Annotated in this window: 49 protein-coding genes, 2 tRNA genes and 1 pseudogene; 18 read left to right on the top strand and 34 right to left on the bottom strand. The window is 66.1% G+C overall.

The genetic code is table 11. The features are described from left to right. The first annotated feature begins 32 nt into the window (after positions 1–32). From IEW85_RS09675 to IEW85_RS09665, 3 genes are read left to right on the top strand one after another with little or no spacing between them, the layout of a single operon-like run. The gene (locus IEW85_RS09675; RefSeq protein WP_188685130.1) at positions 33–2,993 is read left to right on the top strand and encodes a DEAD/DEAH box helicase; all 2,961 of its coding nucleotides are present in this window, start codon (positions 33–35) and stop codon (positions 2,991–2,993) included. Continuing rightward, positions 2,983–4,293, top strand: coding sequence for a hypothetical protein (locus IEW85_RS09670; protein WP_188685127.1), 1,311 nt, complete (start codon positions 2,983–2,985; stop codon positions 4,291–4,293). Before IEW85_RS09675 ends, IEW85_RS09670 begins: the two co-directional genes overlap by 11 nt. A 51-nt stretch (positions 4,294–4,344) precedes the next feature. Next, positions 4,345–5,100, top strand: a complete 756-nt coding sequence (locus tag IEW85_RS09665) for a polyprenol monophosphomannose synthase (protein ID WP_188685125.1) — start codon at positions 4,345–4,347, stop codon at positions 5,098–5,100. Positions 5,101–5,170: 70 nt separating this feature from the next. Here the strand turns inward: IEW85_RS09665 and IEW85_RS09660 are convergent, their stop codons facing one another. From IEW85_RS09660 to IEW85_RS09645, 4 genes are read right to left on the bottom strand one after another with little or no spacing between them, the layout of a single operon-like run. After that, positions 5,171–5,518, bottom strand: coding sequence for an RNA polymerase-binding protein RbpA (locus IEW85_RS09660; protein WP_188685123.1), 348 nt, complete (start codon positions 5,516–5,518; stop codon positions 5,171–5,173). A gap of 56 nt (positions 5,519–5,574) precedes the next feature. Next, complete coding sequence (locus IEW85_RS09655) at positions 5,575–6,861, bottom strand: SPFH domain-containing protein (RefSeq protein ID WP_188685121.1); 1,287 nt, start codon at positions 6,859–6,861, stop codon at positions 5,575–5,577. Further along, entirely contained in the window at positions 6,858–7,343 is a 486-nt protein-coding gene (locus IEW85_RS09650; RefSeq protein WP_188685119.1) for an NfeD family protein, read from the bottom strand. The genes IEW85_RS09655 and IEW85_RS09650 overlap by 4 nt, the downstream gene beginning before the upstream one ends. A gap of 40 nt (positions 7,344–7,383) precedes the next feature. Continuing rightward, positions 7,384–8,223, bottom strand: a complete 840-nt coding sequence (locus IEW85_RS09645) for a methyltransferase domain-containing protein (protein ID WP_188685117.1) — start codon at positions 8,221–8,223, stop codon at positions 7,384–7,386. A gap of 357 nt (positions 8,224–8,580) precedes the next feature. On the opposite strand from IEW85_RS09645, the gene IEW85_RS09640 reads away from it, so the two are divergent. The 5 genes from IEW85_RS09640 (at position 8,581) to IEW85_RS09620 (ending at position 12,538) form a co-directional block, all read left to right on the top strand. Then, entirely contained in the window at positions 8,581–9,003 is a 423-nt protein-coding gene (locus IEW85_RS09640; protein WP_188685114.1) for a DUF3054 domain-containing protein, read from the top strand. 234 nt (positions 9,004–9,237) lie between these two features. After that, entirely contained in the window at positions 9,238–10,428 is a 1,191-nt protein-coding gene (locus IEW85_RS09635) for an alcohol dehydrogenase catalytic domain-containing protein (protein ID WP_188685111.1), read from the top strand. A gap of 18 nt (positions 10,429–10,446) precedes the next feature. Further along, positions 10,447–11,337: an SDR family oxidoreductase gene (locus IEW85_RS09630; RefSeq protein WP_188685109.1), complete on the top strand. Its 891-nt coding sequence runs from the start codon at positions 10,447–10,449 to the stop codon at positions 11,335–11,337. A 45-nt stretch (positions 11,338–11,382) separates the two neighbouring features. Then, positions 11,383–11,637, top strand: a complete 255-nt coding sequence (locus IEW85_RS09625) for a DUF7218 family protein (RefSeq protein WP_188685107.1) — start codon at positions 11,383–11,385, stop codon at positions 11,635–11,637. A 46-nt stretch (positions 11,638–11,683) separates the two neighbouring features. Next, on the top strand, positions 11,684–12,538 hold the full coding sequence (locus tag IEW85_RS09620; RefSeq protein WP_188685105.1) for an NAD-dependent epimerase/dehydratase family protein: 855 nt from the start codon (positions 11,684–11,686) through the stop codon (positions 12,536–12,538). Here IEW85_RS09620 and IEW85_RS09615 read toward each other — a convergent pair. The 17 genes and pseudogenes from IEW85_RS09615 to IEW85_RS09540 all read right to left on the bottom strand — a co-directional run bounded on the left by IEW85_RS09615 (position 12,529) and on the right by IEW85_RS09540 (position 29,169). Then, positions 12,529–12,909 carry a sensory rhodopsin transducer gene (locus IEW85_RS09615; protein WP_188685103.1) on the bottom strand — a complete coding sequence of 127 codons (381 nt, stop codon included), beginning with the start codon at positions 12,907–12,909 and terminating at the stop codon, positions 12,529–12,531. The two genes, IEW85_RS09620 and IEW85_RS09615, sit on opposite strands and share 10 nt — an antisense overlap. Then, the gene (locus tag IEW85_RS09610; RefSeq protein ID WP_188685100.1) at positions 12,906–14,117 is read right to left on the bottom strand and encodes a D-arabinono-1,4-lactone oxidase; all 1,212 of its coding nucleotides are present in this window, start codon (positions 14,115–14,117) and stop codon (positions 12,906–12,908) included. The genes IEW85_RS09615 and IEW85_RS09610 overlap by 4 nt, the downstream gene beginning before the upstream one ends. A 103-nt stretch (positions 14,118–14,220) precedes the next feature. Beyond that, on the bottom strand, positions 14,221–14,526 hold the full coding sequence (locus tag IEW85_RS14810; RefSeq protein ID WP_505759481.1) for a hypothetical protein: 306 nt from the start codon (positions 14,524–14,526) through the stop codon (positions 14,221–14,223). A gap of 229 nt (positions 14,527–14,755) precedes the next feature. Continuing rightward, a pseudogene (locus IEW85_RS09605) lies at positions 14,756–15,832 on the bottom strand (catalase); the annotation flags it as partial. Positions 15,833–15,993: 161 nt separating this feature from the next. Further along, positions 15,994–17,586 carry an NAD-dependent epimerase/dehydratase family protein gene (locus IEW85_RS09600; RefSeq protein WP_188685098.1) on the bottom strand — a complete coding sequence of 531 codons (1,593 nt, stop codon included), beginning with the start codon at positions 17,584–17,586 and terminating at the stop codon, positions 15,994–15,996. A 134-nt stretch (positions 17,587–17,720) separates the two neighbouring features. Beyond that, positions 17,721–18,683, bottom strand: a complete 963-nt coding sequence (locus tag IEW85_RS09595; RefSeq protein WP_188685096.1) for a ketopantoate reductase family protein — start codon at positions 18,681–18,683, stop codon at positions 17,721–17,723. Positions 18,684–18,777: 94 nt separating this feature from the next. After that, positions 18,778–18,850 (bottom strand) — tRNA-Ala (locus tag IEW85_RS09590). A 51-nt stretch (positions 18,851–18,901) separates the two neighbouring features. Continuing rightward, positions 18,902–19,282 (bottom strand): ribosome silencing factor, encoded by a 381-nt coding sequence (rsfS, locus tag IEW85_RS09585; protein WP_188685094.1) that lies wholly within the window; start codon positions 19,280–19,282, stop codon positions 18,902–18,904. A gap of 12 nt (positions 19,283–19,294) precedes the next feature. Further along, positions 19,295–20,521 (bottom strand): hypothetical protein, encoded by a 1,227-nt coding sequence (locus IEW85_RS09580; protein ID WP_188685092.1) that lies wholly within the window; start codon positions 20,519–20,521, stop codon positions 19,295–19,297. Further along, positions 20,518–21,219 carry a nicotinate-nucleotide adenylyltransferase gene (gene nadD / locus IEW85_RS09575; RefSeq protein ID WP_268234669.1) on the bottom strand — a complete coding sequence of 234 codons (702 nt, stop codon included), beginning with the start codon at positions 21,217–21,219 and terminating at the stop codon, positions 20,518–20,520. Before nadD ends, IEW85_RS09580 begins: the two co-directional genes overlap by 4 nt. Before the next feature lie 5 nt (positions 21,220–21,224). Next, positions 21,225–21,410 (bottom strand): hypothetical protein, encoded by a 186-nt coding sequence (locus IEW85_RS09570; RefSeq protein WP_188685091.1) that lies wholly within the window; start codon positions 21,408–21,410, stop codon positions 21,225–21,227. Positions 21,411–21,485: 75 nt separating this feature from the next. Then, positions 21,486–22,784 (bottom strand): glutamate-5-semialdehyde dehydrogenase, encoded by a 1,299-nt coding sequence (locus IEW85_RS09565; protein ID WP_188685088.1) that lies wholly within the window; start codon positions 22,782–22,784, stop codon positions 21,486–21,488. Positions 22,785–22,793: 9 nt separating this feature from the next. Further along, positions 22,794–23,945: a glutamate 5-kinase gene (proB, locus tag IEW85_RS09560; protein WP_188685086.1), complete on the bottom strand. Its 1,152-nt coding sequence runs from the start codon at positions 23,943–23,945 to the stop codon at positions 22,794–22,796. Then, positions 23,942–25,531: a GTPase ObgE gene (obgE, locus tag IEW85_RS09555; RefSeq protein ID WP_188685084.1), complete on the bottom strand. Its 1,590-nt coding sequence runs from the start codon at positions 25,529–25,531 to the stop codon at positions 23,942–23,944. The genes proB and obgE overlap by 4 nt, the downstream gene beginning before the upstream one ends. 113 nt (positions 25,532–25,644) lie before the next feature. Beyond that, positions 25,645–25,899, bottom strand: a complete 255-nt coding sequence (rpmA, locus tag IEW85_RS09550; protein ID WP_188685082.1) for a 50S ribosomal protein L27 — start codon at positions 25,897–25,899, stop codon at positions 25,645–25,647. A 65-nt stretch (positions 25,900–25,964) separates the two neighbouring features. Then, a complete protein-coding gene (gene rplU / locus IEW85_RS09545) occupies positions 25,965–26,273 on the bottom strand; it encodes a 50S ribosomal protein L21 (RefSeq protein ID WP_188685081.1) in 309 nt (102 codons plus the stop codon). 181 nt (positions 26,274–26,454) lie between these two features. Then, positions 26,455–29,169 carry an Rne/Rng family ribonuclease gene (locus IEW85_RS09540; RefSeq protein ID WP_188685079.1) on the bottom strand — a complete coding sequence of 905 codons (2,715 nt, stop codon included), beginning with the start codon at positions 29,167–29,169 and terminating at the stop codon, positions 26,455–26,457. 409 nt (positions 29,170–29,578) lie between these two features. On the opposite strand from IEW85_RS09540, the gene IEW85_RS09535 reads away from it, so the two are divergent. From IEW85_RS09535 to IEW85_RS09525, 3 genes are all read left to right on the top strand, one after another. After that, positions 29,579–30,247 carry a vitamin K epoxide reductase family protein gene (locus tag IEW85_RS09535; RefSeq protein ID WP_188685077.1) on the top strand — a complete coding sequence of 223 codons (669 nt, stop codon included), beginning with the start codon at positions 29,579–29,581 and terminating at the stop codon, positions 30,245–30,247. 152 nt (positions 30,248–30,399) lie between these two features. Further along, a complete protein-coding gene (locus IEW85_RS09530; RefSeq protein ID WP_188685075.1) occupies positions 30,400–31,497 on the top strand; it encodes an S-(hydroxymethyl)mycothiol dehydrogenase in 1,098 nt (365 codons plus the stop codon). A gap of 48 nt (positions 31,498–31,545) precedes the next feature. Further along, positions 31,546–32,181 (top strand): MBL fold metallo-hydrolase, encoded by a 636-nt coding sequence (locus tag IEW85_RS09525; protein ID WP_188685073.1) that lies wholly within the window; start codon positions 31,546–31,548, stop codon positions 32,179–32,181. A gap of 96 nt (positions 32,182–32,277) precedes the next feature. Here the strand turns inward: IEW85_RS09525 and IEW85_RS09520 are convergent, their stop codons facing one another. Beyond that, the gene (locus IEW85_RS09520; RefSeq protein ID WP_188685071.1) at positions 32,278–33,036 is read right to left on the bottom strand and encodes a lipoate--protein ligase family protein; all 759 of its coding nucleotides are present in this window, start codon (positions 33,034–33,036) and stop codon (positions 32,278–32,280) included. Positions 33,037–33,183: 147 nt separating this feature from the next. Between IEW85_RS09520 and fdh the strand changes: the two genes are divergently transcribed. The 3 genes from fdh to nrfD are packed head-to-tail and all read left to right on the top strand — an operon-like array spanning position 33,184 to position 38,554. Then, positions 33,184–36,483: a formate dehydrogenase gene (fdh, locus tag IEW85_RS09515; protein WP_188685068.1), complete on the top strand. Its 3,300-nt coding sequence runs from the start codon at positions 33,184–33,186 to the stop codon at positions 36,481–36,483. Beyond that, positions 36,483–37,490, top strand: a complete 1,008-nt coding sequence (locus IEW85_RS09510) for a 4Fe-4S dicluster domain-containing protein (protein ID WP_188685066.1) — start codon at positions 36,483–36,485, stop codon at positions 37,488–37,490. The genes fdh and IEW85_RS09510 overlap by 1 nt, the downstream gene beginning before the upstream one ends. Beyond that, positions 37,487–38,554: an NrfD/PsrC family molybdoenzyme membrane anchor subunit gene (gene nrfD / locus IEW85_RS09505; RefSeq protein WP_188685064.1), complete on the top strand. Its 1,068-nt coding sequence runs from the start codon at positions 37,487–37,489 to the stop codon at positions 38,552–38,554. The genes IEW85_RS09510 and nrfD overlap by 4 nt, the downstream gene beginning before the upstream one ends. Before the next feature lie 17 nt (positions 38,555–38,571). Here the strand turns inward: nrfD and selD are convergent, their stop codons facing one another. After that, positions 38,572–39,594, bottom strand: coding sequence for a selenide, water dikinase SelD (gene selD, locus IEW85_RS09500; RefSeq protein ID WP_188685062.1), 1,023 nt, complete (start codon positions 39,592–39,594; stop codon positions 38,572–38,574). 87 nt (positions 39,595–39,681) lie between these two features. Between selD and IEW85_RS09495 the strand changes: the two genes are divergently transcribed. The 3 genes from IEW85_RS09495 (at position 39,682) to selB (ending at position 42,941) form a co-directional block, all read left to right on the top strand. After that, positions 39,682–39,776, top strand: a tRNA-Sec gene (locus IEW85_RS09495). A gap of 32 nt (positions 39,777–39,808) precedes the next feature. Further along, complete coding sequence (gene selA / locus IEW85_RS09490) at positions 39,809–41,152, top strand: L-seryl-tRNA(Sec) selenium transferase (protein WP_188685060.1); 1,344 nt, start codon at positions 39,809–39,811, stop codon at positions 41,150–41,152. A gap of 1 nt (position 41,153) precedes the next feature. Continuing rightward, positions 41,154–42,941, top strand: a complete 1,788-nt coding sequence (gene selB, locus IEW85_RS09485; protein ID WP_188685058.1) for a selenocysteine-specific translation elongation factor — start codon at positions 41,154–41,156, stop codon at positions 42,939–42,941. A gap of 5 nt (positions 42,942–42,946) precedes the next feature. Here the strand turns inward: selB and IEW85_RS09480 are convergent, their stop codons facing one another. The 7 genes from IEW85_RS09480 to IEW85_RS09455 form a co-directional block, all read right to left on the bottom strand. Next, entirely contained in the window at positions 42,947–43,783 is an 837-nt protein-coding gene (locus IEW85_RS09480; RefSeq protein ID WP_188685056.1) for a formate/nitrite transporter family protein, read from the bottom strand. 666 nt (positions 43,784–44,449) lie between these two features. Then, positions 44,450–45,442 carry a class 1b ribonucleoside-diphosphate reductase subunit beta gene (gene nrdF, locus IEW85_RS09475; protein ID WP_188685054.1) on the bottom strand — a complete coding sequence of 331 codons (993 nt, stop codon included), beginning with the start codon at positions 45,440–45,442 and terminating at the stop codon, positions 44,450–44,452. A 65-nt stretch (positions 45,443–45,507) separates the two neighbouring features. Then, positions 45,508–47,640 (bottom strand): class 1b ribonucleoside-diphosphate reductase subunit alpha, encoded by a 2,133-nt coding sequence (nrdE, locus tag IEW85_RS09470; RefSeq protein ID WP_268234671.1) that lies wholly within the window; start codon positions 47,638–47,640, stop codon positions 45,508–45,510. 11 nt (positions 47,641–47,651) lie between these two features. Next, positions 47,652–48,089 carry a class Ib ribonucleoside-diphosphate reductase assembly flavoprotein NrdI gene (gene nrdI, locus IEW85_RS09465; protein ID WP_188685050.1) on the bottom strand — a complete coding sequence of 146 codons (438 nt, stop codon included), beginning with the start codon at positions 48,087–48,089 and terminating at the stop codon, positions 47,652–47,654. Between the two features lie 41 nt (positions 48,090–48,130). Beyond that, a complete protein-coding gene (gene nrdH / locus IEW85_RS09460) occupies positions 48,131–48,379 on the bottom strand; it encodes a glutaredoxin-like protein NrdH (RefSeq protein WP_188685048.1) in 249 nt (82 codons plus the stop codon). 527 nt (positions 48,380–48,906) lie between these two features. After that, on the bottom strand, positions 48,907–49,035 hold the full coding sequence (locus IEW85_RS14585) for a hypothetical protein (RefSeq protein ID WP_268234668.1): 129 nt from the start codon (positions 49,033–49,035) through the stop codon (positions 48,907–48,909). Continuing rightward, positions 49,032–50,864: a glycerol-3-phosphate dehydrogenase/oxidase gene (locus tag IEW85_RS09455; protein ID WP_188685046.1), complete on the bottom strand. Its 1,833-nt coding sequence runs from the start codon at positions 50,862–50,864 to the stop codon at positions 49,032–49,034. Before IEW85_RS09455 ends, IEW85_RS14585 begins: the two co-directional genes overlap by 4 nt. A gap of 169 nt (positions 50,865–51,033) precedes the next feature. Between IEW85_RS09455 and IEW85_RS09450 the strand changes: the two genes are divergently transcribed. Then, complete coding sequence (locus IEW85_RS09450; protein ID WP_229658935.1) at positions 51,034–51,957, top strand: GTP pyrophosphokinase; 924 nt, start codon at positions 51,034–51,036, stop codon at positions 51,955–51,957. A 43-nt stretch (positions 51,958–52,000) separates the two neighbouring features. Here IEW85_RS09450 and thiD read toward each other — a convergent pair whose 3' ends face one another. The 4 genes from thiD to chrA all read right to left on the bottom strand — a co-directional run bounded on the left by thiD (position 52,001) and on the right by chrA (position 57,168). Further along, positions 52,001–52,885 (bottom strand): bifunctional hydroxymethylpyrimidine kinase/phosphomethylpyrimidine kinase, encoded by an 885-nt coding sequence (gene thiD / locus IEW85_RS09445; protein WP_229658934.1) that lies wholly within the window; start codon positions 52,883–52,885, stop codon positions 52,001–52,003. A 108-nt stretch (positions 52,886–52,993) separates the two neighbouring features. Then, entirely contained in the window at positions 52,994–54,658 is a 1,665-nt protein-coding gene (locus tag IEW85_RS09440; RefSeq protein WP_188685041.1) for a gamma-glutamyltransferase, read from the bottom strand. 6 nt (positions 54,659–54,664) lie between these two features. Further along, positions 54,665–55,795 (bottom strand): DUF418 domain-containing protein, encoded by a 1,131-nt coding sequence (locus IEW85_RS09435; protein WP_188685039.1) that lies wholly within the window; start codon positions 55,793–55,795, stop codon positions 54,665–54,667. Between the two features lie 152 nt (positions 55,796–55,947). Then, entirely contained in the window at positions 55,948–57,168 is a 1,221-nt protein-coding gene (gene chrA, locus IEW85_RS09430; protein ID WP_188685037.1) for a chromate efflux transporter, read from the bottom strand. Positions 57,169–57,671 lie beyond the last annotated feature (503 nt).

Here is a 57,671-nt window from a genome sequence, read left to right as displayed (position 1 = left end):
CGAGCCATCCTATAGGCATTAGGCTGGAGCCTATGAGTTCTCCGGACGAGGAGCAGCGTTCTCCTGCCGAACGGTACGCGGCCGCACGTCAGCGGGCGGCCGAGGCTGCCACTGAGCTCGGCGCCTTCCGTGCCCAGCAGGCCTTCGATCTCGATGAGTTCCAGCTGCAGGCCTGCCGACATCTCGAATCTGGGCAGGCCGTGCTGGTGGCCGCACCCACCGGGGCCGGCAAGACCATCGTGGGTGAGTTCGCCGTACACCTGGGCATCGCCCAGGGGCGCAAGACCTTCTACACCACGCCGATCAAGGCGCTCTCCAACCAGAAGTACCAGGAGCTGGTGGAGGAGTACGGCTCCGACCGTGTGGGCCTGCTGACCGGAGACACCTCCATCAACTCGGAGGCGCAGGTGGTGGTCATGACCACTGAGGTCCTGCGCAATATGCTCTACCAGGACGCCGCCACGCTGGCGGATCTGGGTTATGTGGTCATGGATGAGGTCCACTACCTGGCCGACCGCTTCCGCGGCGCCGTCTGGGAAGAGGTCATCATTCACCTACCCGAACACGTGCAGCTGGTCGCCCTGTCAGCCACCGTCTCCAACGCTGAGGAGTTCGGCGCCTGGCTGGACACTGTGCGCGGGGAGACCGCGGTGGTGGTCTCCGAGCACCGCCCGGTTCCGCTCTGGCAGCACATGCTCTTCGACCACGAGCTCTACGACCTCTTCATCGCCGAGGAGGATGGTGAGGCCAGCCGCCGCTCAGGCGGTCCGCACACCGAGCAGAAATCCATGGTCAACCCCGAGCTGCAGCGGATGACCCTGCAGAACTCCGGGCCGCCCTCGCGGCGCTCCGGTGGGCACCGTTCCCGCGGTCGCGGTCGCAGGGACCACCGCAGCAGCCCCCATCGCGGACGCGGGGGCCAGGGAGAGGTCTCCAAGATCTCCGGCTCACCGGCGGGACGCCCCCGGCTGAACCGTCCCAAGATGATCCGGGCGCTGGACCGCGACGGCCTGCTGCCCTGCATCACCTTCATCTTTTCCCGCGCCGGCTGCGAGGCCGCCGTGGAGCAGTGTCTGCACGCCGATCTGCGCCTGACCACCCGTGAGCAGGCCCAGGAGATCGCCTCCCGCGTGGAGGCCATGGGCTGGGAGCTGCCGGCCGAGGACCTGGCGGTGTTGGGCTTCGACAGCTTCCGCGAAGCCCTGATCAACGGTGTGGCCTCTCACCATGCCGGCATGCTGCCGCCCTTCAAGGAGCTCGTGGAGGAGCTCTTCGCCGAGGGGCTGCTGAAGGTCGTCTTCGCCACGGAGACCCTCGCACTGGGCATCAACATGCCGGCCCGCACCGTGGTGCTGGAGAAGCTGGACAAGTTCAACGGGGAGTCCCATGAGGACATCACCCCGGGAGAGTACACCCAGCTCACCGGGCGCGCAGGACGGCGCGGCATCGATGTGGAGGGCCACGCCGTCGTGGTCTGGCAGCCGGGTATGGACCCGCGTCAGGTGGCAGGGCTGGCGTCGAAGCGCACCTATCCGCTGAACTCCAGCTTCCGGCCCAGCTACAACATGGCGGTCAACCTGACCGCGCAGTTCGGACGACGCCGAGCACGCACCATCCTCGAGTCCTCCTTCGCCCAGTTTCAGGCCGACCGGGCCGTGGTCGGGCTGGCCCGCGATGTGGCCAAGCGCGAGTCCTCGCTGAAAGGCTACGAGGAGGCGATGGCCTGCCATCTGGGCGACTTCGGCGAATACGCTGCCATGCGGCGTCGGCTCAACGACCTGCAGAAGGACCAGGCCAAGGCGCGGAACCGTCAGCGCCGTCGAGAGCTGGTGCGCGTGCTGGCCGCACTCCAGCCCGGTGACGTGATCGAGGTCGACGGCGGCAAGCGCCGGCTGGGCACCTGCCTGGTGGTCCATACGGCACCGGAGCACGATCCGCGGCCTGGAGTCATCACCGAACAGGGCAAGCTGCGCAACGTCACCGTGGAGGACTTCCCGCAGCCGCCGGAGGTCATCTCCAGCATCCGGCTGCCGCGCAAGCCCCAGGTCAAAGTGCCCAAGGTCCGCCGCGACCTGGCCTCCTCCATGCGCGCGGCGGTCCATGACCGTGTACCGCCGCGCAAGAATGCCCCCACCACCGGGTTCGGCTTTGTGGAGGACTCCGGGGGAGAGGAGCAGGTGGAGCAGCTGCAGTCGGAGCTGCGGCGTCATCCGTGCCACAGCTGCAGCGACCGTGAGGACCACGCCCGATGGGCCGAGCGCTGGTGGAAGCTGAAGAAGGAGACCGATCAGCTCAAGCAGAAGATCGATCGTCGCACCGGCTCCATCGCCAAGACCTTCGACCGGGTCTCCGGCGTGCTCTACGACCTCGGTCATCTGCAGCCGGCCGAGCCCGAGCAGATGCCCACCGCTGAGCCGGTGGGCGAAGAGTGGTCGCAGGCGGAGTTCGTGGTCACTGAACGTGGGCAGCGCCTGCGCCGGATCTACGGGGAGCGGGACCTGTTCACCGAGCTGCTGCAGGAGCGCGGGGCGCTCTCCCAGCTGAAGGCCGAAGAGCTCGCCGCCTTCTCCACGCTGCTGGTCTATCAGGCCAAGCGCGAGGACGAGGGTGCCATGCCGGTGATGCCGACCAAGGCACTGAGCAATGCCACCCGCACGGCCCTGGAGATCCATTCCGAGCTGGAGGCTCTGGAGAAGCAGCATCACCTGGAGCCCACGGCGGCCCCGGAGCTGGGGCTGACCCTGCCCATGTATGTCTGGGCCTCGGGGCAGAGCCTGCGCAGCGCGCTGGAGGACACTCCGCTGGCCGCAGGAGACTTCGTGCGCTGGGCCAAGCAGTGCATCGATGTGCTGGACCAGCTCGGCAAGGTCCCGCACACACCGGCCAAACTGTCCGCCGCCTGCCATGAGGCCGTGGACCTGATCGCCAGGGGAGTGGTGGCCTACTCCTCTGTGAGCTACCGACCGACGGAGGAAGACCTCATTGACGACTGAGAGCGCATCGGCGAGCCCGGCATCTCGTCTGCTGATCAACGGGACCGTGCACAGCACCACGGAGCCCTACGCCGAATCCATGCTGGTCAAGGACGGCCTGGTGGCCTGGGTCGGCGATGAGGACACCGCCCGGCGCAGCTCGGAGGACAGCCCGGAGACCCAGGACCTGGACCGTGCGCTGGTGGCCCCGGCCTTCATCGGCTGGGTGGACTCTCCGGTGCTCGACGGCGCCGAGCCGGTGGACAGCCGGCCGGCCCTGGATGAGGCCCTGTCCCAGGGCTGCGGGGCCGTGCGTCTGGGTCTGCGGATCTCCCGGGAGACCTTCCTGGGACTCAGCGTGAACACCGAGCAGGGCGAGCAGAGCTTCGACCGCTATGACGCCCCCGGGATCGTGGAGCAGCTGCTGAGGCAGGTCCTCTCTGAGGCCCAGGAGCACCCGCTGCCGGTCTTCCCACATCTGCGGGTCACCGATATGGGCGGGATCGACCTGGAGGATCCGCGGTCCTCCAGCTTCCTCACCGAACTGGTCCAGATGATGAGGATCCTGGATGATGCCTCCGGTGCGCCCCTGGCGCTTGCGGTGAGCACTGAGGACCTCTTCGCCGGGCGCAGCGCCGAGCAGGCCGAGGAGATCCTGCTGGAGATCCGTCGCACCGCCAGCGGCGCTGAGCGCCAGCTGATCCTCGATGCCACCGATGTCTCCGGCACTGCCGCGTCGGGGGAGCGGGCCGCCGCTCTGGCAGAGGCAGTGGTCTCCTCCCACCAGCGGCTGCGCGAGGAGAAGATGACTCCCTCGCCAGCCACTCCCACTGTGCTCGCCGGCTTCGACGCCGAAAACCGTGAGACCTGGGAGCAGCTGCTGAACACCGGGGTGCACGTGATCTTCCGCACCGCCGGTCATCTGGCCACTGCGCTGAGCGTGGGGCTGCCCTCCAGTGCGGCACCGGCTCAGGGTCGGAACCCCTGGGAGCTGATCTCAGAGCATGTCCATCATGACCAGGACCCGGTCTCAGCCCGAGCCGGCTTCAACGCCCAGGTCCGCGGCGCCTACCGCTCTCTGGTCGCCGGCGCCGACGGCGGATCCATGGGCGGTCAGTTGAACCCCGGATCTGCAGCCACCTACGGCGTCTGGGAGGTGGACTCCCTTGCGGTGCAGACCCCTGACTCCCGCACGGCCGCCTGGTCCACCGACGTCCGGGCACGGACACCGCTGCTGCCGTATCTGGACGGCGAGAGCTTCCCCACACTGGTGCAGACCGTCGTGGACGGCACGGTCCTCTACCGCCGGGATGCCGAGTAAACTGTCACCGCCTCACCGAAGTACCAGCTGCAGAAGGGCACGAAGTCACCCGTGAAGACTCTGACGATCATCCCCACCTATGACGAGATCGAGGCGTTGCCGATCACCGTGGAGCGGCTCCGCGCAGCCGTCCCGGAGTCCGACGTCCTGATCGTCGACGACAACAGCCCTGACGGCACCGGTGGTCTCGCTGAGGAGATGCGCTCCTCGGATCCACAGATCCATGTCCTGCACCGCACGCAGAAGGACGGTCTGGGCGGCGCCTACATCGCCGGATTCGGCTGGGGCCTGGAGCGTGACTACGACGTGTTCGTGGAGCTCGACGCCGACGGCTCGCACCAGCCCGAGCAGCTTCCGTCTCTGCTGGCGGCAGTGGACGAGGCCGATCTGGTTATCGGCTCCCGTTGGGTGCCCGGCGGCTCTGTCGTGAACTGGCCACTCCACCGCAAGCTGATCTCGCGGGCCGGCAGCCTGTATTCCCGCACTCTGCTGGGACTGAAGGTCCGTGACATCACCGCCGGCTACCGCGCCTTCCGCCGCAGCACGCTCGAAGACATCGACCTGAGCAGCATCGAGTCGGTGGGCTACGGCTTCCAGGTGGATATGACCTTCCGCGTGGCCCGTCAGCGCAAGACCATCGCCGAAGTGCCGATCACCTTCGTGGAGCGGACTCTGGGTGCCTCCAAGATGAGCTCGGACATCGTGGTGGAGGCCATGGCCAACGTGACAAGATGGGGCTTGAGCGCCCGGGGCAGGACCCTGGCGAGGCGGTTCGGCTCCCGGTTGAACTCCGCGTCGAAAGCATAGAGGCAGCGCGCATAGAAGAGGCCCCCGTCGATGATCGACAGGGGCCTCTTCTATGCGTCGAGGGAGCCGTTCAGGCATTCACCTTCTCGCCGCGGCGCTCACGCAGGATCTTCAGGCGATCCTCGAGGATCTGCTCGAGCTCCTCCTCGGAGCGGCGTTCCAGCAGCATGTCCCAGTGGGTGCGGACCGGCTTATCCGGAGTCGCATCGGGCTTGGAGCCGTCCACCAGGACACCTTCCTTGCCCGTGGGAGAGGTCCACGTGGCAGGGATCTCGGCGTCGGCGGAGAAGGTGACGACGATCTTCTCGCCGTCCTCGCAGACATACTCCACGTCCTGACGCGGAGCCGGCTCCACACCCTGCTCGGTCTCCATCGACTGCGCACCCAGGCGCATACCGCGCAGACTGCGATCGCTCATAGCTCTTCCTCCAGCTCTCGGGACAGTATTCTTCTCGATCTACAACAGAAGAACGCTCAGGAATTATTCCCCTGCTGCGGGGGATTCTGCCACTGGCCCTGCTGAGGCTGCTGACCGAAGCCCTGTTGGCCCTGCTGTTCGGGGGAGTAGGGCTGCTGGAGCTCTTCCGGCTCCTGCCAGGCGGGAGACTCTGCGGCGGACTGCTCAGCCTGGGTTCCCTTCTGGCCGGCCTCGGCCTTGCGGGCGGCCTCCTCGAGCTCCTCCGAGCTGACGTAGCTGGGGTTGTCGTCGGTGACTGAGGTGGTCCGGGCGGACTCGGCCAGATCGGCGATGGCATTGGAGATCGCCGGCTTGCCCTTGCGCTCCCGTGCCTCCTCGGCCTTCTCCTCACGGCGCTGCTTCAGGCGCTCGGCGCGGGCGGCGCGCTCCTTCTCGCGCTCCTCGAAGCTCAGGCCGTCCTGGTTGGGGGCGGCGTCGCCGCCGAAGGCCCCGGAGAGGCTCTTGAGCGCCTCGCCGAACTCGCCGGGGATGACCCACATAGTGTTGGAATCGGACTTGGCGATCTCCGGCAAGGTCTGCAGGTACTGGTAGGAGAGAAGCTCCGGGCCGGGCTCGGAGTCGTGGACCGCGGTGAACACGGTCTCGATGGCCTGGGCCTCCGCGTTCGCGGCGAGGATGCGTGCCTGGGCCTCACCCTCTGCGGCGAGGATCGCGGCCTGACGTTCACCCTCTGCGGTGAGGATGGCCGACTGCTTGGTTCCCTCTGCGGTGAGGATGGCGGCGCGGCGGTCGCGCTCAGCACGCATCTGCTGCTCCATGGAGTCCTGGATGCTGTGCGGCGGGTCGATGGCCTTGAGCTCCACTCGGGCCACGCGGATGCCCCAGCGTCCGGTGACCTTGTCCAGCTCACCGCGAAGCATAGAGTTGATCTGATCGCGGGAGGTCAGCGCCTGCTCAAGATTCATTCCGCCGACCACATTGCGCAGGGTGGTGGTGGTCAGCTGCTCCACGGCCACGATGTAGTTCTGGATCTCATAGGAAGCCGCTTTGGGATCAGTGATCTGAAAATAGACCACCGTATCGATGGAGACCACCAGGTTGTCCTCGGTGATCACCGGCTGGGGCGGGAAGGAGACGACCTGCTCACGCATATCCAGCACGGGCAGGAGCCGGTCGATGAAGGGCACCAGCAGGGTCAGCCCAGGCCCCTGAGTGCGCTGGTACTTGCCGAGGCGCTCGATGATGCCTGCACGGGCCTGCGGGACGATTTTGACGCTGTTGACCAGGATCGCCACCACAAAGGCGATCAGGGCCAGCAGAACGACGACGATTGCTACGTTCATGGATTCACCGTTCCTTCTTCATTCCATTCGATGCCGAGGGCCGGCTTGAGATAGACCGTGGCACCTTCGACGGAGTCCACGAGGGCTGTTGCCCCGGGTTCGATCCGGAAGTCGCCGGCCGCACGGGCGGTCCAGGTGTCACCGTCCACCTCGGCCAGGCCGGAGGCCTCCGTGATGGGTTCCAGGGCGACCGCCTCGAGACCTTCCATGCGGTCCACATTGGTCAGCTGATCCTCCGGAGCCTTCTTCAGATGCTTCAGAGCCACCGGGCGCACGGCACCGAGCATGAGCAGAGCGGTGGCAGATCCGGATACGACCTGCAGCCATGGGGGGCCACCGGCCAGGGCGACTGTGGTGGCTGCGCCTGCGCCCGCTGCCAGCATGAGGAACAGCAGGTCGAGCATGAAGATCTCGACGAGCAGCAGCGCGAAGGTCAGCGTCAGCCAGGCGGCCCACAGATTGTCGCCGAACCATTCGATCATGCATTCACCCTATCGGCGTGGCGGCGCGGCGTCGAGGTTCTCATGGGGCTGACCAGACCGTCATATCCACGTCCACGGTGACCGACCAGATCTCCTGTTCCTCTACGGCCGTCAGCACGTCCCTACGGCCGCGGTGATGTCCGGCTGGTCCCATCATCACCAGGTCGGCTGCCTCCTCGTCCTCCACGGGCAGTGTGCAGGTCACCTCGGTCCGGACTGTCGGCTCCCCGAAGACTGGGCGCATCTGCGCCAGCAGGCTCTCGTGCTTATCCTCCTGCTGGTTGAGCAGTCCGACTTCCGCCAGCTCGGCCAGGTGCCCGCTGCGCGGAGTCACGACGACGACGGCGCCGCAGGTGCGCAGCACGCGGGCATATTCCTCCGGGTTCCGTGGGGCGAAGACGTTGAGCACCACGTCCACGCTGTGGTCCTTCAGGGGGAGTGGTGTCCACAGATCCCACGCCAGGGCGAGAGTGCGCTCATGCTTGGCGGCGCGCTTGAGGCCCGCACTGGAGAGGTCCAGGCCGATGCCGCGCAGCTCAGGGTGCTCACTGAGCATCTCGTGCAGATAGTGGCCGGTTCCAGTGCCAGCGTCGAGGAGCGTGGAAGCCTCAGGGGCGTGCTCATCCCGCAGTGCGGTGAGCTTCCGCGTCACCAGATCGAAGAGGCCGGCCTGCTGGACGCGTTCCCGCGCCATGATCATCTCTGGGGTGTCCGGAGTGGAGGAAGACCCTCTGCCCACCAATAGGTTGACATAACCCTGCTTGGCGGCCGTGAAGTGATGACCGGAGGAGCAGTCCAGGCCGTGCAGGCGATCATCCTCGGTGATCAGAGACAGTGAGGCGGAGCAGTGTGGGCAGCTGAGAGGCCAGAGATCGTTCATCACGTCCAGACTATCCCGGCGGCGCGCGAGCAGATCTGCAGGAGGAGCGTTCTCGGCGCATCGCGGAGAGACATTCATCAGTCGCGGACAGAAACGCAGTCACATGCCGAGTCGCGCACAGAACAGCGCACAGTCAGCGGAGTGCGGCGAGCAGAAAGAACCTCTGTGCAGCGCACTGTGCAGAATCCGCTGTGCGCCATCCTCTGAACGATGACGCATGAAGCGATTCCTGATGGGCGCTCAGAACGGCACTGAAGGCTCTCCGTGGCGCGGATCCGCAGATCATCACGTATTCACCGATAATCTATATTATGTCAACTTACAGCTCTGGGGGTCAGTCTCTCCTAGACTGAAGGCATGAGCTCCCACTCCCCGCAGCACCGCCAAGAGATCTCCAACCGCTCCGACGCTCCGCTGCATTCTGCAGTGTGTCTGCTCTTCGATGCAGTCCTGGTGATCATCTTCGCGATGCTGGGCAATCGCTCGCACGACTCGGGCCTGAGCCTGGCTGAGGTCGCCAGCACTGCGGGTCCTTTCCTGGGCGGCCTGGTCCTCAGCTGGTTCCTCGCCTTCTCCTGGGGCAACCCCAGCAGGATCTGGCCCAACGGAGTCTTCGTGGTGATCGGGACTGTGGTTCTCGGCATGGCCCTGCGTGTCATCTTCACCGACGGCGGCGTCGAGCTGTCCTTCGTGCTCGTGGCCACCGGCGTACTGGCGGTGTTCCTACTGGGCCGTCGAGTGCTGACCGGGCTCTTCCGCCGAGGCTCCCCCGCCGCCTGACATCATTGAATGTTCTTTTGGTCATGAATATTCAATCATGTATTGACGTGAGATTGAAGGCTCTCTGAATTCAAGGCGATGAACGGGCCGATGACCAGTGTATTTCCAGGAAGATCCCATTAGTGTGGCCCCACCAAGGGTGATGAAGGGATGGCAAGGTACATGAACCCGTGACGGGTGTCCCCTCGTCGCCTCCGCCCAGATCAGCACTACGATCAGTCAAGGAGGCAGCACATGCGAGCAGTCACATGGCAGGGTCCGCACACGATGTCTGTAGAGACGGTCCCGGATCCGACCGTCCAGAAGCCCGACGACGCCATCATCGAGGTCACGTCCAGCGCGATCTGCGGCTCGGACCTGCACCTCTATGAGGTCATGGGCCCGTTCATGGAGCCCGGAGACATCGTCGGACATGAACCCATGGGCCGCGTGGTCGAGGCAGGCCCGGAGACGAACCTGACGAAGGGTGATCGTGTGGTGATCCCCTTCCAGATCGCCTGCGGCCGCTGCTTCTTCTGCGACAAGGGCCTCCAGACCCAATGTGAGACCACTCAGGTCACCGAGACCGGGATGGGCGCACCGCTCTTCGGCTACTCCACGCTCTACGGTCAGATCCCCGGTGGCCAGGCCGAATACCTGCGGGTGCCCCACGCCGACTACGGGCCCATCAAAGTGTCCGAGGAGCTGGAGGACCACCGCTATCTCTTCCTCTCCGACGTGTTGCCCACCGCCTGGCAGGGCGTAGCTTATGCCGGAGTCTCCGATGGTGACTCGCTGGCGGTCATGGGCCTGGGTCCCATCGGCCAGTTCGTGGCCCGCATCGCCGCCCACCAGGGCATGAAGGTCTATGCCATCGAGCCGGAGAAGGAACGGCGTGACATGGCCGCCCGCCACGGCGTGGAGACCTATGACCTCTCTGATGACTCTGTGGAGACCATCCGCGAGGTGACCCAGGGTCGCGGCCCCGACGCCGTGGTGGACGCGGTGGGCATGGAGGCCCACGGCGGAGCCCAGGGCCTGATGGCAAAGTTCGCGCAGCTCTCTGCCCAGTACGTACCGGAGAAGCTGGGCCAGTCGATGATGCAGACCGTGGGCATGGACCGCCTGGCCGCGCTGTACTCCTCCATCGAGCTGGTCCGCCGCGGGGGCACCATCAGCCTCTCGGGAGTCTATGGTGGACAGGCCTCTCCCCTGCCGCTGCTGACGCTCTTCGACAAGCAGATCACCGTGCGCCAGGGCCAGGCCAATGTGAAGCGCTGGGTGGACCAGATCCTGCCGCTGGTGGAGGACGACGCCGACCCGCTCGGTCTGGAGGACTTCGTCACCCACACGCTGCCGCTGGATGATGCGCCTGGTGCCTATGAGACGTTCCAGAAGAAGGAGGACGGCTGCATCAAGGTCGTCCTGAAGCCCCAGCAGTCCTGAACCCGAAGGAGTTTGAGCATGACTGAGCAGACCCAGCAGGACCCCCGCAGCAAGCACCGCTCCGAGGAGATGCCCGCCCATGAGGACATCGGCCAGCCCGGTCTGACCTCGGAGACCGAGCCCTCGCCCGATCACGGTGAGAAGACCTGGGTGGGCCACGGCCGGCTGGAAGGCCGGAAGACGCTGATCACCGGTGGCGACTCCGGCATCGGGCGAGCAGTGGCCATAGCCTTCGCCCGCGAAGGTGCCGATGTGGCCATCAACTATCTGCCCGAGGAGCAGGAGGACGCCGAATCCACGGCGGCTCTGATCCGCGAGGCAGGACGGCAGGCCTTCCTCTACCCGCAGGACATCCTGGAGCCCGGCGCCGCAGAGCATCTGGTCTCCGACGCCCTGGCCGACCTGGGAGGGCTGGACGTCCTGATCCTGAACGCGGCCTACCAGAAGGCGCGCACCGGGATCGATGAGACGGACATCGACGAAGTCAAAAAGGTCTTCGACACCAACCTGGTGGCGCATATCGCCTTCGCCAAGGCGGCAGTGCCTCATCTGCAGCCCGGTGCATCCATCATCGTCACCACCTCGATCCAGGCCGTGGGGCCCAAGCCTCCGCTCTTCGACTACGCCATGACCAAGGCTGCGCAGGTGGCCTTCATCGAATCCATCGCCGCTGAGCTCGCAGAGATGGGGATCCGCGTCAACGGGGTGGCCCCGGGACCGATCTGGACCCCGCTGATACCGGCTACCGGCTTCGGCGAGGAGGCCGTGGAGCAGTTCGGGCAGGACACTCCTCTGGGTCGGCCCGGTCAGCCGGCCGAGCTGGCCGGCGCCTATGTATACCTGGCCAGCGAGGAGGCCTCCTATGTCTCCGGCTCGGTCATCCCGGTCACCGGGGGCAAGGGCTTCTGAGCCCAGGTGCACGCCCCCCAGAGACACACGTGGAAGGAGGAGACCATGGCCGACTCGGTGAAGGATAAGGAGCTCTACGAGAAGCTGCGCGAGGAGGGAAGCTCCAAGGAGAAAGCCGCGCGTATCGCCAACTCGGCCGCCGATGAGGGTCTCAGCGCCCAGGGTGAGAAGGGCGGGCAGGCGGAGAACTTCGAGCACCGCACAGTCGAGCAGCTCAAGGACCGGGCCAAGGAGCTGGGCATCACGGGCTACTCCGATATGAACAAGGACGAACTCATCGCCGCGCTGCGTCGTCACTGACCTTGTCGCCCCGTCAGGAGACACCAGGCGATGAGATGATGGGCAGATGACCTCATATGCGCTCATGGCCGGCTGCGGAGACCTTGGAACCGCAGCCGGCCTTCGTCTGCACGACCGCGGCTGGCAGGTCACCGGACTGCGGCGCAGCCCCGCTTCCTCCTCTGCCTTCCGCATGATCCCCATGGACCTGACCCGACCGGAGGTGCAGCAGCAGCTGAGCGCCGAACAGCTCACCCCGGATGCCGTGGTGGTGGCGCTGACTGCCGACGGTCGCAGTGCCGCCGACTATGAGAGGACCTATCGCAGAGGCCTGCAGGGACTCGGCCGGCTTCTGGGCGATCATCAGCCCCGGCTGATCTTCGTCTCCTCCACCAGCGTGATCGGGCCCTATGACGGGCAATCCGTCACGGAACAGACTCCGCCGGCACCGGCCACGCCGACGGCAGAGATGCTTCTGGCCGCCGAGCAGGATGCCCGCGAGATCTTCGAGGACCTCATCGTCCTCCGCCCGGCCGGGATCTATGGGCCGGGACGCCGTCGCACCATCGAACGGATCAGGCGCGGTGACCCGCTGGATCACTCTCAGATGACCAATCGGATCCACCGGGATGACCTCGCCGACCTCGTGGCGGACCTGGTGGCTGCTGCACAGCCGCCGCAATTGTTGCATGCTGCCGACGGCTCCCCCACTCCTCAGGGAGAGGTGGCGGGCTTCATCGCCGAGCGTCTCTCAGTGCCTGTTCCGCCGGACAGCGGCGACGGCAGGCCCCGCGGCAAGCGCATCGAGACCGCAGAGCTGGATCGGTTCCGAAACGGCCTCTCAGAGAGCCGACCGCTGCGATGGCCCAGCTTCCGCGAGGGCTACGCCAGCCTTCTGGACGAGCAACACTCTCAGCGGTGAGGCAGCGGGTTCAGATGGCTCACCGCCAGCTCTCCCCCGCGTGTGTCCAGGTAGTACAGCTGCGCGACCACAGGTTCATCTGAGGTGATCACCAGGCCGTAGGCGGTGTCCAGCAGGACAGCCTGCGGATCGATCAGATCGTTGATCCGCTGGTGCTTGACCCGCTGGGCCTCCACCAGGACCTCATAGGGGCCCACGGGGTCGGCGTCGTCGTAGTAGAAGGTGAGGTTCACACAGGCCTGCGTCTCTGCGGTGTTGAGCAGGCACAGAGTGTTCCTCGAGGTGAACTCGGGCTCATGGCCTGTGCTGTCGCTGGGTGCGAATCCCGCGGAGAACACCCAAGTGGTGCGTCCCAGAGCAGTGCCTCTCATCTCTCCTCCTCGCCGAAGAGTTCGCGCAGATAGTCGTTCATGAAGATGTCATCGGGGTCCACCGAGCGGCGGATGTCTTGGAACTGCGTCCACTCCGGATAGAGCATGCGCAGCTGCGGCGCCTTCAGCGAATGCTTCTTGCCCCAGTGCGGACGCCCGCGGAAGCGGCGGAACAGCGGCTCCAGATCGTCGAAGTACTCGGCGAAGGACAGCGTATTGTTCTGCAGCAGCGCGACAGTCAGCGTCTCCCGGCGCTGCGCAGTGGAGATCATCGCCTCATCGGGTGCGATGGTCCGGACCAGCACACGCCAGCCCACCCGCGCCCGGTGCACGCTGCGGATCCGCTCCCTGACCTCCCGGAAGGCCTCCAGCGAGGTGTCCATGGGCAGCATGTACTCCATCTCTTCGAACTTCAGATGCCGGTCGTTCGGGATGACCTCATAGTTGGGCCCGATGAGATCCTCCTTCAGCTCACCCGGCGGCACCAGGTCCGGCTCATCCCCCGGCTTGTTGAGCATCCTGACCTGAGCCATATCGCTGCGCGGATACCAGTAGAAGTCCACGCTGCGATTGCTGCGGACCAGCTCCTCGAAGTTCTCCAGCACCCAGTCGATATGGGTCATCCAGTTCTGCCGGTGCAGCGCATGGGCCTCCTCCAGACGCAGCGTCACCGAGGTCAGGATGCCCAGAGCGCCCAGGGAGACCTGAGCGGCGCGCAGCAGCGGGTCCGACTCATCCCGGCCGGCGTCCACGCCGAAGCTGACCACCTTGCCCTCGCCGGTGACCAGCCGACCGCCGATCATCGTGGAGGACAGGTTCCCCAGACTGATTCCGCTGCCGTGGGTGGCCGTGCACAGGGCTCCGGCGATGGCCTGATAGTCCACATCGCCCAGGTTCTCCATGGCCAGACCGTGCCGCTCCAGCTCCGCGCCGAGATCGCGCAGCCCCGTGCCGGGAAGAACCCTGGCCCAGCCCTGCTGGGGCTCGGCCTCCACGACGCCGACCATCCGGTCCAGCGAGACCAGCACGTCCTCTGTGCTCATCAGCGGTGTGGAGGAGTGTCCTGAACCGATCGGCCGCACTCCCCTGCCTCGACGTCGGGCCTGCCGGACCAGGCGGACCACCTCACGTTCGGAGGCCGGCCGCTTCAGCTTCTGTGGGGTGAAGCTGATGCTCCCGGACCAGTTCTCCACGCTGCTCTGCGCCATCGGCACCTCGTCTCCAACAGGTCGGTTCTCTTCGGGAGGACAGCGGCGGCAGAGAAGACCGATCCTCTCTGCCGCCGCTGGGTGTTCAGGTGGCTGAGTCTGTTCAGCGCGTGTATTCCAGCGATCCGAGACCCTCCAGGACCTGCTCGGCGGTGACCTGGTGGTTCACCACCGAGGAGGTCCAGTCGCCCCACTGGGACTTGTCCAGCACATCGCCGTTGCTGCCCAGGTTCTCCAGGCGTTTCTTCTCCTCATCGGTGAAGCTCTGCGTGGGAAGCGGCTGAAGATGCCTCACATCCTCCGCCGTCTTGCCGATGTACTCGCCCACACGACTGCCGTAGTCGTCGTGGATCATGAACAGGTGCCACAGGAAGCGCTCCTGGACCTGCGGGGCGGCCTCCTGGATCATGCCGCCCAGCTCCGCCACCAGATGGTCGCGCTCCCAGTCGTTCATCGTGCAGTACCCGCCCACGGCCGTGCAGATAGTCGTTGGTGCGCTCCAGGTCGGCCGGGCCGAGCTGTCCGTTGATCTCTGGCGGAGTGTTGGGCTTCTTCTCCGCCTCCTCGAGTCCCCCGGTGATGGAGGGCTCATAGTTCACGTGCGGGTTCTGCCCCGGCGCCAGGTCCGTGCCGAAGGACATCAGGCCGCCGCGCTGGTGGGTGTTGGGACCACCCTTCAGCCCCTTGGGCGAGTTCACCGGCAGCTGCAGGTAGTTCGGTCCCACGCGGTAGCGCTGGGTGTCCGAGTAGCTGAACGTACGGCCCACCAGCATCTTGTCATCGGAGAAGTCCAGGCCGTCCACCAGCACGCCGGTGCCCATGGCGATCTGCTCGTTCTCATTATGGTGGTCATCCACATTCCGGTTCAGCGTCATCGTGCCCACATGGTGCAGCGGGAACTGATCCTCCGGCCAGATCTTGGTGTCGTCCAGCGGGTCCCAGTCCAGCTCGGCATGGTCGTGGTCCTCCATGATCTGCACGTAGAAGTCCCACTGCGGGTACTCCCCGCGCTCGATGGCGTCGAACAGGTCACGCGTGGCGTGGCCGGTGTCCTGGCCCTGCACCTTGGCAGCCTCATCAGCGGACAGCGAGGCCACACCGGCGCGCGGATGCCAGTGGTACTTCACCAGCACCGTGTCACCCTCAGCGTTGACCATCTTGTAGGTGTTGACCCCGAACCCCTCCATATGGCGGTAGGTGGCGGGGATGCCGCGCGGGCTGAACAGGTGGGTCAGCATATGCATGGACTCCGGCGTCTGCGACATGAAGTCAAGGATCCGCGCCGGCTCCTGGCGGAAGGAGATCGGGTCCGGCTTCAGCGAATGGATGACGTCGGGGAACTTGATGGCGTCGCGGATGAAGAACACAGCGAGGTTGTTGCCGACCAGGTCCCAGTTGCCGTCCTCGGTGTAGAACTTCACGGCGAAGCCGCGCGGGTCGCGGGCCCCCTCGGAGGAGTCGCGGCCGCCGATCACCGTGGAGAATCGGATGGCCAGCGGCGTCCTTTTGCCGGCCTCGGAGAAGATCCGCGCTCGGGTGTACTTCGACGCCGGCTCATGCCCGATCTTTCCGGTGGCCTCGAACTCGCCGTAGGCCACGAAGCCGCGGGCATGGACCACGCGCTCCGGGATGCGCTCACGGTCGAAGTGGGAGATCTTCTCGAGGAAGTGATAGTTCTCCAGGGTCGCCGGACCGCGGGACCCGATGGTGCGCATGTTCTGGTTGTACTGGACAGGATGTCCCTGCCGGGTGGTCAGGATCTGTTCGTTGCTTGCCAACTTAAACACGTTCCTTTCCGCTTGGGGTGGACATTTCCGAGAGTAACAACGCTGGTCCGCAGTGACGAGAGGTCTTCTGCCGTCCTGGCAGCGGCTGCTCAGCTCTGTCGCTGGGGCTCGAAGGTCTCCTCGTCCCGGCGGAAGGCCCGCTCTGCTGCGTAGCTGTGCACCTCGTCCAGCGTCTCGCGCTGCTGCTGGGCCGCCTCTGCCAGCTCCTGGAAGACGGCGGGTGCCACGCCCAGTGCCTCGGCATGCTGCTCCATGGTCTTCCAGCCGTGCATCTTGCCCGTCACTGCTGCGATCATCAGCTCCGCCTCCAGGACCATGCGCAGCGGTGACCGGCCGAAGGGGCCGCGGGCATTGGGCTTGAGCCGCCCCAGCTTCTCCCCTGTCCAGGTCAGGGCGGCCGAGAGCGACGGACGCGGGAAGCCCTGCCGCTTCATCAGCTCCTGCAGGAAGGCATGTTCGGAGCGGATGGTCTCGGCCACAGCGGAGACCTGCGGGTAGATCGGGGTGTCCTCGAAGCTTTCGGCCATCATGCTGATCCGGTCCAGCCCAGCGGTGGCTCCGGCCAGATGATCGGCCATGTACTGACGCAGCAGCAGAGCGTCCACTCGCTCCGGCAGACGGTTCTCCGGCCAGGGCAGCTGATCGGCATGGGCCGGATGGGCGCTGCGCGGCCTCAACGGCGCTGAACCGGTCCCCTCCCCCGCTGCCATGCCGAGGACCAGCTCCTCCAGGGCCTGGGCAGCTGTCCTGTGCGGAGTCCATTCCAGCTCTCGGGCCGCCCGGGAGCTGTCCATGACGGGCACTCGGTGAGCCATATCCAGCCAGCCCTCGTCCATCGGCACGACGCCGGCCCGATGGGCCGCGCGCAGCAGCGGACGTAAGGCGGAGCCTGGGACGCCGATGCTGCGTCCCCGCCCGATCGTCTCAGCGATCAACTGGCCGGTCAGAAGGTCATCGGCACAGATGTTGAAGGCACCATGGGCTCTGCGGACCACAGCGCGGAGGAAGGCCTCGGCCACATCATCAGCATGCACCGCCTGGACACGCATGCCCTGCGGAAGCGGCAGCACAGGCGGGCGGAAGGAGCTGAGCACCTGCACCGGGGCCCAGCGACCGGCGAAGTAGCGTTGGATCTCCGCTCCGGCCGAGCCCTGGAAGATCAGTCCGGGCCGCAGACGTGCCAGCGCGATCTGCGGGTGAGCGCGGGAGAATTCGTCCAGGATCCGTTCCTGGGCTGCTTTGTCCACACTGTAGTGGGAAGTCGGGATCCCCTCAGTGGGCCAGTCCTCGCTGCGCGGCCGATCATCGGCCACCGGCGAATAGGCGCCCACGGAGGAGGCCACTGCGATATGTGCGACGCCAGCCTTCTCGGCGGCCTCCAACACATGACGGGTCCCCTCCACATTGACCCTGCGCAGCAGATCACGCTCCGTATTGGGCTGGATGAGCCAGGCCAGGTGGATCACCGAATCGACCTCGGCGAAAGCCTCGGCCAGGGCGGCGCGGGACTCCTCGAACTGGATGTCGGCGCTGAGCCATTCCGCACCGCTGTAGGGGGCGGCGTCGGCGTCGGGAAGTCTGCGGGCGATCCCCAGCACAGAGCTGATCTCCTGGGCAGACTGAAGCCGCTTCAGCACAGCGGTGCCGAGATTTCCGGTGGCACCGACGACGGCGACGCGCATAGACCCTCACTTCCTTTCAAGCACTCATCGCAGAACTCTCGACCTCGTGGGTCACAGACCATCACAGGGGTGCTCAGGTGCTCAAGGGTCGCCCGCCTGAGGGGCGCCTGACCGGGCGTCAGGGGGCAGGACGGTCAGGACTGCGCGACGGCGGCGCGGGCCTGCAGCTCACGGGGCAGCTGCGAGGCGTAGATGGTCTCGAAGATGGGGACGTCCACGCCGAGTTCGCGTGCGTGGGCCACCACTGCTCCGATCTGTTCCCGCAGCTCAGAGGGACGGCCTGCGGCCAGGTCGCGCTGCAGAGAGGCTGTGGTGGATTCCCCGAACTTCTGGGTGTAGGTGCCCATCAGGTCCTCCAGATCCTGCTCCTGGAGGGTGGCACCCCGGGTGTTGCCCACGTTGAAGACCTCGAGCATCGCGTTGCGGACCAGCGCCTTGGTCTGCGGGACGGCACGGGTGATGCCCACCGGCGCGCCGGAGAGGGCGCCGACTCCCCCGTAGGAGGCCACCAGGGCCAGCTTCTTCCACACGGCGGTGAGGATGTCCTCGTTCCGCTGGGCCAGGATGCCCGCCCGGCGCAGTGCCGTGGTCAGCTGCTGGGCGTACACCCCCGCGTCACTCTGATCGGCGGAGGGCTCCCAGGGGCCCAGCACCAGATGCGCCTCCGCGCCGGTCAGAGCCACGGCCAGCGGTCCGGTGCGTTCGGTGATGACCACTGCGGTGCCGGCCAGGACGCGGTCCGCCGGTACATGCTGTGCCGCCTGGGCGGGAGCGTCGACTCCGTTCTGGATGGTCAGCAGCCGCCCCTCCTCTCCCAGCACGGGGGCCGTCTCGGCGGCGGCCTCGGCCACCTGCCAGGCCTTTGTGGTGATGACCGCCAGATCATAGGTCTCGGAGTCGGGGTCCAGCTCGGCGATCACCTTCACACCGCTGATCTGCTGAGACTCGTCCCCATTGGTCACGGTGATGGGGACTCCGGACTCGGCCCGCTCCAGAGGTGCGCCGCGTGCCTTGAGGGAGACGCTGTGTCCTGCCTGTGAGAGCCGGGCGCTGAGATAGAGGCCCATGGCTCCTGCGCCGTAGATCAGAATCCGCATGGTGCCAGTACATCACGGCGGAGAATCCGTGTGGAGAATTCTGCGCAGACGACGAAGGTCCGACCCATTGTTGGATCGGACCTTCGCTGCTCTGTGGAGCATATCGGACTCGAACCGATGACCTTCTGTATGCCATACAGACGCGCTACCAGCTGCGCCAATGCCCCGTATTCTTTTCTCTCCGTTTCCCCGGATCCCTCCGCGGCAACCCTTATACTCTAATCCACCTCTGAAGCATCATGCAAATCGAGGTCGACACGATCCACATCTGCGTAGAGACGGTCCAGTCCGTAGAGGGTCCGCTCCTCCTCATGCTGGACGTGGATCACCATATGACCGTAGTCCAGGAGCACCCAGGTGCCGGAGTCACGGCCCTCACGACGCAGTGGAGCGGAGGCGTGCTCCTGCTTCAGCTGGACTTCGATGGCGTCCACGATCGCGTTGATCTGCCGGTCCGAGGGCGCAGAGCAGATGAGGAAGGCATCGGTGATTCCGATGCGCTCCCCCACGTCCAGGCCGACGATATCGGTGGCAAGTTTGTCGGATGCGGCCGCAGCTGCGGTCCGGAGCTCTGCGAGAACAGTCTGTGAGATAGCCATGTCCTCTCCAGCTTAGATCACGACGAAGAGGATGATGCCCACAGCGACCGCCAACAGCACTGCGAGAATGATCACCAACCAGAGCAGCATGCTCTGACGGTTCGCCTGGCGCGAGGAGTGTTCGACGATCTCGTCCAGCTCCAGACCGTGGGCACCGCGAGCCTGGACAGGCTCGATCTCACCGGTGGCCAGGGGATCCTCGTCCGCATCCTGATCGGACTCGGCATGAGCGCGCAACGCCTTGCGGGTGATGACCTCGGACTCAGGACGCTGGCGACGCTTGCGGCGACGCTCCTCGCGCTCAGCGTCTTCGCGCTCCTCCTGCTCCTTGCGCAGACGCTCCTGGTTGGCCTGCATGGCCATCGCGGCCATGGCCTGCTGCTTCTTCAGCAGCTCGGGGTCCACACGGTGCGGGTCGTCATCCTCGGCGACCTGCTGGTTGAGCTCCTCGAGCTCGCGCAGCTTGTCATCGTCGAGCACATCGAGGGAGTCGGTCTCACGCAGCAGCCGGCGGGCACGGCGAGAGGCCGGAACGGGGGCCTCCTCATCGTCCGGGTCGTCCAGGTCCTCGACGAGGTCAGGGTCATCCTCACCCTCGAGGTCCACGACGTCGTCGGGATCCGCTGCGAGGTCCTGATCGGCCTCGGCGGCCTTCTGCCCGTCCTGCTCCTCAGCGTCCACCGGCTCGGAATCGGCCAGTACCCTCTCTGCGGCGTCCTGCGTCTCCTCGGACTCCTCGCCCTCGGATTCGATCCTCACCGCATCGAGGAGGGAGGTCTGCTCATCGGGGGGCTCGGCCACGTCATCGGAGAGGTCCTCGGCAGAAGCCTGCTGCTCGGAGTCTTCCTCCTCATCCAGGACGGTCTCGTCCTCGACTGTCTCAGCCGTATCCTCAGCGGCCTCATCCTGGAGGAGGGAATCCTCATCCACACCCTCCTCAACGGCTGACTCCTCAGACTCCTCGTCCTCAGCCGCGTCCTCATCGGTGATGGCCGGGATCTCGGCATCGGTCCGGTCCTCCGGCGGAGGCGGAAGCTTGACGGCACCCTGCTCGGCGTCGTCGGAGTGCTCCTGATCCTCGTCAGCGGCATCCTCCGGAGCCTCGCCCTCAGCAGTCTCATCCTCAGCGGCCAGCTCGGCCTCGCGGCGCCGGCGCAGCTCTTTGCGGGAGACGGGCAGATACCGGGCGCGGAGATCCTCTCCCCCGCCGCCATCCTGCTCGGTGGTATCTGCGCTCATGATGTGGCCTCCTCCGGACTGTGAAGGGTCCGTGATTCGTCTGTCTGCTCCATCGTATGCATGCCCAGAGCGGGGCCGGCGTCACCGAAGCCGCGTGTGGCCGAATCCGACTGGTAGAGCCGATGCTTGTTGATGTACTGCACGACGCCGTCGGGCACCAGGTACCAGACCGGCTTGCCGTCCTCCACGCGCTGACGGCAGTCCGTGGAGGAGATGGCCATGGCGGGGATCTCCATCAGCGAGATCTGCTCGGTGCGCCCGAAGTCCTGGGAGACATAGCCCGGACGGGTCACCGAAACGAAGTGCGCCAGCTCCCACAACTCATCCACGTTCTTCCAGGACATGATCTGAGCCATGGCATCGGCGCCTGTGATGAAGAACAGCTCCGCCTGCGGGTACATCCTGCGGAAGTCGCGCAGCGTGTCGATCGTGTAGGTGGGGCCTCCACGATCGATATCCACCCTGGACACGGTGAAACGTGGATTCGAGGCCGTTGCGATCACGGTGAGCAGATACCGATGCTCGGCCGCGGTGACGCTGCGGGACGCCTTCTGCCAGGGTTCACCGGTGGGCACGAAGATCACTTCGTCGAGCCGGAACTCAGCGGCGACCTCACTCGCGGCCACGAGGTGGCCGTGGTGGATGGGGTCGAAGGTTCCGCCCATGATGCCCAGGCGGCGCGGGGACTTCTGAGCCAAGTGATTCAGTGATCCTCGTGAGCGCGGGCCGGCAGCTCCTTGCCCTTATTGGCGAAGGCGACAGTGACCAGGAGCATCATCACCAGGAGGATGAACATGATGATGCCGAACCACTTGGCCGGCATGAAGAGCTCAGTGTCCTGGTACATCTCAGAACCCAGCAGCATCGTGGCGAACGGCAGATTCAGCATGCCTCTCCCTTATCAGATGTCGAAGACGGTGAAGTTTCTTGGGACAAGTCTACGGGAAAGAGCCTCGGACGCATCTCAGGCGCGGGTCTGGCCCTCACCGCGCACCACCCATTTGGTGGTGGTCAGCTCGCCCATGCCCATCGGCCCACGGGCGTGGGTCTTCTGGGTGGAGATCCCGACCTCGGCGCCCAGGCCGAACTGGCCGCCGTCGGTGAAGCGTGTGGAGGCGTTGACGATCACGGCGGCGGCGTCGATCTCGGTGACGAAGCGGTCGGCGTTGGATACCGAATCGGTCACGATGGCCTCGGTGTGCCCGGTGCTCCAGCGGGAGATGTGCTCCATGGCCTCATCGAGCGACTCCACAATGCCGACAGCGATCTCCAGGTCCATGTACTCGGTGGCGAAGTCCTCCTCGGTGACCTCCGAGATGGTCCCGAACTGCTGGTCCTTGGCCGGGTCCTCCGGCTCCTCCGCAGGCAGCCACTCCTTGGCGCGCGGGTCCAGGTGCAGGTTCACCCCGGCCCGGTGGAGGCAGCGCAGCACCTCGCGGCCTGCCTCTTCCGCCTGGGAGTGGATCAGCAGCGTCTCGGCGGTGTTGCAGACGCTGGGCCGGTGGGTCTTCGCGTTGAGCGCGATCTCCCGGGCCTTCTCCGGATCTGCGGTGGCATCGATGAAGAGGTGCACATTGCCCTCGCCGGTCTCGATGACGGGGACACGGGCGTTCTGCACCACATGCTGGATGAGGTCACGGCCGCCGCGCGGGATGAGCACATCCACGGAGCCGCGCTGAGTCATCAGCTCCGTGGCGCCCTCGCGTCCGTAGGAGTCGATGGACTGCACCGCGTCCACCGGAGCGGCAGTGCTGTGCAGGGCCTCACGAATGATGGCCAGCAGCATCTCGTTGGTGCTCTGGGCCGCGGAGCCTCCGCGCAGGATGGCTGCGTTTCCCGACTTCAGCGCCAGGGCGGCGATGTCCACGGTCACGTTGGGCCGGGCCTCATAGATGACGCCCAGCACACCCAGCGGAACGCTGGTCTGGGTCAGCCGCAGACCGTTGGGCAGAGTGCGTCCCTGGATGACGCGACCGATGGGGTCATCCAGTGCGATGATCTCCTCCACGGCCTCGGCCAGCTTCTCGATGCGCTGCTCGTCCAGGGCCAGACGGTCCAGCAGAGCACGGCTGAGGCCGGATTCGCGCCCACGGTCCAGGTCCTCCCGATTGGCTGTCATCAGGGCCGAGACCGACTCGCGCAGCCCCGAGGCCACTGCGGCCAGCGTCCGGTCCTTCCGCTCCCGGTCCAGGCGGTTCAGCGCCCGAGAGGCGGAACGGGCCCGGTCGGAGACGGTGCGGATGTCTTCTGCGATCTCTGCCATATTCCTACCCTAACTCTGCTGGACGCGCACCAGGTCGTCGGTGTGGATGACCGGGCGCTCATAGTCATCGCCCAGGCTGCGGCCGAGCTCAGCAGTGCCGCGCCCGAGCATCTGGGGAAGCTCCTCGGAGGAGAAGGCGGTGAGCCCGCGGGCCCGCACGGTTCCGCCCGGATCTGCGATCTCCACCGGATCCGAGGCCTCGAAGTCCCCGGTGAGTCCGGTGATGCCGGCAGGCAGCAGGGAGCGGCGGTCCCGGACCACTGCGCGGACTGCTCCCTCATCGATGATGAGCCGGCCCTTCACATTGGCCAGATGCGCCAGCCAGGCCGACCGGGCCCCGCGGCGTCGGCCTTGGGCCTGGAAGTAGGTGCCCACCTCTTCCCCGCGGAAGAGCGCGCCGGCCTGTGCGGCAGAGGTCAACATGGCGGGGATGCCGTTGGTGGCGGTGATCCGCGCGGCCTCCACCTTGGTGACCATGCCCCCGGTGCCGACGCCGGCCTTGCCGCGCCGTCCCAGGGTGACGCCTTCCAGATCCTCATCACCGGTGACGGTGGCGACCGGGCGGCCGCCCTCATCCGGAGGGCCGTCGTAGAGCGCATCCACATCGGAGAGCAGCACCAGGCCGTCGGCGCGGATCAGATTGGCGGTCAGTGCGGCCAGGCGATCGTTGTCGCCGAAGCGGATCTCATGGGTGGCCACGGCGTCGTTCTCGTTGACCACCGGCACCGCACCCAGGCTCAGCAGCTTCTCCAGGGCGCGCAGCGCGTTGGTGTACTGGGTGCGCCGGATCAGGTCCTCCACGGTCAGCAGCACCTGGGACACCGTGCTGCGGTAGGTGGAGAAGGCCCTGGAGTAGTGCGAGAGCAGCAGGCCCTGGCCCACAGCGGCGGCCGCCTGCTGGGTGGCCAGGTCATGCGGCCGGGTGCTCAGCCCCAGCGGGGCCAGGCCGGCGGCGATGGCGCCGGAGGAGACCAACACGATCTCCGTCCCCCGGCTCTGCAGGATCTGCAGGTCATCGACCAGCGCGTTCAGCGCCGCCACGGAGATCCCGCCGTCCAGCGTGGTCAGCGAGGAGGACCCCACTTTGATGACCAGGCGACGGGCCTGGGAGATGTCCTGGCGCGAAGAGATCACCGACTGGGTCAGCCGGGGCGTGCTCATCGCTCGTCCTCGGCGTCGGGCCGGATGTATTGCACCTGTGTCTCTCCCTCGTCCTCATAGCTCTGCTCGGCCTGATACTGAGCGTCCATCTCAGCGCGGGTGGCGGCCTTGGCGGCACGCCGGTCCAGCTGCTCCTGGCGCTTCTGCTCACGCGTGGGCCGGTGGTTCTCCTCGAAGCGCAGATCGGTGCCGCGCGGTCCGGCCAGGTGCTCGGCACCAGCGGCCATAGTGGGCTCCCATTCGAAGACGACGCCGTCCCTGTCCGAGCCGATCAGCACCGCATCGCCGGGCTTGGCGCCCCGGGCGAAGAGCTCGTCCTCGATGCCGATCTTCGCCAGACGGTCGGCCAGGTAGCCCACGGCCTCGTCGTTGTGGAAGTCGGTCTGCTGGATCCAGCGCTCCGGCTTGGCGCCGCGGACGCGCCACAGCGGCTCCCCGTTCTGCTCCTCGGGGGTCACGGTGAAGCTCTTCTGGTTCACCGCCTTGGGACGCACGGTGACCTGCACCGGTGCGACCTCGACCTCACGCTGGGCGCGGGCCTCGTCCACCAGCTCAGCCATGGCGAAGCCCAGAGCCCGCAGGCCCTCGCGGTTCAGCGCGGAGATGTCGAAGACCCGGTAGCCGCGGAACTCGAGCTCGCTGCGGACCATCTCCGCCATCTCGGCGCCGTCCTGCAGATCGGTCTTGTTCAGCGCCACCAGGCGGGGGCGCTCGTTGAGCGGCACGGCGTTCGCGGAGTCATCGGAGGATCCGCCGGTGCCCTCGATGGAATCCGGATCATAGGCGGCGAGCTCGGCCTCGATGGCCTCCAGGTCGCCGATGGGATCACGGTCGGTCTCCAGGGAGGCACAGTCCAGGACGTGGACCAAGGCGGCGCAGCGCTCCACATGGCGCAGGAACTCGTGACCGAGCCCCCTGCCCTGGGCGGCGCCGGGGATGAGCCCGGGGACATCGGCCACGGTGAAGCGCGTCTCCCCCGCCTCCACCACGCCCAGATTGGGCACCAGAGTGGTGAACGGGTAGTCGGCGATCTTGGGCCGAGCCGCGCTCATCGCAGCGATCAGGCTGGACTTGCCCGCCGAGGGGAAGCCCACCAATGCGATATCGGCCACCGACTTGACTTCGAGGACGACGTCGCGCTCCTCGCCGGGGGTGCCCAGCAGGGCGAAGCCGGGGGCTTTGCGCTTCTTCGAGGCCAGTGCGGCGTTGCCCAGTCCGCCCTGACCACCTTCGGCCACGGTGAAGCGGGCGCCGACGCCGACCAGGTCGGCCAGCACATTGCCCTCACGGTCCTTGACCACAGTGCCCTCGGGGACGGGGAGCTCCAGAGTCTTGCCCTGATGGCCGTGGCGCAGATCGCCTTGGCCCACTCCCCCGTTCTCGGCGCTGCGGTGCGGACGGTGGTGATAGTCGAGCAGCGTGGTGGTCTGTGCGCTGACCACCAGCTCCACCGAGCCGCCGTCGCCGCCGTTGGCGCCGTCGGGGCCGCCCAGCGGCTTGAACTTCTCGCGGTGCACGGAGACGCAGCCGTTGCCTCCCTGGCCGCCGGCCACGTGAAGCACCACGCGGTCCACGAAATGTGCCATGACTGCTCTCCTCGCTGCCGGTGTGCTTCACCGGCTGTTAAGACAGAACAAGGGTGGACCCGATGACGGGCCCACCCTTGACTCTACGTGTCAGATCGTCTGTGCAGGCCTGTTCAGGCTGCTGGGACGATGTTCACGACCTTGCGGCCGCGACGGTTGCCGAACTCGACGGCACCGTCGGCGAGGGCGAAGAGCGTGTCATCGCCGCCGCGTCCGACATTGGTGCCGGGGTGGAACTTGGTGCCGCGCTGGCGGATCAGGATCTCGCCTGCGTTGACGTTCTGGCCGCCGAAGCGCTTCACGCCGAGGCGCTGTGCGTTGGAGTCGCGGCCGTTGCGAGTGGAGCTCGCACCCTTCTTATGTGCCATAGGTCTGCCTGCCTCTCAGGATGATGGACGGGAATTCTGCGGAAAGTCTGCCGGTCGGCAGAAGATCAGCCGACGGAGGTGATCTTCACCCGGGTCAGCTCAGAACGGTGACCCTGGCGCTTCTGGTAGCCGGTCTTGTTCTTGTACTTGTGAATGACGACCTTCTTGCCGCGGACGTCCTCCAGAACCTCAGCCTCGACCTTGACCTTGGCCAGCTCCTCGGCTCCGGTGGTGACCTTGTCCCCGTCCACCAGCATCACTGCCGGCAGCTCAATGGTGCTGCCTGCCTCGGCGGGGACGCGGTCAAGGGTCACGAGGTCTCCGACGGAAACCTTCTCCTGGCGGCCGCCTGCGCGGACAATCGCGTACACCACTTGGGACTCACTTCTCTCGATGAATAAAACGGACATAATTCATGCACCTGTGAAAGCGCATGGAAGACATGACGGTGCCGATGACACCAGGGATCTACTGTACGGCAAATCCCCTCCCCCGGCAAGCGATGGCGCGCCGCAAGCGTGTTGCGACCAACGCCGTCGCCGCCCGGGGACGTATTCAGCTGTTGTTCGGGGAGGAGATGTCTTCGGCCTTCACACCGACGCCGAACATCATCGGCTCAGCGGCAGGCTTCTCCTCCTGCTTCTTCTGCTCGCCCGTCGCGGCCTGAGCCGAGGTGGACGAGAAGGTCTTGGCCGGTCCGGAGAGCGCCGCCGAGACCTGCTGGACCTCTCCCCCTGCACCCTGGGAGGAGCCGGCCGCACGGCGTCGGCGTGCTGGCCGTGCCGCAGTCGCCTGGGCCTTGGGGGTGCGGGAGTCCAGGGCCTGGTCCAAGGAGTCCAGAGAGACCTTCTCCTCAGACTGCTCCGACTGGGCCTGCTGATCTTTGGGGGCCTTCTTCCGGCCGGAGCCGGAGCCCTTCTTCTCGCCGCGTGGAACAGGGACCTCTTCCCCACCGATGGTCAGCACAGGCTGATCCACGGCCGATGATCCCTGGTCCTTCTGCGGCGCCGAGCCCTGCTGATCCTGGGGGCCGGACTTCTTCTGCGAACCATGCTTCTGCCCGGAGCCCCTCTTGGAGCCGGACCGCTGTTTCTGGCCGCCTTCCTGCTGGCCGGATCCCTGCTGAGCCGAACCCCGCTCGGCGGAGTCCTGATCCGCGTCCTGCTTGCCGGTGGTGGCCGCAGCCACCTGGGCGAGTGCCTGACGGGCCTTCTCCGCCTTCTCCTTGGACTGCTCGGCCGAGGAGTCGTTGGAGGTGGCGTTGGATCCGTTCTCCGCATTGCCGGCACCGCCGCGGCCTCCCTTGGACTTGCGGCGCTTCTTGGAGCTGCGGCCGCTCTGCTGCTCTCCGTGGGAGTTGTAGGCCGGGCGGTGCTCGATGGGCTCCTCATGGGTGATGATCCCGCGGCCGGCGCAGTGCTCACAGTTCTCCGAGAAGACCTCGAGCAGGCCGGTTCCCATGCGCTTGCGCGTCATCTGGACCAGGCCCAGGGAGGTCACCTCGGCCACTTGGTGCTTGGTGCGGTCGCGGCCGAGGCATTCGACCAGACGGCGCAGCACCAGGTCCCGGTTGGACTCCAGGACCATATCGATGAAGTCGATGACGATGATGCCGCCGATGTCTCGCAGCCGCAGCTGACGGACGATCTCCTCGGCAGCCTCCAGGTTGTTCCGGGTGACCGTCTCCTCGAGGTTTCCGCCGGAGCCGGTGAACTTGCCGGTGTTCACGTCCACCACGGTCATCGCCTCGGTGCGGTCGAAGACCAGCGAACCGCCGGAGGGAAGCTTCACGTTCCGGTCCAGCGCCTTGTTCAGCTGCTCGTCGATGCGGTGGTGGGCGAAGATGTCGCCGTCGCCGGGCTGGCCGTCCTGCGGGGTCTCCCACTTGGTGAGCCGGTCCAGCAGATGCGGGGCGACGTAGGTGACATAGGCCTCCACGTTGTCCCAGGTCTCATCGCCCTGGATCTCCATGGAGGAGAAGTCCTCGTTGAAGACGTCGCGGACCACCTTGATGGTCAGATCAGGCTCGGAGTAGAGCAGCTCGGGCGGCAGCACCTTCCGGTCCTGCTCCTGCTCCTGGATGGACTCCCAGAGGGCGCGCAGCCGGTTGATGTCATTGGTGAGCTCCTCCTCAGAAGCGCCCTCGGCCGCAGTGCGCACGATGACGCCGGCATCCTCGGGCATATGCTCCTTGAGGATCTTCTTCAGGCGGGAACGCTCAGTGTCCGGAAGCTTCCGGGAGATTCCGGTCATCGTTCCGCCGGGGACGAAGACCAGGTAGCGGCCGGGCAGGGAGACCTGGCTGGTCAGCCGTGCACCCTTATGACCCACCGGATCCTTGGTCACCTGGACCAGCACCGGGTCCCCGGACTTCAGCGCGTTCTCGATCTTGCGGGGCCTGCCGCCCAGGTTCGCCGCGGACCAGTCGACCTCACCGGCGTAGAGCACGGCGTTGCGGCCGCGTCCGATGTCCACGAAGGCGGCCTCCATGGAGGGCAACACGTTCTGGACCTTGCCCAGGTACACGTTGCCGATCAGCGAGTCCTGCGTGGTGTTGGAGACGTAGTGCTCGGCCAGGACGCCGTCCTCGAGCACGCCGATCTGGATCCGCTGGCCGCGCTGGCGCACGATCATCTTGCGGTCCACCGATTCCCGGCGTGCCAGGAACTCGGCCTCCGTGATGACCTGGCGCTTGCGGCCGCCCTCGCGGGAGGCGCGGCGACGCTGTCGCTTGGCTTCCAGACGGGTGGAGCCCTTCAGGCTGGTGACTTTGTCCGGAGCGTCGGACTCGGCGGCCTCGCGGGGTGCACGCACACGGGTGACCGTGTGGGTGTCATCGCTCTCCTCCTCGAGCTCCATATCCACAGAGCCGCGACGACGACGGCGACGCTTGCGGATCACCTGCTCCTCATCGGCCTCGCCGGAAGAGCCCTTCTCCTGCTTCTGCCCGTCGGAGGAGCCGGAGTCTGCGCCCTCGGCCTCAGAGTCCTGGTCGGCATCGTCCTTCTGCTGGCCGTCCTGGTCCTGACGGTTCTTATTGCGGCCGCCGCGGCGGCGCTTGCGCCGGGGCCTGCGGCCTGAGTCGCCGTCCTGGCTCTGCTGGCCGGCGTCGTCCTGGGTGTCCTCAGCCTCGCCGGAGCTGTGCTCCTCGGGCTCCTCCTGCTGAGCAGGGCGCACCTTGACGGGCTCCACCGAATCCAGATCAGGGGCCTGGAACAGCGGGGTGAAGACGTCGGTGCCTGACGACTGGGGTGTGGGGGTGTCGGTCATGTATGCAATTGCTCCTGCCGTCTCCGGCGGTGCCACACTCACCAGCTGGCGGAGGCGACGATTCTCTCGTGCCGCCGGCCGCGTTGCCCCGTGCTCTCACCACGGGTGCGGCCTTCGAACTGCCTGCGTTGTCTCTTAAAAACCTTGTCTCCTCAGCTCTGCCGGGACTCACCGGGCGCTGCCCCGCTATCTGGGCGCGCTCTGCACGGCTGTCCGGCCGTCCGCCATCACTGGTTGTGGTGCCGCGTGTTCTCCGCGGCGACTCGACGGAATATCAAAGCCTTCTCGATAAGCGGGTGTGGTCCGCATCTCGATAGGAACCAGTATCGCACACCTGCCCCGGCCCGCTGTCATCCGGGCGTGGGCCAGCGCTTAGCTGGAACCGAGCACAGAGGCGTAGAATCGCAGTATGGCAGTTGAGACCACGCCGGGCGTGTCGGAGGGCACCCCCGAGGAGCCGCAGGTCGGCGCCGGAGGCACCGCTGAGCAGACCGACCTCCCCCATGTCGCGCGCGACCGAGGCCTGGGCCTGTGGCTGGTGATCACCGGACTGGTGGCCGCCGCGGCCAGCTTCCTGCTGCTCTATGAGCGCATCCAGCTCTGGCAGGACAACAGCCACTCCACCGCCTGCGACATCAGCCCCTGGGTCTCCTGCGGTCAGGTCATGGAGTCATGGCAGGCCTCCACCTTCGGCTTCCCGAACATCTTCATCGGCGTGGTGGGCTTCCCGCTGATCATCGCCATCGGCGTCGGGCTGCTCGGCCGGCTGTCCCTGCCGCGCTGGTACTGGGTGGGCCTGCAGACCGGCGTGCTCTTCGCCCTGGGCTTCTGCATCTGGCTCTGGTCCCAAGCGGTCTACGTGATCGGCGCGCTATGCCCCTATTGCATGGTGGTGTGGGCGGCGGTGATCCCGATGGCCGCGGCCGTGACAGCACGCAACATCATCCACGGGGTCATCCCTGCCGGTGAGGGTCTGCAGCGCGCAGCCCGCGAATGGTGGTGGGTGGCCGCGCTGCTGCTCTACCTGGCCGTGGCGGCCAGCATCATCGTGATGTTCCCCCAGATCCTGGCCTTCTGATCTGATCTGGGTTTTCCCACCAGCTCCTCTGCTCGTCCTCTGACCTGGACGTTTCGCTAGCCGACCTAGCCGAACAGCATCTGTTCAGGCGTGGGGCCGACTGCCAGAATGAGGGTGCACCTACCTGTCTGCACACCTACTGAGGAGCTGCCATGTCACAGACCGTCAATGCTGTCGTGGTCAAGGAGAAGAATGCCCCGGCCGTCGTCGAGCAGATCGTCATCCCGGATCCCGGTCCGGGCGAAGTCGTGGTCGACGTCCTGACCTGCGGCGTCTGCCAGACCGATCAGCACTTCCAGCAGGGCGAGGTGGGAGACGACTTCCCCTATCTGCTGGGCCACGAGGCCACTGCACGGGTCTCCGAGATCGGTGAGGGCGTGACCAACGTCAAGGTCGGCGACAAGGTCATCCTGAACTGGCGCGCCGTCTGCGGCGAATGCCGGGCCTGCAAGAAGGGCGACCTGAAGTACTGCTTCAGCACCCACAACGCCGACCAGCCCATGACGCTGACCGACGGCACCGAGCTCGAGGCCGCTCTGGGCATCGGCGCCTTCGCGGAGAAGACTCTGGTCCACTCCGGCCAGTGCACCGTCATCGACGACGTCGAAGACACCTCCAACGCTGCGGTGGGCCTGCTGGGCTGCGGAGTGATGGCCGGCATCGGCGCTGCCATCAACACCGGTGAGGTCAATCGCGGCGAGTCCGTGGCTGTCATCGGCGCAGGCGGTGTGGGCACTGCGGCCATCGCCGGAGCCAAGCTCGCCGGCGCAACCACGATCATCGCCGTGGACCTCGACCCGCGGAAGCTTCAGAAGGCCGACGAGCTGGGCGCCACCCACACGGTCAACTCCAAGGAGACCGACGCCGTGGAGGCCATCAGAGAGCTGACCGGCGGCTTCGGGGCCGATGTGGTCATCGACGCCGTGGGCATCCCGGCCACCTATAAGCAGGCGTTCTACGCCCGCGATCTGGCCGGCCGCGTGGTGTTGGTCGGCGTTCCGGACCCCTCGCTGACCCTGGAGCTGCCGTTGCAGGACCTGTTCAGCCGCGGCGGCTCCCTGAAGTCCTCCTGGTACGGCGATTGCCTGCCCTCCCGCGACTTCCCCATGCTGGTGGACCTCTACCAGCAGGGGCGTCTGGACCTGGATGCCTTCGTCACCGAGCGCATCACCCTGGACAAGGTCCAGGAAGGCTTCGACACCATGAACCGTGGCGAGGTGCTGCGGTCCGTGGTGGAGATCAAGTCCTGAACCCCGTCACCCCGCTGGAACATCGGCGAAAGGATTGAGGAGCACAGCATGAACGCACGCATCGAGCACCTGGAGACCTCCGGAACCTTCTCCCTGGACGGCGAGACCCATCAGGTGGACAACAACATCTGGATCGTCGGCGATGACCAGGAGGTCATCGTGATCGATCCCGCCCACGACGCCGAGGCCGTAGAGAAGGCGGTGGGCGGCCGCACAGTGGCCGCCATCCTGCTGACCCACGCCCATGACGACCACATCGGTCAGGTCAGGGATGTCCAGGCCCGGATCGGCGGCGAGATCCACCTGAACTGGGAGGACAAGGTCCTCTGGGAGCAGGTCTACGCCGACTCCGAGCCAGATGTGAAGATCGCCGACGGCGACACCTTCACCGTGGCAGGGACCACTCTGAAAGCCCTGCACACCCCCGGCCACTCCCCCGGCTCCACCTGCTACTACGCAACAGACCTGGAAGGGGGCGTGGTCTTCGGCGGCGACACGCTGTTCAACGGCGGCCCCGGTGCGACCGGTCGCTCCTACAGCAGCTTTGAGACCATCGTGGAGTCCATCCGCACGGTGCTCTTCTCCCTGCCGGAGGAGACCACAGTGAAGACCGGGCACGGACCCTCCACCACTGTGGGCGCTGAGAAGCCCAACGTGGACGAGGCAGTGAAGAACAACAGCTGAGGCCTCAGCGTGACAGCGGCCCCGGGCGTGGTGATCCACGCCCGGGGCCGCTGTGCATCTGCGGCTGGAGATAACGCGCTCAGCCGGTGCGCCGCTTCAGCTTAGCAGGCCTGGTGTGCCAGGACGCAGCTCCCAGTGCTGCCGATAGGTCTCCACGATGGCCTGCTCCACCTCTGAGGTCTTCAGCCCGGGCAGAAGACCTGTGGCGGCCCCGGCGGTCAGCGGATCCCATTCCATGCCCAGGGCGGCATAGGCCTCGCTGAGCACACGGCGAATGGGGGCTCCGTCCTCGACCACCACTGAGGTGGAGAACAGCCAACCGGAGCCGACCTGACGCTGGGCGGTGCCCACCAGTTTGATGCGGACATCGGGCTGACCCGGCAGCACGGCATGCACCGAATGCTCTCCGTAGCAGTATTCCCCTGGGATCGGTCCCAGTTGGGCATCCAGTCCGCAGCGCTGCAGCACCTCGACGAAGAGCGCTCCGAACGCTCGGAAACGGTCCTGCGACTCACGGATGGGGTCAGGATCCGGCTCGATATGGTCGATGACCAGTGAGCCGCCATGGTATGCGGCGGCACGTCCTCCGGCTCGGCGCACCAACGGGGCGAATCCATTGTCGGCACACGCATCGGCCGCACGGCGGAATCCCGGCAGCTTCTGGTCCCGCTGCCCGAAGGCCACAGTGGGCTCCGGGCGATAGATCCGCAGCATGGGATCGGTGGCCTGGGGATCGGCCGGGTCCTTGGCGTACCGGCGGGTGCCCTGGAGGAGTTCGATGGCGAGGTCGAGGTCTCTGGTGACCCCGAAACTCTCCGGCTGCCTGTAGAGCAGCAGCGACCCGGCTTCACTCATGAGAAATGAGTCTACGGTCCCTGCACTCACGTGCTGAAATCTCGGCCGCCCCCTCTGCGCCCGCCCAGCGCCACACTGCCCACAGATCTCCCGGGCGGCCTTGTCAGCCCCTCCCTGACGGCACTCGCAGCTGTTAGCATGAGCCCTATGGCACGGATCACGCCCCTCGAATGGCCCGTCCTTCGACAGCTGCGCTCCCGGGACTCGACCGGCCGCGGTGCGGCCGTCACGTCACGGAAGACGCGCCGGACCGCTCCGCGGACTGATGACGCCGACACTGTGGTGCAGAGCATCTGCCCCTACTGCGCCGTCGGGTGCGGGCAGAAGGTCTTTGCCAAGGACGACCGCGTGATCCACATCGAGGGCGACCCGGATTCACCGATATCCCGGGGCAGACTGTGCCCCAAAGGAGCGGCGAGCGAACAGCTGGTCAATTCTTCGGGCCGGCAGACCACGGTCCTCTACCGCGCTCCTCGCTCCCATGACTGGGAGGAATTCGATCGGGATCGGGCTCTGGATATGATCGCCGATCGCTTCGTCGAGGCACGCCGTCGTCATTGGGAAGATGAGGACGAGCACGGCAACCCCGTGAATCGGACCATGGGTGTGGCCAGCCTGGGCGGAGCGACCATCGACAATGAAGAGAACTACCTGATCAAGAAGCTCTTCTCCGCTGCAGGCGCGGTTCAGATCGAGAACCAGGCCCGTATTTGACACTCCTCCACGGTTCCCGGTCTGGGAACCTCGTTCGGGCGCGGGGGCGCCACACAACCCCAGCAGGACCTGGCGAACGCTGACTGCATCGTCATCCAGGGATCCAACATGGCCGAGTGCCACCCCGTCGGATTCCAATGGGTGACAGAGGCTCAGCAGCGCGGAGCGCGCGTGATCCACATCGATCCCCGCTTCACCCGCACCAGCGCTGTGGCCGATAAGCACGTCGCACTGCGCGCCGGCAGCGACATCGTCCTGCTCGGTGCGCTGATCAACTACGTGTTGAGCAACGACCTGCACTTCGACGAGTACGTCCGTCACTACACCAATGCCGCCACCATCGTCTCGGAGGACTACCAGGACACTGAGGACCTGAACGGGCTCTTCTCCGGGTATGACCCACAGAAGGGCACCTACGATGCGACGTCCTGGTCCTATGCCTCCCGCGGAGATGAGGAGAAGGTCGAGGAGCCTGGCACAGAACCAGAGAGTGACGTCGCTGAGCCGGATGAATACGGCGCCGGCGGCCCGTCGCTGCGGCACGCGGACGTCGAGCGGGACGATTCCCTGCAGGACCCCCGCTCGGTCTTCCAGCTGCTGAAGCGCCATTACCGGCGGTATACCCCCGAAATGGTCGAAGAGACCTGCGGCATCTCTGCCGAGGACTTCCATCACCTGGCGGAGTCGATCACGAAGAATTCGGGTCGCGAACGTACCACGGCGTTCTGCTATGCCGTTGGGTGGACCCAGCATGCCCAAGGTGCCCAGTTCATCCGAACGGCCGCAGTGCTGCAGCTGCTGCTGGGCAACATGGGACGTCCAGGCGGCGGAATCGTCGCCCTGCGCGGCCATGCGACCATCCAGGGCTCCACCGATATTCCGACGCTGTTCAACCTGCTTCCTGGGTACCTCCCCATGCCGGAGGCAGGTCAGCACGACAGTTTGGAAGACTTCACCGGAGCCATCGGTTCAAAGCTCCAGAAGGGGTTCTGGGCCAACGCGGATGCCTACACCGTAAGCCTGCTCAAAGCGTGGTTCGGCGACGCCGCCCATGCAGGAAACGACTATGCCTTCGAGTACCTGCCGCGCCTGACCGGCGCCCACGGGACCTATCAGACGGTGGAACGGATGCTCCGGGACGAGCTGGACGGATACTTCCTCGTCGGGCAGAACCCGGCAGTGGGTTCAGCGAACGGGAAGATGCAGCGCATGGGCATGTCCCACCTGAAATGGCTGGTGGTCCGTGACTTCAGCCTCATCGAGTCAGCGACATGGTGGAAGGACGGCCCGGAGATCGAGAGCGGCGAGCTGCGCACCGAAGACATTGACACCGAGGTGTTCTTCATGCCGGCGGCCAACCACACGGAGAAGGCCGGATCGTTCACCCAGACTCAGCGGCTGGTCCAATGGCGCCACCAGGCGGTCACTCCGCCCGACGACGCTCAGAGCGAGCTGGAGTTCTTCCACGAGTTGGGCAGGCGCATCCGTGCCCGAGTCGCGGACTCCTCTGACCCGCGGGACCGTCCTCTGCTCGATCTCACGTGGGACTACCCCACTGATGAGCATGGGGAGCCGGATCCCGAATCTGTGCTCCGAGAGATCAACGGGTACTACGTCGACGGCCCCGACGCCGGCACGCCGCTGTCAGCCTTCACTCAGATGCGAGCCGACGGCTCCACCGCCGGAGGATGTTGGATCTACACAGGCATCTTCGCTGACGGGGTCAACCAGGCGGCACGGCGCAGACCGGGCCACGAACAGGATGAGACCGCCGCCGAATGGGCATGGGCCTGGCCCGCCAACCGGCGCATCCTGTACAACCGTGCCTCAGCTGACCCCGAAGGCCGGCCGTGGAGCGAACGCAAGAAGCACATCTGGTGGGATCAGGAGAACGGGCGGTGGACCGGCCGCGACGTCCCCGACTTCCCCGAGACGCTCGCTCCGGGGACGAAGTCACATCCCGATGCCGGAGGACCTGATGCGTTGGCCGGCGATGATCCGTTCATCATGCAGGCCGACGGAAAAGGGTGGCTCTTCGCCCCGAACGGTCTGGTGGACGGCCCGATGCCCACTCACTATGAGCCTCCGGAATCGCCCATCTCCAATCCGCTCTATGCGCAGCAGAGCAATCCGGCCAGGATCACCCTGCCCCGCAGTGACAATCTGCTCGCACCCTCGGCCGCCCAACACGGCTCCGAGGTCTACCCGCATGTGTTCACCACCTATCGCCTCACCGAGCACCACACGGCCGGAGGCATGAGCAGGTTCCTTCCCTACCTCTCAGAGCTGCAGCCGGAGATGTTCTGCGAAGTCTCGCCGGAGTTCGCTGAGCTGGTCGGCATAGAGAACTACGGATGGGCCACCATCATCTCTCCACGCTCAGCCATCGAAGCTCGCGTACTGGTCACAGACCGTGTCCGTGCGCTGACGGCCGGGGGCAGGCGCATTCACCAGGTGGGCCTTCCCTACCATTGGGGCACAGGGACGGACGCAGTGGTCGAAGGCGACGCCGCCAACGACCTCCTGGGGATCACGTTGGACCCCAACGTCCAGATCCAGGGTTCGAAGGCCGCACAGTGCGACGTCATCCCTGGACGGCGACCGCGCGGCCAGGCGCTGCTGGACTTGGTGGAGAACTACCGGAAGCGTGCTGGGATCACAGTGGACACAGGCAATCAGAAGCTCACAGCGCCCTACCCGGAGCCCCAGACCACGACCAGCGAGGAGGATTGATGCGCTCGCTCACCGAAGACCCCGCTCGCAGCGCTGAAGCCCACGGGGAACGTGCCCAGGAGCGGAAGTCATTCTTCACCGACACCTCTATCTGCATCGGGTGCAAGGCCTGCGAGGTGGCCTGCAAGGAATGGAACGGCAACCCGCAGGACGGCGATCTGGAGCTGCTGGAGTCCTCGTATGACAACACCGGATCGCTGGGGGCCAACACGTGGCGACACGTAGCATTCGTGGAGCAGGACCAGGAACGCATCCAGACTGCGCGGGAATCCGGAAGGAAGCTCGTCAGCCTGGGCATGCCAGGGGTGGGGCCGCCGTCCTCGTCCGGAGCGTCCGGCCCGTCCGGGGGCAGAGACACCACTCCCCCGGACACTGCTGAGTTCCGCTGGCTCATGTCTTCAGATGTGTGCAAACACTGCACCCATGCCGGTTGTCTGGATGTCTGCCCGACCGGAGCCCTGTACCGCACTGAGTTCGGAACGGTGAAGGTCCAGGAAGACATCTGCAACGGGTGCGGCACATGTGTCGGCGGGTGCCCCTTCGGCGTGATCGAACGCAGAGACGAAGGCATCATCCGTGCCAAGACGGAGCGGAATCAATCGCGCTACGCCCAAGAGATCGCCAACGAGGGCACCGCCAATAAGTGCACGTTCTGCCATGACCGCCTGGTGGACGGACAGACCCCGGCCTGCGCCCAGACCTGTCCGACGACCTCGATCAAGTTCGGCGAGCACACCGATATGGTCCACCAGGCCCGTGAACGCGTGGCTCACCTGCACAGCGAGGGCATGACCGAGGCTCGGCTCTATGGGGCCAACCCTCAGGACGGCGTCGGGGGCACGGGGTCGGTCTTCCTGCTGCTCGACGAGCCGGAGGTCTATGGCCTGCCGCCCGATCCGCGCGTGCCCACCAAGGACCTGCCGCGGATGTACAAGCACACTGTGGTCGCCGCAGCCGGCATGCTCGCCGCCGTCGGTGCCTCCTTCGCCTGGGGAGGCCGTAGATGACGACATCGCCTCATGACAGCCACCGACCGCCGGAGACTCGCCGCAGCCGGAGGAAGGGGAATCGGGCCGAGGAGGGCGCTCGGGAAGTCCCGCTGGTGGAGAAGCCACAGTTCTCCACCTACTACGGTCGGCCCGTGGTGAAAGCACCGCCGTGGGGTGACGAGATCGCGGCCTACCTCTTCCTCGGCGGCCTGGCCGGAGGATCATCGCTGCTCGCCGTCGGCGCCCGGTGGACCGACCGGCCCCTGCTGCGCCGGAACGCCCGACTGACCGCACTGGGGGCCGTCGGGCTGGGGACCGCTGCACTCATCCACGACCTGGGCCGGCCGGAACGCTTTCTCTATATGCTTCGCACGTTCAAACCGACTTCCCCCATGAGCATGGGCACGTGGCTGCTGAGCTCCTTCAGCACGGCGGCCGCCGTCACGGCGGCCGTCGAGATGGACCGGTTGACGGCCTACAGACTTCCCCTCGGGCCGGCGCGGCGTGTGCTGCGTGTCTGCGAGAGTCCGGCCGAGGTCGGCACCACGCTGCTGGCCGCTCCTCTGGCGAGCTACACCGGCGCACTCTTGGCCGACACCGCGGTGCCGACATGGAACGCTGGTCGCGACGAACTGCCGTTCCTCTTCGCTTCCTCAGCGGCCCTGGCGGCGTCTGGAGCGGCCCTGGTCTCGACGCCGCCCGAGCAGACTCAGCCCGCCCGGGCGCTCTCCGCCGCGGCCGCCATCGGGGAAGTTGCCTCGATGAAGATCATGAAGAAGAGGATGCACCCGGCAGAGGCCGAGCCGTTGGAGGACGGCGCGCCCGGCACGATGCTCAGATGGGCCGAAAGGCTGACTCTCGCTGGGACCGCCGGATCGGTCCTGCTGGGTGGGCGCCGTCCCACGGCGGTACTCAGCGGTCTGCTGCTGCTGGGCGGCTCTGCTCTCACCCGTGTGGGCGTCCTGCGCGCGGGCATCAGCTCGGCAGAGGACCCGCGACACACCATCGAACCGCAGAAGGATCGGCTGGAACGACGCCGTGCCCAGGGCGTGGTGGACGACTCGATCACCACAGTCGGCTGAATCCCGAAGTGCGGCAGCTAGCTGACCTCGATCAGGGCCCGGCCGTCGCGCGGAGGTGCCGTGGTGTGCCCGATGATCGGGTAGCCCGGGACCTCTCCCGCCACCAGCAGGCCGCCGGAGGTCTGCGCATCGGCCAGGACCAGCAGGTCCTCCTCGGTCACCCCTGCTCCGGCGGAGAGGTGGTCGCGAACCCATTCCAGGTTCCGCCGGGTTCCGCCGGAGACATAGCCGTCCCGCAGTGCTTCTGAGGCACCCGAGACCAATGGGACGGCCGCGGAATCGAGGCGGACGCCCACGCCGGAACCCCGGCACATCTTGTAGAGATGGCCCAGCAGTCCGAAGCCGGTCACGTCGGTGGCAGCACGCGCCCCAGCGGACTGGGCGGCCTCCGCGGCGTCCCGGTTGAGCGTGACCATAGTCTCCACAGCCTCCGCGAAGACCTCTCCTGTGGCCTTATGACGATTGTTCAGCAGGCCCAGCCCTAGGGGCTTGGTCAGCGTCAGGGGCAGACCGGGCTCTGCGGCGTCGTTGCGCAGCAGGGACTCGGAATCTGCGGTCCCGGTCACGGAGAGTCCGTATTTCGGCTCCGGATCATCGACCGTGTGCCCACCGATCAGAGGACACTCGGCCTGCTCCGCGACGGCCAGGCCACCCCGCAGAACCTCTGCCAGCAGCTCCATCGGCAGGGTTTCCCGCGGCCACCCGACCAGGTTGATCGCCACCCTGGGGGTGCCTCCCATAGCATAGATGTCGGAGAGGGCATTGGCCGCGGCGATCCGGCCCCAGTCGTAGGCGTCGTCGACCACAGGCGTGAAGAAGTCAGCGGTGGAGAGTATGGCGGTCCGGCCGTCGAAGCGCACCGCCGCCGCGTCATCTCCGTTGTTGAGGCCGACGAGCACCTGCTCCGCCTCAGGCGTATGGAGGCCGCTGAGCACCTCCTCGAGCTCACCGGGCGGAATCTTGCAGGCGCAGCCTCCCCCATGAGCGTATGTCGTCAGACGGACTGTTCCGGTTCCTGCTGCAGGCGCTCGATCAGTCATACCGCGAGTATAGGAGAGGTGCCTCACCGGGCCATAGCCCCCTGTGCAGCGCGGGAGACCTCCGGCCGACGTGATAATTTGACCGGTGGAGGTGTATGGGTCCTGGTGGGCTCCGCGGTCTTCAAAACCGTTGAGACCGAGTACCTCGGTCTGGCGGGTTCGATTCCCGTCCACCTCCGCCAAACCTGCTGCCACCCTGATGAGGAGGCTGGACGTGGTTGAGGAGGATCCCCGGCGTCGCATCCCGGGGACTGACACGGTGCTGGGGCACCCCGAGGTGCGCGACGCCGCGCACTCACTCGGCGAGCCTGTGCTCCAGCGGATCATCCACCAGGCCCAGAGCCGCGCACGCAGCCGCATCATCTCCCCCGAACAGGTCGTGCCCGAGGTGATCGCCCAGCTGGAGGGCCATCGCCCGTCTTCCCTGCGTCCGGTCATCAACGCCACCGGAGTGGTGATCCATACCAATCTCGGACGGGCGCCGCTGTCCCCTGCGGCTCGCCAGGCCGTCGTCGACGCCGCCGGCTACGTCGACGTGGAGATGGACCTGCGCACGGGCCGCCGGTCCCAGCGAGGAGCAGGTGCTCGCCGCGCACTGCTGAACGCCTGCGGCCCGGCCGAGGATGCTCTCATCGTCAACAACGGGGCCGCGGCGCTCGCCCTGGCGGCGGCCGCCCTGGTGGGCACGGGGCGCGTGATCATCAGTCGCGGCGAGCTGGTCGAGATCGGCGCTGGGTTCCGGCTGCCCGACCTCATCGAGTCCACCGGCGCTGAGCTGATGGAGGTCGGCACCACCAACCGGACCCACCTCCAGGACTACGCCTCCGCGCTGGAGGCTGTCCCCCAGGACGAGCGCGCCTGTATCCTCAAGGTCCACCCCAGCAACTACCGGATCGCGGGCTTCACCTCGACCGTCCCCACTGCTGAGCTTGCTGGGCTGGCACAGCGCCACCGGCTGCCGCTGGTGGTCGATGCCGGCAGCGGGGTCCTCGATCCTGAGCCCGCACTGCCCGAGGAACCAGATCTCAGAGGTGCTCTCTCTGACGGCGCTGACCTGGTCATCGCCAGCGGCGACAAGCTTCTCGGCGGTCCGCAGGCCGGCCTGCTCCTGGGCTCCACCGACACCATCACGGAGCTGAAGCACCATCCTCTCGCCCGAGCCGTACGCACCGATAAGCTCACTCTGGCGGCACTGGAGGCGACGCTCACCGGCGGTCCACCACCGGTGACCACTTCGCTGCATGCAGATCCAGAGGTCCTGCTGCTCCGGGCACGCCGCGTCGCCGAGGCTGTGGGCGTCGATGTCGTAGCCCATGATGGGCGGGTCGGCGGCGGCGGGGGCGCAGAGGTGCCGCTGCCCGGTTGGGCTGTCCGGCTGCCGGAGTCGGCGGCTGAGCCCCTGCGCTCCCACGACCCCCCTGTGGTGACGAGGACCAGCGGTTCCTGGTGCCTGCTGGATCTTCGCTGTGTCCCCGAGAGCGATGATGAGACCGTGCTGCAGGCGGTGCGCTCGGTCCTTCATGACCTGCACGCCGCACCCTCCGAAGAGCAGGTGTGACATGTATGTGGTCGCCACTGCCGGACACGTCGATCATGGCAAATCCACGCTGGTGCGGGCCCTCACCGGAACCGAGCCTGACCGCTGGGATGAGGAGCACCGCCGTGGACTGACCATCGATCTGGGCTTTGCAGCGACCACGCTGCCTTCTGGCCAAGACGTCTCCTTCGTCGATGTGCCCGGCCACGAACGCTTCCTGGGCAATATGCTCTCCGGTCTGGGACCCGCGCCGGTGGTGTGCTTCGTCGTCGCCGCTGATCAGGGGTGGCAGGCCCAGTCCAGCGATCACCGGGACGCAGCTGCCGCGCTGGGGATCGATACGGGGCTGATCGTCATCACACGCGCAGATCTGGCACCTGACCGTGTCCCTGACGTGCTGGAACAGGTCCGTGAGGAACTGGCGGGCACCTCCCTGCGTGCCGCGCCCGCCGTAGCCGTCTCTGCCGCCACCGGCGAGGGCTTGGACCATCTGCGGACCGCCCTCGATGACGTACTCTCGGCCGCCGAGACCCCGGCCGAAGATGAACCGGTCCGGCTCTGGGCCGATCGGGCCTTCAGCCTGCGCGGGGCCGGGACAGTGGTCACCGGGACTCTCGCAGCAGGCCGGCTGGAGCGCGAGCAGCGTCTTCATCTCCTCGGTGAGGACGTGGACGCCCCGGTGACCGTGCGTGGTCTGCAGTCCCATGGCAAGGACGTACCGTCAGTCCGTGCCGCCAACCGTGTGGCCATCAATCTGCGTGGGGTCTCCGCGGAGCAGCTCGGCCGGGGGCATGTCCTTCTCACTCCCGAGGACTGGCACCTCACTGACACCCTCGACGTTCGGCACGCCTCAGGCCAGGACTTCTCGCAGACTCCGCAGAGCGTCACAGTGCACGTCGGCACAGCGGCCGTGTCCGCGCGGTGCCGCCGGTTCGACGAGGCACATGCCCGCCTCACCCTCAGTCGGCCGCTGCCCCTGCAGGTCGGCGACCGGCTGCTGGTCAGAAGTTCCGGGCGCCGGACTGTGCTGACCGGTGCCCAGGTCCTCGACGTCGATGTTCCGCCGCTCACCCGTCGCGGCGACGGGGCACGGCGCACGCGGACGTTGTCTCAGATGAGTATCGCCGGCGACCTGCGTGATGAGGTCCGGCGCCGCTGCGTGGTCACTGTGGAGAGCCTGCGGCAGATGGGGATCCCGGAGCCTGACACGCTCCCTGCAGCGGTGCGCCGGCTGGGAGCCTGGCTGGTTGATGCCGAACAGGTCGGCACGTGGGTCGGGCAGCTGCGCACTGCCACGGAGACCCACCTGTGTGAGCATCCCCTCTCCGCTGGGCTCTCCCAGGGCGCGGCAGCCGACGCTCTGAATCTGCCCGACCACTCGCTGCTCGGCCCCATCATTGGTGAGGCCGGGCTGCACCAGAGCTCCGGCCGCATCAGCACCGCTGACGGTCACCGAGACTTGGGGGCGGCGGAAGGCTCAGTCTCTGCTTTGGAGGAGGAGCTGAACAACCGACCGTTCTCCGCGCCGGAGGCGCATCGACTGACGCAACTGGGGCTCAGTGATCGCGAGCTGGCTGCGGCCGAACGCCAGGGCCGTCTGCTGCGGCTTCCTGGGGGTGTGGTCCTGCTGCCGAGCTCCCCAGCACGTGCCATGCGGGAGCTCTCTTCGCTGGAGCAGCCGTTCACCGTGAGCGCGGCCCGTCAGGTTCTGGGAACGTCACGCAGAACGGCAGTGCCGCTGCTGGGGCACCTCGATAGGCGTGGTTGGACCCGCCGGGTGGACTCCGCACTCCGCGAGATCGTCTCGTAGGCCTCTCACAGCCCTTCGGAGGGTTCCTCGGCAGCATCGGCGGGCAGATCCTCCTGCTTTGTGCGGAACGCCAGGTAGACCGGCAGCCCGAGCAGGAAGAATCCACCGATCAGGTTACCGATCAGCACAGGCACTTGGTTCCACACCAGCCAGTCGACGACGCCGACGTCGGCACCGACCATCATGCCCGCAGGGATCACGAACAGGTTGACCACTGCGTGCTCGAGTTCCAAGTAGAAGAACGCGGCGATCGGCAGCCAGAGCGCGGCCAGCTTGCCTGTGGTGCTGGTGCTGGTCATGCCCATGACCACTCCGAGCACCACCAACCAGTTGCAGAGGATTCCGCTGAGCAGGGCCAGACTGATCCCCGCCGACATGCCCAGGTCTTGGTAGGCGAGGGTCTTCTCCTCTGCGGTGTCGATCAGCCCGTCGATCAGCAGACCTGCTCCGCCCGTCCAGAATTCGGTGAGCCACGCGGCGAACAGCAGAGCACAGAGCAGTCCGCCGATCACGTGCCCTGCCAGGACCACTCCGAAGCTGCGGAACAGCGAGGAGAGGCGCGCCCGTCCTTCGAGCACCGCCAGGGGCACCAGGGCGAAGTTGCCGGTGAGCAGCTCCAGGCCCAGGATGACGACGACCGCCAGCCCCATCGGGAAGACCAGCGCTCCGACCAGGCTGTTTCCCGCCTCCTCTGCGGCGAGGATCGCCATGACGGTCGCACCTGAGAGCACGAATCCGGAGATCGTGCCCCGGAGAAGCTGTTGCCAGCTGCTCAGCTCAGACTTCGAGGTGCCTTGTGCCAGCATGTCCTCGGTGACTTCAGGTGGTGCGACGTACGACATCGGTGCCTTGTCTCCCTCGGCTGATGTGATGCGATCCTGTGGCCAGTCTAAGGGTGGACGCGCATGTCTCTACAGCACTATGCGCCACCGATGAGAACAGCCCCGAACCCGCAGAAACCTGCGGAACTGGGCCCCTGTAGGTACTTCTCAGACCGTAGGAAGCCTACTCAAGCGCTGATTCGGCGTGTTCTCAAGGGTGAGGCTCGCGACCCGCGGGCCACAGCCTAGGGGCTGATGCAGGGATAGGTGGCAACTTGATCTGGCTAGCCGATCGTTGGCCTGGAAGGAATGGCTTCATGCCCAATCCCTGCCCCAATGAGTTCCGCGACGATGTAGTCCGCGTTGCTCAGAACCGGTACTCCGCGAACCCCAGGGCCAGTCCCTTCTCAACTTCTGCCTCGGCACGACGGCGAGCTGCCACCACCTCCGGAGCACGCCGAACCCACATTCCGGGTGGCAGAGGCCCCCTTACCCAACTGGTAGGTGTCCTCGTGCCCTCGGCATGCGCCACTGCCGGTTTCTGATGGTCATCTCGGTGCTCCTCTGTTTCGTCGGGAGGGGACACGAGTAAGGCCTGGACCTGCAGAAGCATGCAGATCCAGGCCTTCAAGGACCCTGGTGGGCGACTGGGGCAGTCAGTGACTCAGAACGCCCAGTCCTCATCTCTCAGAAGTCCCAGTCCTCGTCCTCGGTCTCCACGGCCTTGCCGATCACGTAGCTGGAGCCGGAGCCGGAGAAGAAGTCGTGGTTCTCATCTGCGTTCGGGCTCAGCGCTGAGAGGATCGCCGGGTTCACGTCGGTGACCTCCTTGGGGAACATCGCCTCATAGCCCAGGTTCATCAGGGCCTTATTGGCGTTGTAGTGGAGGAACTTCTTGACGTCCTCGGTCAGGCCGACGCCGTCGTAGAGATCAGAGGTGTACTGGACCTCGTTCTCGTAGAGCTCGAAGAGAAGGTCATAGGTGTAGGCCTTCAGCTCCTCGCGGCGCTCCGGGGTCTCCTGCTCCAGGGCCCGCTGATACTTATAACCGATGTAGTAGCCGTGGACAGCCTCATCACGGATGATCAGGCGAATGATGTCCGCAGTGTTGGTCAGCTTGGCCCGGGAGGACCAGTGCATCGGCAGGTAGAAGCCGGAGTAGAAGAGGAAGGACTCCAGGATGGTGGAGGCCACACGCTTCTTCATGCCGTCGTCACCGTGGTAGTAGTCCATGACGATCTGGGCCTTGCGCTGGAGATTCTCGTTCTCCTTGGACCAGCGGAAGGCGTCGTCGATCTCCCGGGTGGAGCACAGCGTGGAGAAGATCTGCGAGTAGGACTTCGCATGAACCGACTCCATGAAGGCGATGTTGGTCATCACCGCTTCCTCGTGCTGGGTCAGCGAATGCGGGATCAGCGCCACCGCGCCCACGGTCCCCTGGATGGTGTCCAGCAGGGTCAGACCGGTGAAGACCCGCATGGTGAGGGTCTTCTCCTCCTCGGTCAGGGTGTTCCAGGACTGGACGTCGTTGGAGACCGGGACCTTCTCCGGCAGCCAGAAGTTGTTGACCAGCCGGTTCCACACCTCGCCGTCCTTGTCATCGGGCATGCGGTTCCAGTTGATCGCCTCGACATGGTCGAGCAGCGACGCGGAGTGGGGCGCTTCTGCTGAAGTGGTCACGCGCTTAGGTGTCCTTCTCTTGTGACGGAACGTTCGTCTGCCGGCCGAGATGTCTCAGACATGCCTCACAGCATGCAGGAGACGCAGCCCTCGACCTCGGTGCCTTCCAGGGCCAGCTGGCGCAGACGGATGTAGTAGAGGGTCTTGATGCCCTGCTTCCATGCGTAGATCTGTGCCTTGTTGATGTCACGGGTGCTGGCGGTGTCTTTGAAGAACAGAGTCAGGCTCAGCCCCTGGTCCACATGCTGGGTGGCGGCGGCGTAGGTGTCGATGATCTTCTCGTAGCCGATCTCATAGGCATCCTGGTAGTACTCCAGGTTGTCATTGGTCAGATACGGCGCCGGGTAGTAGACACGGCCGAGCTTACCCTCCTTGCGGATCTCGATGGGCGAGGCCACCGGGTGGATCGAGGAGGTGGAGTTGTTGATGTAGGAGATCGAGCCCGTCGGCGGAACGGCCTGCAGGTTCTGGTTGTAGATGCCGTGCTTGAGGATCTCCTCCTTCAGCTCGCGCCAGTCCGCCTGGGTGGGCAGGTGCACGTGGCTGAACAGCTCACGGACCTTCTCAGTCCGGGGCTCCCAGGCCTGCTCGGTGTACTTGTCGAAGAACGCGCCGGATGCGTAGGCCGAGTTCTCGAAGCCGTCGAAGGTCTCGCCGGTCTCCTTGGCGATCTGGTTCGAGGCGCGCAGGCAGTGGAACAGCACCGTGTAGAAGTAGATGTTGGTGAAGTCCAGGCCCTCCTCGGAGCCGTAGTGGACCCGCTCGCGCGCCAGGTAGCCGTGCAGGTTCATCTGGCCCAGGCCGATGGCGTGACTGCGCCGGTTGCCGTCGGCGATGGAGGGAACAGACTCGATGTAGGACATGTCCGAGACTGCTGTCAGCGAACGGATGGCCGTCTCGATGGTCTGCCCGAAGTCCGGGGAATCCATCGTCTTGGCGATGTTCAGCGAGCCGAGGTTGCAGGAGATGTCCTTGCCCACCTGTGCGTAGCCCAGATCGGCCTTGTACTCGGAGGCCTCGGAGACCTGCAGGATCTCGGAGCAGAGGTTGGACATGGTGATCCGGCCGGCGATCGGGTTCGCCCGGTTCACCGTGTCCTCGAACATGATGTAGGGGTAGCCGGACTCGAACTGGATCTCGGCCAGCGTCTGGAAGAACTCACGGGCGTTGATCTTGTTCTTGCGGATCCGGGCGTCGTCCACCATCTCGTAGTACTTCTCGGTCACCGAGATCTCGCTGAACGGCTTGCCGTAGACGCGCTCGACGTCATACGGGCTGAAGAGGTACATGTCCTCGTTCCGCTTGGCCAGCTCGAAGGTGATGTCCGGGACCACCACGCCCAGCGAGAGCGTCTTGATGCGGATCTTCTCGTCCGCGTTCTCACGCTTGGTGTCCAGGAAACGGTGGATGTCCGGGTGGTGGGCGTTGAGGTACACCGCACCGGCACCCTGACGGGCGCCGAGCTGGTTGGCGTAGGAGAAGGAGTCCTCCAGCAGCTTCATGACCGGGATGACGCCCGAGGACTGGTTCTGGATCTGCTTGATCGGAGCGCCGTGCTCACGGATGTTGGTCAGCGACAGCGCGACGCCGCCGCCGCGCTTGGACAGCTGCAGGGCCGAGTTGATGCCGCGGGAGATGGACTCCATGTTGTCCTCGATGCGCAGCAGGAAGCAGGAGACGAGCTCGCCGCGCTGCTTCTTGCCTGCGTTGAGGAAGGTAGGGGTGGCCGGCTGGAAGCGTCCGGAGATGATCTCCTCCATAAGCTTCTGGGCCTGCTCCTCGTCACCGCGGGCCAGGTAGAGGGCGACCATGCAGACGCGGTCCTCGAAGCGCTCCAGGTAGCGCTTGCCGTCGAAGGTCTTCAAAGCATAGGAGGTGTAGAACTTGAACGCGCCCAGGAAGGTCGGGAAACGGAACTTGGCCGCGTAGGCGCTGTCCCACAGCCGGTGGATGAAGCCGCGGTCGTACTGCTCCAGGGTCGCCGGCTCGTAGTAGTCGTTCTCGACCAGGTACTTGAGCTTCTCGTCCAGGTCATGGAAGAAGACGGTGTTCACGTTGACGTTGTCCAGGAAGTACTTCCTGGCCGCCAGCTGATCGGCCTCGAACTGGATCTCTCCGTCCGGTCCGTACAGGTTCAGCATGGCGTTGAGCTCGTGATAGCTCAGGCCCTCCCACTGCGGGGGAACCTTCTTGGCCAGTGCTGGCTCTTCTACGCGGCTGAGAGGCTTGACTGCTGTTTCCAAAACTCTTCCAATCCCTGTCTGACTCGGGACACGTCCTCGTCTGTGCCCATGAGCTCGAACCTGTACAGATGCGGAACTCCGCATTTCTGAGCGACGATATCGCCGGCGATGCAGTAGCTCTCGTGGAAATTCGTGTTTCCCGCGCCGATCACCCCTCGCAGCAGAGCCCGGTTGGACTCCACGTTGAGGAACTTGATGACCTGCTTGGGCACCGAGCCCTTTCCGCCGTCCGCCCCATAGGTGGGCAGGATCAGAACGAAGGGCTCTGCGGCTTCGAGTGTCTCGTCCTTGGTGCGCAGCGGCAGCCGTGCGGTGCTCTGCTCCGGCAGGCCGAGCTTCTCCACGAATCGATGCGTGTTGTTCGATACGGAGGAGAAATAGATGAGCGGGGCGGAGGTCTTCATCTCACGATCGTCGCGGCGGGGCTTCTCGAGGTCTCTATGAGTTAAGCGGCCGAGACGGCTGCCTCATTCCCGGAGAGCTCGGAGATCTTGTCCGGGCGGAAGCCGGACCAGTGGTCGTCCTCGGTGATGACGACCGGAGCCTGCATGTAGCCGAGCGCGCGGACCCGCTCGAGGGCCTCTGCATCCTGGGAGATGTCGACGCTCTTGTAGGTGACGCCGTTCTTGTCCAGGGCGCGGTAGGTGGCGTTGCACTGGACGCATGCGGGCTTGGTGTACACAGTCACGGACATAACGGCTCCCTGGCGTTGAAGGGTGTTCTTTCGTTGCGTCCTCAATACTACATCTTGGGTTGGGGTCCATGGGTGACCACTAAATGCTGTACTTGCACGGCTGTAGTTTCTCCACCGTCTATGCACAGCCCCTGTGGATTCGTCGATCCTTGATCTGACGCCCCAGAACGCTCAGCGCTCCATGCTGCTCCACAGCTGTGGAGGGGACTTCTCCCCTGCTCAGATTTTTTCCTGCGAGGTGTGTCGCGGCGTGTCGCAACGCCCGGATGATCCAAGATGTTGCGCCGCAGGTCACGTTCTGACGCTATATCTAGTGATGCGCGTCCCAGGCGGACCCATCCGCCGAGGACGCAGCGGTCGGCAGACAGCGACGGCACAGTCCCAGACGCCCACCGCCAGCCCGGCGGCATAGGCCGCTACCCAGCGCCGTGGTCTCGATGATCTTGGGCCGGTCATGTGCACCCCGCCGTCGGGACCTCCGGTGAGGTTCCAGGCCACCCAGGTGTCCATGGCCCCGAAAGAGGAGTTCACCCTGCTCGGCGCGTTCGCGGGCGCCCTCCGCGCTGGCCGCTGCTCACTGTGCGGGCGGCAGCGTCGAAGACCACAGCACGGGTGGAGGTGGTCCCCTGATCGATGGCCAGGACGAACTGCTTCATGCCTGAGGCTCCGTCTCCGCCGCACCGGTGGGCTGAGCGGCCGATCCCGAGGGTTCGGTGGCGTGCTGCTGGGGCACCGGGCGCGCCTCGGAGAGCAGAGCCGCCGCCTCGGCGTCGTGCTCAGTGTCCTCAGCGGCACGCTGGGCCTCGATATAGCCGGCGTAGGCGCGCCGCTCCGCCACAATCCGCTCAGCATCCCAGCCGAGCTCCGAGGCCGCGATCTGAAGGATCTCCTCCACACTGTCCAGGCCCCGGTCGGCCACCTCATGGAAGAGGCGGGTGCGGCGGGAGAGCAGGTCATCCAGATGCATCGCGCCCTCGAAGCGCACCGCGTAGAGCACCTCGGCGCGCAGATAGCCCGGGGCGTGCTCCAGGGGGCGGCCCAGCGACTCCTCCTCATCGATGAGCTCCAGCAGCTCACCCAGCATGGAGCCGTAGCGATTCAGCAGACGATCCACCCGGCCGGCGTCCCAGCCATAGGCCTGGGCGATGTCCTCAGCCTGATCCGCCCATTCGCCGTAGCCCTGACCTCCGGCCAGCGGCATCAGCTCGGTGAGGCTCTCACGGTCCTTGAAGCTGCCCTCGGATGCGAAGTCCACGGCATCCTCGGCCATCACACGGTAGGTGGTCAGCTTGCCGCCGGCGATCCCGGTCAGCCCCGGAGCCAGCTGCATCACCGTGTGCTCGCGAGAGACCTTGGCCGAACCGTCGCCGTCCTCCTCCGTCTCAGTGGGCTGGAGAAGCGGCCGCAGACCTGCCCAGGTGCCCAGCACGTCCTCACGGCTCAGATCAGCCTCCAGCACCTCATTGGCATGGGCCAGGACATAGTCGATGTCCTCCGAGGTGGGCGCCGGAGAGTCCACCGCCTCATGCCAGGCGGTATCGGTGGTGCCGATGGCCCAGACATCGCGCAGCGGGATGAGGAACAGCACCGACTTCTCCGTCTGGGTGATCACCCCCACGGTCCCCTCCGCCCGGATCCGATCACGCGGAACGGTGATGTGGATGCCCTTGGAGGCCAGCACCTTCAGGCCGGCTCGGCTGCCGGTCCCCTCCAGCGCGGTCTCCTGGGCCTCTCCGGTCCACACACCGGCAGCCAGGATGGTCTCGCGGGCGTAGACGTCGAACTCGCGGCCGGTCTCATGATCGCGCAGCCGGGCGCCACAGATCCGGTCCTGACCATCGCGCAGATAGTCCACCGCCTCGGTGCGGACCGCGGTATGGGCACCCAGGCTGTGGGCCGAACGGGCCAGTGTGAGCACCAGGCGGGCATCATCAACCTGCGCATCGTAGTACTCCAGGGCACCGACGAACCTCTCCTCGTCCAGCCCCGGGAAGCGCTGCCGCAGCCCATGCCGGCTCAGATGACGGTGGAAGGGGACAGCCCGACGCCGACGATGCCGGCCTGCTCCCGGACGCAGCGTCAGCGCGTCATACAGGGAGACGCCCGATCCCACGAAGGCACGCTCGAAGACCGGCTTCTCGAAGGGGAAGATGAAGGGAAGCGGACGCACCAGATGCGGAGCGTTGCGGGTCAGCAGCAGGTCGCGCTCGCGCAGCGCCTCCGCCACCAGCTTGAAGTCCAGCATCTGCAGATAGCGCAGGCCTCCGTGCACCAGCTTCGAGGACCGTGAGGATGTCCCCTCGCCGAAGTCCCGGGCCTCGACCAGGCCCACCTCCAGACCCCTGGTGGCGGCGTCGAAGGCTGTGGCCGCACCGACCACACCCCCTCCAATCACCAGGACATCCAGCGGCTCCTCGGAACTCGTGGCCGCCATACGCTCCAGGGCGGCCTCACGGGTCGACCGGTTGAGTGGCTGAGGCTTCATCGGGGACCTCCTTCGCTGAGACTGCTTCCACCTTAGCCGCCATGTGGAGGGTCTTCACAGGTACCCGTTCTAGGGTCGACAATTGGTTGACGACAGAGCGCCCGGCGAGCCTGCACCGACTCCCCCGAGCCGCTCCCCCATTCGAGTCATCGACTCCAAGGAGAACCTGATGTCCTCTGGAAGCGCCCCCGCGGCAGACAGCCGTTCCCTCTCTGCCGAGGACCATGGTCCAGAGACGCACACTGCGCACACCACCACGGAGATGGAGACCGCCGGACACGGCACCGCTCCGGATACGGACATGTACCAGCAGCTGCTCTCCCAGCTCAACGACGACGCCGGCAAGAACGGGCAGACCGGTGTGGTCCCCCGCATGATGGACATCCGGCGTCAGCTCACCGAATTCCAGCTGCACTATAAGTTCGGCATGGATGAGGTCCTCACCAAGATCAACATCCTGCGCGAGGAGTTCGAGCACACCCGGGACTACTCCCCCATCGAGCATGTGAACTACCGGCTGAAGTCCCTGGACCGGATCATGGACAAGGTCCAGCGCTACGGCTGCGAGCCCACGCTGAAGGGCATCCGACACGCCATCCGCGACATCGCCGGAATCCGCATCACCTGCTCCTTCGTCTCCGACTCCTACTGGGTCGCCGAGATGCTCTGCAGCCAGCCCGATCTGCGCGTGGTGGAGGTCAAGGACTACATCCGCCGCCCTAAGCCCAACGGCTACCAGTCCCTGCACGTCATCCTGCAGGTGCCGGTCTTCCTCTCCAACCGGACCGAGTTCGTCTACGTGGAGGTCCAGATCCGCACTGTGGCCATGGACTTCTGGGCCTCGCTGGAGCACAAGATCTACTACACCTACGAGGGCGAGGTCCCCGGAGACATCCTCGACGAGCTGCGCGACGCCGCCGAGAAGGCCGCCGCGCTGGACAAGCAGATGGCAGAGATCCGCGACCGCGTCAGCTCCCTGAAGCGCCAAGCACCCACCTCAGGTGAAGGTGCCACCGGCCCGACGCCGGCCGATCGCCCGAATCCCAGCGGCTGGTTCAGCGAAGGTGCTCCGTCGGAAGGCTCTCCCGAGTAGATTCTGCTGCGGTACCCCTGCGAGGCACCCGCTGCGTAGTGGGTCAAGAGGTCCAGAGGTCGGCGAAGTGTTGGATGGGGCCGTGGCCGCGGCCGACGTCGAGGGCCTCGGCGGCCTGCAGGGATGAGGTCATCCAGTCTTTGACCTGAGCCACGGATTCGGGCCAGCTGAGGCCTCGAGCGCGCAGAGCGGCCAGGGCTGCGGAGACTGAGCAGCCGGTGCCGTGGGTGCTGCTGGTCTCGACCCGCGGGGACTCGAACTGCTGATAAGAAGGCCGGTGGCCGGCGTCGTCGGTGGGGTGGACCAGTGTGTCGGTGACCGTGGCGTCCTCGAGGTGGCCGCCCTTGGCCAGGACCAGCACATGGTGGGTGTCGGCGACCTGCTCGGCCTGTGCCAGGAGCTCTTCGGTGGTGGCGGCCGGCTCGGCACCGGCCAGCAGGGCCAGCTCGGGCACATTGGGCGTGATCAGATCTGCCCGGTGGAGGAATCCGTTCAGGGCTGACTCAGCCTCGGCGTGGAGCAGGCGATCCCCGGAGGTGGCCACCATGACGGGGTCCACCACCAGGACGGGTGCCCCAGCGCCGCTGTCCTGGGTGAGCTCGTCCCACCAGGCGGCGACGGTGCTGATGATCTCCGCAGTGCCGAGCATGCCCACTTTGACGCCGTCGATGGCCACATCGTCGCTGACGGCGTCGAGCTGTGCGCGCAGGAACTCCACCGGGGGCAGGTGGATGTCCCGGACACCCTCGGTGTTCTGGGCGACCAGCGCGGTCACCACACACATCCCATACGCCCGGTGGGCGGCGAAGCTCTTCAGATCGGCCTGGATGCCCGCGCCCCCGGTGGGGTCGGTTCCGGCGATGGAGAGCAGATTGGGGATGGTGCGCCCATCCGCAGAGGCTGCGGGGCGCGTGGAGAAGTCGCTCACAGGCATTCCCTTCGCTGGTGCTAACCAAACAGGTTCTACGGGTGTCTTCTCAGCTCGTCGATCGGCGACGAGCACCCCGTGCTGTGCTGACTGAGCCTACCAGGGGTCTCAGTCGACGATGGCGTGGGCGCCTTCGCGGCGGGGATCGTCCACGCTGCCGACGGTGCCGGCGTCATAGTCGACCTCCAGCGGCTGCACCGAGCCGAAGCTGGCCATCTCATCCGGCCAGACCTCGGTGTCCCAACCCATGTCCTCCAGGTCCTCGACCAGACCGCCGGGCATGCTCTCCTCGATGTAGAGCGTATCCTCCTCCGCGCGGAACCGCGGCGTGGCGATGGCCTCCTCCAGGGAACGCCCCTGCAGGCCCCATTGGACGAATACGGTTCCCAAGATGTTGAGGATCTGGTGACCGCCGGGGCTGCCCGCGGCGAGCACCGGCCGCTGCTCCTCATCCAGGACGATGGTCGGGTTGGACCAGGTGACCGTCCGGCGGCCCGGCTCGGGCTCGTTCGCCGGGGAGTCGATCGCCTCGAAACGGGACAGGTGGTTATTGACGAAGTAGCCGTCCACCATCTCTCCGCTGCCCCAGAAGAACATGATCGTGTTGGTCATGGAGACGGTCAGCCCGTCGGAGTCCACCACGCTGATGTGGGTGGTGTTGGCATGATCGCCCGGGTCTCCGCCGTAACCCTGCTCGCCGTGGTCGGACTGTTCACCCTGGTCAGAGGACTGTGCGGCGTCCAGCTCGATCTCGGCGTTGGACTCGGCGTCGGTGATGTCATCGGGGACCTCGATGAAGCCCGGGTCCCCCAGCTCAGTGAAGACCGTGTCCTCGGCCTCCAGCCAGGCGTCGGAGAGCAGGTCGACATACTCGGCGGAGTCAGGGTCCATATCCGCGATGCCCTGAGCCTCGGCGATCTGCATCATCTGGATCATGGCCGGACCGGGAAGCGAGGGCGCTGCGGCCAGCAGCTCATAGTCCCCGAACTCACCGCGCGAGGGATCAGAGATGACCACCTCGTAGTCCTCCAGGGACTCCTGGTCGATGCCCTCGACCTGATCAGCCACAGACTCAGCCAGCTCGCCGGTGTAGTAGTCCTCCCAGCCGTTCTCGGCCAAAGACGACAGCGTCGCGCCCAGCTCCTCCTGGACCAGCTGTTCACCGGCGCCCAGCGGCTCGCCGCCGTCGGTGTAATGGTCCAGATCGCTGATGGCGGCCAGCGCATCCTCCTGAACCATGCGCTCAGCCAGGTACTCGGAGACCTCGAAGCCGTCGCTGGCCAGAGTCTCAGCTGGTTCGAGCAGCTGGGCCCATTCCAAGCTGCCGTGGTTCTCATACAGCTCGCCCATACCGGCCACGAAACCGGGGATGCCGGTGCCGGATTCTGGGATCTCACCCTCGTTGTTGACCACCTCGCGGTAGTCGTAGAAGACGGGATCACCCTCCTGCCCGGCGAGGACCACGGAGCCCCCACCGCCGATCCCGGAGGCGTAGGGCTCCACCACAGCCACGGCGAAGGAGGCGGCGATGGCGGCGTCGACAGCATTGCCGCCCTCTTCGAGGATCTGCTCTCCGGCGGCCACGGCCAGCGGGTGACCGGCGCTGACACCCTGCTCCTGCAGGGTGTCCTCCACCGGCTCTGGGCTGGCGGAGGGTGCCTGCGGCGGCTCGGAGGCCTCCGGCGGCGGGTCCTCCTCGGCCAGGCAGCCGGCGGTGAGCGCCAGAACCGCGATGCTCGCGGCGGCGGTTGGAATCGGACGTGCTCCTGCCATGGGAAGCTACTCCTTCCTGGCCCGGCGCGGAGTGGGCCGAGCGAAGAGGCGTGTGCGGTGCCGTGCCGGGAGCTGGTATTCCACCCGGAGGAACTTCGGGGGCTGCCTCAGCAGCATCTCCAGAGGACCATAGCGCAGGTTGGCTATCCAGACCACGGCGAAGAATATGAGGAACATCATGATGCCGAGGCTGATGAGCAGGCCCTGCAGCGCCGTCTCCGGAGCCGGGCGCACGATCAGAGCGATGATCACCAGGTGGGCGGTGTAGGCGGTCAGCGGCATCTGGCCCACGGCCACCAGCACGCGGATCCGCTTACCGAACTTCGGCACCAGAAGCAGCAGGATGCTCAGCACCATGACGGCGGTGCCGGTGGAGCTGATCAGCCACAGCGGCATCTGCGAATGCCCCACGGCCGAGACCAGCCGGTCGAAGCCGATCTTCTCGGTGTCCGGCTCTCCCAGTGTGCGCACCAGGATCCCGGAGAGCAGGAATGCCCCGACGCCGGCCACCGACCCGATCAGCAGCAGCCTCAGCTGCAGTCCCTGGTTGCCCAGCGGCAGGCGTCCCAGCCAGACGCCCAGGAAGAAGGGAGCGATCCAGACGACCAGCGGATAGGGACCGGAGAAGAGGATGATGCTCAGGATCTCCAGGGGCGAATCACCCAGCTCCGCCGGGTGGGGTCTGAAGTTGGTGAGCTTCCGGACCAGGATCCAGATGACCGGTCCCAGCAGAGCGGAGCTGACCGCTGACCAGAAGAGCCATCGCGTGGGCATCCGCACCACGAAGGCGGCGAGGAAGAACAGCGCCGCGTAGGTGGGGAGGATGACGTTGACGTCATGATCGAGCACCTGCAGGGCGATCCCGATGACGAAGAGCAGCAGTCCGCGCCAGAGCAGCGTGCTGCGCCGGGTGAAGCCCTTGGTGAGCGCCCGGCGCGCCAGGAAGGTCACGCCGATGCCAGCCAGGATCACGAAGAGGATGGAGGCGCGGCCGTTGAAGGCACGCACAAACAAGGAGGCCCATCCGTCTGTGGTGTAGGGACCCACATTGACGATGATCATCCCGAAGACCGCGAGGGCTCGGGCGACATCCAGAGCGTAGAGCCGGGAGACTCCGCGCGCCTGCGTGCTCAGCATTGTGCGCAAGCTCCTCCCGGCGGACTCGTTCAGGCGCTCACACCCTCGGACGGGGTGCAGCCGCCCAGTGTGGCAGATACCGCACAACTGTACCCAGGATGACCTTGGGTTTTCCTCAAAGACGCGATGTTCCCCCAAACAGCCCCGGTTCTCTACAGGATCCCCCATCCCACCAGTCCCGCGGCGATGACCACGGCCCATGCCGGGACCTTCCAGCTGTTGAGTACGACGAAGGACACCACTGCGATGCACAGCCCCGCGATGCCGACTTCCAGTATCCCGGCGGTGAAGACGGGATCGTAGAGGGCCGCGGCAAGGATGCCGACCACCCCTGCGTTCACGCCCATGAGTGCGCGGCGGGCCAGGGCGTTCTTCCGCAGGCTCTCCCAGAAGGGCAGGGCGCCGAGGACCAGCAGGGCCGCCGGCAGGAAGATCGCGATGATGGCGATGACCGCACCCAGGATGCCGGTGGGCTCGCCTTCGGAGGAGGCGCCGAGGAAGCCGGCGAAGGTGAACAGCGGACCGGGCACTGCCTGGGCCGCACCGTAGCCGGCGAGGAAGCTGTCGGCGTCGACCAGTCCGGTCTGGACCGTCTCAGCCTGCAGCAGGGGAAGCACCACATGGCCGCCGCCGAAGACCAGGGCGCCGGCGCGGTAGAAGAGGTCCGTCAGCGCCGCCCAGCCCTGCTCGGTCACGGCGGCGAGCAGCGGCAGCCCAGCCAGCAGCAGAGCGAAGAGACCCAGAGAGCAGACCGCGAACCGTTTGGAGACCCGGACTGGGAAGGCATCCTCAGGCTTCTGCTGCTCAGCCTCTGGCTTCAGCCAGAACAGGCCGATCGCCCCAGCGGCGGCGATGGCCCCGACCAATACGAAGGGATGCGGCAGCAGCAGCACGATGATCATGGCCACTGCTGCGATGGAGGCACGCGCTGCATCCGGGGTCAGCGACTTGGCCATCCCCAGCACCGCGTGAGCCACCACGGCGACGGCGGCGGCCTTCAGACCACTGATCCATCCGGCCTCAGAGAGGTCCCCCGCCGCGGCCACACCGTAGGCGAAGGCCACCAGCAGCAGCACCGAGGGCATGGTGAAGGCGAACCAGGCTGCAAGCATGCCTCCGTACCCGGCGCGCTGCAGCCCCAGCGCCATCCCGACCTGGGAGGAGGCAGGTCCGGGCAGAAACTGGCAGAGGGCCACCAGGTCTGCGTAGGCCTTCTCACTCAGCCAGCGGCGCCGCTCCACGAAGGCCTCACGGAAATAGGCCAGGTGGGCCACCGGGCCGCCGAAGGAGGTCAGCCCCAACCTCAGGAAGACCCAGAAGACCTCCAGCACGTTGCCGGGGTTCCGCTCGATGGTGGATCGATCGTCGCTCATAGGTCACGACTTTTCCGCAGGCACGTGAACAGCAGGGAAACTCTCAGAGCATGAACTCCGCCACCAAGGGCAGAGTGAGCAGGGACAGCACTGTGCTGACCACCAGGATGGAGGCGGCCAGGCGGCCGTCGCCGTCGTACTCCTCACTGAGGAGTATGACGGACCCGCGCCGTTGCCCGCCATGACGGCCCTTTGCCGCGAGCTTCCGGTCATCCAGCCACGTTAGACCGTCATTGACCGTAACCCAGGATCACGCGCCGTCACGTTCAAAAGTGGTCGTAAAACGGTCGCTGGCGAAGCGACCACTTTTGGCGGTCAATCGGGCCACCTCCTTGCCGCTTCCTCGACAGAGGGTGATCCGTCCGCGGTCAAGCCCGGTGGAGTGTTGTATGAGTCGTGATCCTTCGGTCCTGTGAGCCTGGGGTCAGGCGGCCAGCGGATCGATAGTGCGGGATTCCACCTCCTCGAGGGATTCACCGGCGTCAGCATCGGGTCCGGTGTCG

Source organism: Nesterenkonia cremea (genome assembly GCF_014642675.1).
Lineage (GTDB): Bacteria > Actinomycetota > Actinomycetes > Actinomycetales > Micrococcaceae > Nesterenkonia > Nesterenkonia cremea.
The sequence above is the reverse complement of the archived record's forward strand: the minus strand, read 5'-3'. Positions and strand labels throughout refer to the sequence as shown.

Coding starts and splice junctions, on each gene's coding strand:
- IEW85_RS09675 (WP_188685130.1), top strand. CDS start 33: ATGAGTTCTCCGGACGAGGAGCAGCGTTCTCCTGCCGAACGGTACGCG.
- IEW85_RS09660 (WP_188685123.1), bottom strand. CDS start 5,518: ATGAGCGATCGCAGTCTGCGCGGTATGCGCCTGGGTGCGCAGTCGATG.
- IEW85_RS09655 (WP_188685121.1), bottom strand. CDS start 6,861: ATGAACGTAGCAATCGTCGTCGTTCTGCTGGCCCTGATCGCCTTTGTG.
- IEW85_RS09650 (WP_188685119.1), bottom strand. CDS start 7,343: ATGATCGAATGGTTCGGCGACAATCTGTGGGCCGCCTGGCTGACGCTG.
- IEW85_RS09645 (WP_188685117.1), bottom strand. CDS start 8,223: ATGAACGATCTCTGGCCTCTCAGCTGCCCACACTGCTCCGCCTCACTG.
- IEW85_RS09640 (WP_188685114.1), top strand. CDS start 8,581: ATGAGCTCCCACTCCCCGCAGCACCGCCAAGAGATCTCCAACCGCTCC.
- IEW85_RS09635 (WP_188685111.1), top strand. CDS start 9,238: ATGCGAGCAGTCACATGGCAGGGTCCGCACACGATGTCTGTAGAGACG.
- IEW85_RS09630 (WP_188685109.1), top strand. CDS start 10,447: ATGACTGAGCAGACCCAGCAGGACCCCCGCAGCAAGCACCGCTCCGAG.
- IEW85_RS09625 (WP_188685107.1), top strand. CDS start 11,383: ATGGCCGACTCGGTGAAGGATAAGGAGCTCTACGAGAAGCTGCGCGAG.
- IEW85_RS09620 (WP_188685105.1), top strand. CDS start 11,684: ATGACCTCATATGCGCTCATGGCCGGCTGCGGAGACCTTGGAACCGCA.
- IEW85_RS09615 (WP_188685103.1), bottom strand. CDS start 12,909: ATGAGAGGCACTGCTCTGGGACGCACCACTTGGGTGTTCTCCGCGGGA.
- IEW85_RS09610 (WP_188685100.1), bottom strand. CDS start 14,117: ATGGCGCAGAGCAGCGTGGAGAACTGGTCCGGGAGCATCAGCTTCACC.
- IEW85_RS14810 (WP_505759481.1), bottom strand. CDS start 14,526: ATGATCCAGGAGGCCGCCCCGCAGGTCCAGGAGCGCTTCCTGTGGCAC.
- IEW85_RS09600 (WP_188685098.1), bottom strand. CDS start 17,586: ATGCGCGTCGCCGTCGTCGGTGCCACCGGAAATCTCGGCACCGCTGTG.
- IEW85_RS09595 (WP_188685096.1), bottom strand. CDS start 18,683: ATGCGGATTCTGATCTACGGCGCAGGAGCCATGGGCCTCTATCTCAGC.
- rsfS (WP_188685094.1), bottom strand. CDS start 19,282: ATGGCTATCTCACAGACTGTTCTCGCAGAGCTCCGGACCGCAGCTGCG.
- IEW85_RS09580 (WP_188685092.1), bottom strand. CDS start 20,521: ATGAGCGCAGATACCACCGAGCAGGATGGCGGCGGGGGAGAGGATCTC.
- IEW85_RS09570 (WP_188685091.1), bottom strand. CDS start 21,410: ATGCTGAATCTGCCGTTCGCCACGATGCTGCTGGGTTCTGAGATGTAC.
- IEW85_RS09565 (WP_188685088.1), bottom strand. CDS start 22,784: ATGGCAGAGATCGCAGAAGACATCCGCACCGTCTCCGACCGGGCCCGT.
- proB (WP_188685086.1), bottom strand. CDS start 23,945: ATGAGCACGCCCCGGCTGACCCAGTCGGTGATCTCTTCGCGCCAGGAC.
- obgE (WP_188685084.1), bottom strand. CDS start 25,531: ATGGCACATTTCGTGGACCGCGTGGTGCTTCACGTGGCCGGCGGCCAG.
- rpmA (WP_188685082.1), bottom strand. CDS start 25,899: ATGGCACATAAGAAGGGTGCGAGCTCCACTCGCAACGGCCGCGACTCC.
- IEW85_RS09540 (WP_188685079.1), bottom strand. CDS start 29,169: ATGACCGACACCCCCACACCCCAGTCGTCAGGCACCGACGTCTTCACC.
- IEW85_RS09535 (WP_188685077.1), top strand. CDS start 29,579: ATGGCAGTTGAGACCACGCCGGGCGTGTCGGAGGGCACCCCCGAGGAG.
- IEW85_RS09530 (WP_188685075.1), top strand. CDS start 30,400: ATGTCACAGACCGTCAATGCTGTCGTGGTCAAGGAGAAGAATGCCCCG.
- IEW85_RS09525 (WP_188685073.1), top strand. CDS start 31,546: ATGAACGCACGCATCGAGCACCTGGAGACCTCCGGAACCTTCTCCCTG.
- IEW85_RS09520 (WP_188685071.1), bottom strand. CDS start 33,036: ATGAGTGAAGCCGGGTCGCTGCTGCTCTACAGGCAGCCGGAGAGTTTC.
- IEW85_RS09510 (WP_188685066.1), top strand. CDS start 36,483: ATGCGCTCGCTCACCGAAGACCCCGCTCGCAGCGCTGAAGCCCACGGG.
- nrfD (WP_188685064.1), top strand. CDS start 37,487: ATGACGACATCGCCTCATGACAGCCACCGACCGCCGGAGACTCGCCGC.
- selD (WP_188685062.1), bottom strand. CDS start 39,594: ATGACTGATCGAGCGCCTGCAGCAGGAACCGGAACAGTCCGTCTGACG.
- selB (WP_188685058.1), top strand. CDS start 41,154: ATGTATGTGGTCGCCACTGCCGGACACGTCGATCATGGCAAATCCACG.
- IEW85_RS09480 (WP_188685056.1), bottom strand. CDS start 43,783: ATGTCGTACGTCGCACCACCTGAAGTCACCGAGGACATGCTGGCACAA.
- nrdI (WP_188685050.1), bottom strand. CDS start 48,089: ATGAAGACCTCCGCCCCGCTCATCTATTTCTCCTCCGTATCGAACAAC.
- nrdH (WP_188685048.1), bottom strand. CDS start 48,379: ATGTCCGTGACTGTGTACACCAAGCCCGCATGCGTCCAGTGCAACGCC.
- IEW85_RS14585 (WP_268234668.1), bottom strand. CDS start 49,035: ATGAAGCAGTTCGTCCTGGCCATCGATCAGGGGACCACCTCCACCCGT.
- IEW85_RS09455 (WP_188685046.1), bottom strand. CDS start 50,864: ATGAAGCCTCAGCCACTCAACCGGTCGACCCGTGAGGCCGCCCTGGAG.
- IEW85_RS09450 (WP_229658935.1), top strand. CDS start 51,034: ATGTCCTCTGGAAGCGCCCCCGCGGCAGACAGCCGTTCCCTCTCTGCC.
- IEW85_RS09440 (WP_188685041.1), bottom strand. CDS start 54,658: ATGGCAGGAGCACGTCCGATTCCAACCGCCGCCGCGAGCATCGCGGTT.
- IEW85_RS09435 (WP_188685039.1), bottom strand. CDS start 55,795: ATGCTGAGCACGCAGGCGCGCGGAGTCTCCCGGCTCTACGCTCTGGAT.
- chrA (WP_188685037.1), bottom strand. CDS start 57,168: ATGAGCGACGATCGATCCACCATCGAGCGGAACCCCGGCAACGTGCTG.